Annotated in this window: 57 protein-coding genes and 1 other RNA gene (1 of these 58 only partly in view); 17 read left to right on the forward strand and 41 right to left on the reverse strand. The window is 62.0% G+C overall.

What is annotated here, in order from left to right:
* The 3 genes from KCG88_RS12295 to KCG88_RS12305 form a co-directional block, all read right to left on the reverse strand.
* Positions 1–361: the 5' portion of an AraC family transcriptional regulator gene (locus tag KCG88_RS12295; protein ID WP_047283835.1), read on the reverse strand. It extends 668 nt beyond the left edge of the window; 361 of the gene's 1,029 nt are visible here — the first part of the coding sequence; the start codon lies at positions 359–361; the stop codon falls past the left edge of the window.
* A gap of 172 nt (positions 362–533) precedes the next feature.
* On the reverse strand, positions 534–2,453 hold the full coding sequence (locus tag KCG88_RS12300; RefSeq protein WP_210712462.1) for a methyl-accepting chemotaxis protein: 1,920 nt from the start codon (positions 2,451–2,453) through the stop codon (positions 534–536).
* Entirely contained in the window at positions 2,450–2,779 is a 330-nt protein-coding gene (locus tag KCG88_RS12305; RefSeq protein WP_144420500.1) for a hypothetical protein, read from the reverse strand. The genes KCG88_RS12300 and KCG88_RS12305 overlap by 4 nt, the downstream gene beginning before the upstream one ends.
* Before the next feature lie 34 nt (positions 2,780–2,813).
* On the opposite strand from KCG88_RS12305, the gene KCG88_RS12310 reads away from it, so the two are divergent.
* Positions 2,814–3,491 (forward strand): histidine phosphatase family protein, encoded by a 678-nt coding sequence (locus tag KCG88_RS12310; protein ID WP_047283837.1) that lies wholly within the window; start codon positions 2,814–2,816, stop codon positions 3,489–3,491.
* Positions 3,492–3,540: 49 nt separating this feature from the next.
* Here KCG88_RS12310 and KCG88_RS12315 read toward each other — a convergent pair whose 3' ends face one another.
* From KCG88_RS12315 to KCG88_RS12325, 3 genes are all read right to left on the reverse strand, one after another.
* On the reverse strand, positions 3,541–4,122 hold the full coding sequence (locus KCG88_RS12315) for a DUF2589 domain-containing protein (RefSeq protein WP_047283838.1): 582 nt from the start codon (positions 4,120–4,122) through the stop codon (positions 3,541–3,543).
* An 80-nt stretch (positions 4,123–4,202) separates the two neighbouring features.
* Complete coding sequence (locus tag KCG88_RS12320; RefSeq protein ID WP_047283839.1) at positions 4,203–4,862, reverse strand: DUF2589 domain-containing protein; 660 nt, start codon at positions 4,860–4,862, stop codon at positions 4,203–4,205.
* Between the two features lie 82 nt (positions 4,863–4,944).
* Positions 4,945–5,328, reverse strand: a complete 384-nt coding sequence (locus KCG88_RS12325; protein ID WP_016965010.1) for a hypothetical protein — start codon at positions 5,326–5,328, stop codon at positions 4,945–4,947.
* 168 nt (positions 5,329–5,496) lie between these two features.
* On the opposite strand from KCG88_RS12325, the gene KCG88_RS12330 reads away from it, so the two are divergent.
* Complete coding sequence (locus KCG88_RS12330) at positions 5,497–6,054, forward strand: pesticin C-terminus-like muramidase (protein WP_047283840.1); 558 nt, start codon at positions 5,497–5,499, stop codon at positions 6,052–6,054.
* 42 nt (positions 6,055–6,096) lie between these two features.
* On the opposite strand, the gene KCG88_RS12335 is transcribed toward KCG88_RS12330, so the two are convergent.
* Both KCG88_RS12335 and KCG88_RS12340 read right to left on the reverse strand, forming a co-directional pair.
* Positions 6,097–6,555: a hypothetical protein gene (locus KCG88_RS12335; protein ID WP_210712463.1), complete on the reverse strand. Its 459-nt coding sequence runs from the start codon at positions 6,553–6,555 to the stop codon at positions 6,097–6,099.
* Between the two features lie 85 nt (positions 6,556–6,640).
* Entirely contained in the window at positions 6,641–6,838 is a 198-nt protein-coding gene (locus KCG88_RS12340) for a hypothetical protein (protein WP_210712464.1), read from the reverse strand.
* 184 nt (positions 6,839–7,022) lie between these two features.
* Here KCG88_RS12340 and KCG88_RS12345 point away from each other — a divergent pair, with 184 nt between their 5' ends.
* Positions 7,023–7,358, forward strand: coding sequence for a lipoprotein (locus tag KCG88_RS12345; RefSeq protein ID WP_041115848.1), 336 nt, complete (start codon positions 7,023–7,025; stop codon positions 7,356–7,358).
* A 76-nt stretch (positions 7,359–7,434) separates the two neighbouring features.
* Here the strand turns inward: KCG88_RS12345 and KCG88_RS12350 are convergent, their stop codons facing one another.
* From KCG88_RS12350 to KCG88_RS12360, 3 genes are all read right to left on the reverse strand, one after another.
* Complete coding sequence (locus KCG88_RS12350) at positions 7,435–8,901, reverse strand: phospholipid carrier-dependent glycosyltransferase (RefSeq protein ID WP_210712465.1); 1,467 nt, start codon at positions 8,899–8,901, stop codon at positions 7,435–7,437.
* 133 nt (positions 8,902–9,034) lie between these two features.
* Positions 9,035–9,400: a hypothetical protein gene (locus tag KCG88_RS12355; RefSeq protein ID WP_199522581.1), complete on the reverse strand. Its 366-nt coding sequence runs from the start codon at positions 9,398–9,400 to the stop codon at positions 9,035–9,037.
* A 21-nt stretch (positions 9,401–9,421) separates the two neighbouring features.
* Complete coding sequence (locus KCG88_RS12360; protein WP_047283843.1) at positions 9,422–9,775, reverse strand: helix-turn-helix domain-containing protein; 354 nt, start codon at positions 9,773–9,775, stop codon at positions 9,422–9,424.
* Between the two features lie 106 nt (positions 9,776–9,881).
* Between KCG88_RS12360 and KCG88_RS12365 the strand changes: the two genes are divergently transcribed.
* Positions 9,882–10,916, forward strand: coding sequence for a zinc-binding alcohol dehydrogenase family protein (locus tag KCG88_RS12365; protein ID WP_047283844.1), 1,035 nt, complete (start codon positions 9,882–9,884; stop codon positions 10,914–10,916).
* A 100-nt stretch (positions 10,917–11,016) separates the two neighbouring features.
* On the opposite strand, the gene KCG88_RS12370 is transcribed toward KCG88_RS12365, so the two are convergent.
* The gene (locus KCG88_RS12370) at positions 11,017–11,547 is read right to left on the reverse strand and encodes a hypothetical protein (RefSeq protein ID WP_210712466.1); all 531 of its coding nucleotides are present in this window, start codon (positions 11,545–11,547) and stop codon (positions 11,017–11,019) included.
* An 88-nt stretch (positions 11,548–11,635) separates the two neighbouring features.
* Positions 11,636–12,115 carry a hypothetical protein gene (locus KCG88_RS12375; RefSeq protein ID WP_210712467.1) on the reverse strand — a complete coding sequence of 160 codons (480 nt, stop codon included), beginning with the start codon at positions 12,113–12,115 and terminating at the stop codon, positions 11,636–11,638.
* A 355-nt stretch (positions 12,116–12,470) separates the two neighbouring features.
* Between KCG88_RS12375 and KCG88_RS12380 the strand changes: the two genes are divergently transcribed.
* On the forward strand, positions 12,471–12,788 hold the full coding sequence (locus tag KCG88_RS12380; protein WP_011059155.1) for a hypothetical protein: 318 nt from the start codon (positions 12,471–12,473) through the stop codon (positions 12,786–12,788).
* 26 nt (positions 12,789–12,814) lie between these two features.
* On the opposite strand, the gene KCG88_RS12385 is transcribed toward KCG88_RS12380, so the two are convergent.
* Positions 12,815–13,597 carry a helix-turn-helix transcriptional regulator gene (locus KCG88_RS12385; RefSeq protein ID WP_210712468.1) on the reverse strand — a complete coding sequence of 261 codons (783 nt, stop codon included), beginning with the start codon at positions 13,595–13,597 and terminating at the stop codon, positions 12,815–12,817.
* A 115-nt stretch (positions 13,598–13,712) separates the two neighbouring features.
* Here KCG88_RS12385 and KCG88_RS12390 point away from each other — a divergent pair, with 115 nt between their 5' ends.
* The 3 genes from KCG88_RS12390 (at position 13,713) to KCG88_RS12400 (ending at position 17,054) form a co-directional block, all read left to right on the forward strand.
* Entirely contained in the window at positions 13,713–14,597 is an 885-nt protein-coding gene (locus KCG88_RS12390; protein WP_210712469.1) for an EamA family transporter, read from the forward strand.
* A 267-nt stretch (positions 14,598–14,864) separates the two neighbouring features.
* Complete coding sequence (locus KCG88_RS12395; protein ID WP_210712470.1) at positions 14,865–16,505, forward strand: glycosyltransferase family 39 protein; 1,641 nt, start codon at positions 14,865–14,867, stop codon at positions 16,503–16,505.
* Between the two features lie 69 nt (positions 16,506–16,574).
* Positions 16,575–17,054, forward strand: a complete 480-nt coding sequence (locus KCG88_RS12400; RefSeq protein WP_210712471.1) for a GNAT family N-acetyltransferase — start codon at positions 16,575–16,577, stop codon at positions 17,052–17,054.
* A gap of 1 nt (position 17,055) precedes the next feature.
* Here the strand turns inward: KCG88_RS12400 and KCG88_RS12405 are convergent, their stop codons facing one another.
* The 6 genes from KCG88_RS12405 to KCG88_RS12430 form a co-directional block, all read right to left on the reverse strand.
* Positions 17,056–17,415, reverse strand: coding sequence for a RidA family protein (locus tag KCG88_RS12405; RefSeq protein WP_210712472.1), 360 nt, complete (start codon positions 17,413–17,415; stop codon positions 17,056–17,058).
* A gap of 43 nt (positions 17,416–17,458) precedes the next feature.
* The gene (locus KCG88_RS12410) at positions 17,459–18,112 is read right to left on the reverse strand and encodes a DUF3726 domain-containing protein (RefSeq protein ID WP_210712473.1); all 654 of its coding nucleotides are present in this window, start codon (positions 18,110–18,112) and stop codon (positions 17,459–17,461) included.
* Positions 18,093–19,787: a hypothetical protein gene (locus KCG88_RS12415; protein ID WP_210712474.1), complete on the reverse strand. Its 1,695-nt coding sequence runs from the start codon at positions 19,785–19,787 to the stop codon at positions 18,093–18,095. Before KCG88_RS12415 ends, KCG88_RS12410 begins: the two co-directional genes overlap by 20 nt.
* Complete coding sequence (locus KCG88_RS12420) at positions 19,788–21,347, reverse strand: BCCT family transporter (protein ID WP_210712475.1); 1,560 nt, start codon at positions 21,345–21,347, stop codon at positions 19,788–19,790.
* A 122-nt stretch (positions 21,348–21,469) separates the two neighbouring features.
* Complete coding sequence (locus KCG88_RS12425) at positions 21,470–22,519, reverse strand: membrane dipeptidase (protein ID WP_047283854.1); 1,050 nt, start codon at positions 22,517–22,519, stop codon at positions 21,470–21,472.
* Positions 22,516–23,967: an aldehyde dehydrogenase family protein gene (locus KCG88_RS12430; RefSeq protein WP_210712476.1), complete on the reverse strand. Its 1,452-nt coding sequence runs from the start codon at positions 23,965–23,967 to the stop codon at positions 22,516–22,518. Before KCG88_RS12430 ends, KCG88_RS12425 begins: the two co-directional genes overlap by 4 nt.
* Before the next feature lie 151 nt (positions 23,968–24,118).
* Between KCG88_RS12430 and KCG88_RS12435 the strand changes: the two genes are divergently transcribed.
* Positions 24,119–24,994, forward strand: a complete 876-nt coding sequence (locus KCG88_RS12435) for a LysR family transcriptional regulator (RefSeq protein WP_041115880.1) — start codon at positions 24,119–24,121, stop codon at positions 24,992–24,994.
* 311 nt (positions 24,995–25,305) lie between these two features.
* The gene (locus KCG88_RS12440) at positions 25,306–26,016 is read left to right on the forward strand and encodes a hypothetical protein (protein ID WP_210712477.1); all 711 of its coding nucleotides are present in this window, start codon (positions 25,306–25,308) and stop codon (positions 26,014–26,016) included.
* 58 nt (positions 26,017–26,074) lie between these two features.
* Here the strand turns inward: KCG88_RS12440 and KCG88_RS12445 are convergent, their stop codons facing one another.
* The 6 genes from KCG88_RS12445 to KCG88_RS12465 all read right to left on the reverse strand — a co-directional run bounded on the left by KCG88_RS12445 (position 26,075) and on the right by KCG88_RS12465 (position 29,882).
* Entirely contained in the window at positions 26,075–26,242 is a 168-nt protein-coding gene (locus KCG88_RS12445; RefSeq protein WP_210712478.1) for a hypothetical protein, read from the reverse strand.
* Positions 26,239–26,517 (reverse strand): zeta toxin family protein, encoded by a 279-nt coding sequence (locus KCG88_RS31200; protein ID WP_348984530.1) that lies wholly within the window; start codon positions 26,515–26,517, stop codon positions 26,239–26,241. Before KCG88_RS31200 ends, KCG88_RS12445 begins: the two co-directional genes overlap by 4 nt.
* Entirely contained in the window at positions 26,418–26,996 is a 579-nt protein-coding gene (locus KCG88_RS12450; protein WP_348984529.1) for a zeta toxin family protein, read from the reverse strand. The genes KCG88_RS31200 and KCG88_RS12450 overlap by 100 nt, the downstream gene beginning before the upstream one ends.
* 190 nt (positions 26,997–27,186) lie before the next feature.
* Positions 27,187–28,242: a hypothetical protein gene (locus KCG88_RS12455; RefSeq protein ID WP_210712479.1), complete on the reverse strand. Its 1,056-nt coding sequence runs from the start codon at positions 28,240–28,242 to the stop codon at positions 27,187–27,189.
* 99 nt (positions 28,243–28,341) lie between these two features.
* A complete protein-coding gene (locus tag KCG88_RS12460) occupies positions 28,342–28,719 on the reverse strand; it encodes a RidA family protein (RefSeq protein ID WP_015634090.1) in 378 nt (125 codons plus the stop codon).
* 26 nt (positions 28,720–28,745) lie between these two features.
* A complete protein-coding gene (locus tag KCG88_RS12465; protein ID WP_210712480.1) occupies positions 28,746–29,882 on the reverse strand; it encodes an FAD-dependent oxidoreductase in 1,137 nt (378 codons plus the stop codon).
* Positions 29,883–30,048: 166 nt separating this feature from the next.
* Here KCG88_RS12465 and KCG88_RS12470 point away from each other — a divergent pair, with 166 nt between their 5' ends.
* Positions 30,049–30,678, forward strand: coding sequence for an XRE family transcriptional regulator (locus KCG88_RS12470; protein WP_072451322.1), 630 nt, complete (start codon positions 30,049–30,051; stop codon positions 30,676–30,678).
* 204 nt (positions 30,679–30,882) lie between these two features.
* On the opposite strand, the gene KCG88_RS12475 is transcribed toward KCG88_RS12470, so the two are convergent.
* From KCG88_RS12475 to KCG88_RS12485, 3 genes are all read right to left on the reverse strand, one after another.
* A complete protein-coding gene (locus KCG88_RS12475; protein ID WP_210712481.1) occupies positions 30,883–32,052 on the reverse strand; it encodes an acyltransferase in 1,170 nt (389 codons plus the stop codon).
* 977 nt (positions 32,053–33,029) lie between these two features.
* Entirely contained in the window at positions 33,030–33,467 is a 438-nt protein-coding gene (locus KCG88_RS12480) for a GNAT family N-acetyltransferase (protein ID WP_210712482.1), read from the reverse strand.
* 294 nt (positions 33,468–33,761) lie between these two features.
* A complete protein-coding gene (locus KCG88_RS12485; protein ID WP_210712483.1) occupies positions 33,762–34,310 on the reverse strand; it encodes a GNAT family N-acetyltransferase in 549 nt (182 codons plus the stop codon).
* A gap of 155 nt (positions 34,311–34,465) precedes the next feature.
* Between KCG88_RS12485 and KCG88_RS12490 the strand changes: the two genes are divergently transcribed.
* Complete coding sequence (locus KCG88_RS12490) at positions 34,466–35,326, forward strand: AraC family transcriptional regulator (protein WP_210712484.1); 861 nt, start codon at positions 34,466–34,468, stop codon at positions 35,324–35,326.
* A 546-nt stretch (positions 35,327–35,872) separates the two neighbouring features.
* On the opposite strand, the gene KCG88_RS12495 is transcribed toward KCG88_RS12490, so the two are convergent.
* The 10 genes from KCG88_RS12495 to KCG88_RS12540 form a co-directional block, all read right to left on the reverse strand.
* The gene (locus KCG88_RS12495; RefSeq protein ID WP_210712485.1) at positions 35,873–37,495 is read right to left on the reverse strand and encodes a DNA repair protein; all 1,623 of its coding nucleotides are present in this window, start codon (positions 37,493–37,495) and stop codon (positions 35,873–35,875) included.
* 66 nt (positions 37,496–37,561) lie between these two features.
* Positions 37,562–38,662, reverse strand: coding sequence for a chemotaxis protein (locus tag KCG88_RS12500; protein WP_210712486.1), 1,101 nt, complete (start codon positions 38,660–38,662; stop codon positions 37,562–37,564).
* Positions 38,663–38,688: 26 nt separating this feature from the next.
* Positions 38,689–39,726, reverse strand: coding sequence for a WYL domain-containing protein (locus KCG88_RS12505; RefSeq protein ID WP_210712487.1), 1,038 nt, complete (start codon positions 39,724–39,726; stop codon positions 38,689–38,691).
* Between the two features lie 1,469 nt (positions 39,727–41,195).
* Positions 41,196–41,589, reverse strand: a transfer-messenger RNA (tmRNA) gene (ssrA, locus tag KCG88_RS12510).
* An 88-nt stretch (positions 41,590–41,677) separates the two neighbouring features.
* Positions 41,678–41,965 (reverse strand): hypothetical protein, encoded by a 288-nt coding sequence (locus tag KCG88_RS12515; protein ID WP_047335671.1) that lies wholly within the window; start codon positions 41,963–41,965, stop codon positions 41,678–41,680.
* 211 nt (positions 41,966–42,176) lie between these two features.
* The gene (locus KCG88_RS12520) at positions 42,177–44,987 is read right to left on the reverse strand and encodes an FAD-binding and (Fe-S)-binding domain-containing protein (protein ID WP_210712488.1); all 2,811 of its coding nucleotides are present in this window, start codon (positions 44,985–44,987) and stop codon (positions 42,177–42,179) included.
* Positions 44,984–45,655, reverse strand: coding sequence for a lactate utilization protein (locus tag KCG88_RS12525; protein ID WP_210712489.1), 672 nt, complete (start codon positions 45,653–45,655; stop codon positions 44,984–44,986). Before KCG88_RS12525 ends, KCG88_RS12520 begins: the two co-directional genes overlap by 4 nt.
* Entirely contained in the window at positions 45,655–47,109 is a 1,455-nt protein-coding gene (locus KCG88_RS12530; RefSeq protein WP_011059176.1) for a LutB/LldF family L-lactate oxidation iron-sulfur protein, read from the reverse strand. Before KCG88_RS12530 ends, KCG88_RS12525 begins: the two co-directional genes overlap by 1 nt.
* A complete protein-coding gene (locus KCG88_RS12535; protein WP_210712490.1) occupies positions 47,106–47,930 on the reverse strand; it encodes a (Fe-S)-binding protein in 825 nt (274 codons plus the stop codon). Before KCG88_RS12535 ends, KCG88_RS12530 begins: the two co-directional genes overlap by 4 nt.
* 141 nt (positions 47,931–48,071) lie before the next feature.
* Positions 48,072–49,766, reverse strand: a complete 1,695-nt coding sequence (locus KCG88_RS12540; RefSeq protein ID WP_047283876.1) for a lactate permease LctP family transporter — start codon at positions 49,764–49,766, stop codon at positions 48,072–48,074.
* Positions 49,767–50,027: 261 nt separating this feature from the next.
* Here KCG88_RS12540 and KCG88_RS12545 point away from each other — a divergent pair, with 261 nt between their 5' ends.
* Complete coding sequence (locus KCG88_RS12545; RefSeq protein ID WP_210712491.1) at positions 50,028–50,795, forward strand: FCD domain-containing protein; 768 nt, start codon at positions 50,028–50,030, stop codon at positions 50,793–50,795.
* Between the two features lie 81 nt (positions 50,796–50,876).
* Here KCG88_RS12545 and smpB read toward each other — a convergent pair whose 3' ends face one another.
* Complete coding sequence (gene smpB, locus KCG88_RS12550; RefSeq protein ID WP_047283878.1) at positions 50,877–51,359, reverse strand: SsrA-binding protein SmpB; 483 nt, start codon at positions 51,357–51,359, stop codon at positions 50,877–50,879.
* A 117-nt stretch (positions 51,360–51,476) separates the two neighbouring features.
* Here smpB and KCG88_RS12555 point away from each other — a divergent pair, with 117 nt between their 5' ends.
* From KCG88_RS12555 to KCG88_RS12565, 3 genes are read left to right on the forward strand one after another with little or no spacing between them, the layout of a single operon-like run.
* The gene (locus KCG88_RS12555; RefSeq protein WP_011059181.1) at positions 51,477–52,880 is read left to right on the forward strand and encodes a sodium-dependent transporter; all 1,404 of its coding nucleotides are present in this window, start codon (positions 51,477–51,479) and stop codon (positions 52,878–52,880) included.
* 7 nt (positions 52,881–52,887) lie between these two features.
* The gene (locus KCG88_RS12560) at positions 52,888–53,322 is read left to right on the forward strand and encodes a type II toxin-antitoxin system RatA family toxin (protein ID WP_047283879.1); all 435 of its coding nucleotides are present in this window, start codon (positions 52,888–52,890) and stop codon (positions 53,320–53,322) included.
* Positions 53,315–53,629: an RnfH family protein gene (locus tag KCG88_RS12565; RefSeq protein ID WP_047283880.1), complete on the forward strand. Its 315-nt coding sequence runs from the start codon at positions 53,315–53,317 to the stop codon at positions 53,627–53,629. Before KCG88_RS12560 ends, KCG88_RS12565 begins: the two co-directional genes overlap by 8 nt.
* A 60-nt stretch (positions 53,630–53,689) precedes the next feature.
* On the opposite strand, the gene KCG88_RS12570 is transcribed toward KCG88_RS12565, so the two are convergent.
* Complete coding sequence (locus KCG88_RS12570) at positions 53,690–54,217, reverse strand: outer membrane protein assembly factor BamE (RefSeq protein WP_011059184.1); 528 nt, start codon at positions 54,215–54,217, stop codon at positions 53,690–53,692.
* Between the two features lie 98 nt (positions 54,218–54,315).
* On the opposite strand from KCG88_RS12570, the gene fur reads away from it, so the two are divergent.
* Positions 54,316–54,720 carry a ferric iron uptake transcriptional regulator gene (fur, locus tag KCG88_RS12575; RefSeq protein WP_011059185.1) on the forward strand — a complete coding sequence of 135 codons (405 nt, stop codon included), beginning with the start codon at positions 54,316–54,318 and terminating at the stop codon, positions 54,718–54,720.
* The last annotated feature ends 35 nt before the right edge of the window (positions 54,721–54,755 follow it).

Raw genomic sequence — 54,755 nt, forward strand, 5'->3', positions numbered from 1 at the left:
CGCCGGCCACCTCGGCGCGGCTGGTGCCCATGTCCCCCACCAGCTTTTCGAACGGCATGATGCGGCCCATGGCCTCGCCCAGGGTCGCGCAGTTCATGGTGATGTAGCCCAGCACATTCCAGGAGCTGGGTTTGACGAAGCGCGCCGAATTCAGGCCAAACAGCGGATCGCCCGAGTGCTGGCAGAAGTAGTCCAGCAATCGCTCATGCACCTCCATGGGCAGGCGCAGGCTGGTGTCGTTCAACTGGGCGGCCGTAAGCCCGGCCGCTGCCAGTGCCGGCTCAGTGGCAATACCCAATTGCTCCGCATAGAGCAGGTATTTCAGCAGGGGCGGGACCGAAGTAAAACCGAGGCTGGGCATGAACGGGTTCCTGGTGACTAATCCCTAGGACAGCAGGACGAAGACCGGGAAAGGTAAGGGCAAACCCTGATGGGTGTAAATGCTCGGGTCCGGGGATTGGCGCCTTTCGCTGGCAAGCCAGCTCCTACGGAGGGTGTAGGAGCCGGCTTGCCGGCGAAGGGCGCGCCGCGAATCAGACGCGGAAGTGGCTGACCATCATCTGCAACTGGCCGCCCAGGCGCGCCAGTTCAACGCTTGCGGCAGCGGTTTCGTCGCTGGCGGCGGCGGTCTGTTCGGAGACGTCGCGCACGTTGATGATGCTGCGGCTGATCTCTTCGGCCACCGCGCTCTGCTGTTCGGCCGCGGCGGCGATCTGCTGGTTCATCGATTGGATGTTGGACACGGTGCGGGTGATGCTTTCCAGCGAGGCACCGGCCTTGCGGGTCAGTTCGACACTGCTGTCGGTCAGGCTGCGGCTGTTGTTCATCACCGTGGCCACTTGCTGGGTGCCGTTCTGCAGGCCGGCCACCAGTTCCTCGATCTCTTCGGTGGACTTCTGGGTGCGCTGGGCCAGGGCCCGCACTTCGTCGGCGACCACGGCGAAACCACGCCCGGCTTCACCGGCGCGGGCGGCTTCGATGGCGGCGTTGAGCGCCAGCAGGTTGGTCTGTTCGGCCACGGCCTTGATCACGTCCATGACGCTGCCGATCTTGTCGCTTTCCTGTTGCAGCACGGTCATGGCGTCGGTGGAACGCACCACTTCGCTGGCCAGGCGCTCGATCTGCTCGATGGCCTGGGCCACCACTTTGTCGCCCTGGCGGGCTTCGCCGTCGGCGGCGGCCGCGGCCTGGGAGGCTTCTTCGGCGTTGCGCGCGACTTCCTGCACGGTGGCGGTCATCTCGTGCATGGCGGTGGCCACCTGGTCGGTCTCGACTTTCTGGCTGTTGACCCCGGCGCTGGTTTCCTCGGTCACGGCCGACAGTTCTTCGGCGGCGCTGGCGATCTGGGTCACGCCGTCGCGGATGCCGCTGATCAACTCGCGCAGGGTCACGCCCATGCGCGCGATGCCCTGTTGCAGCACGCCCAGTTCGTCGCGGCGGGTGACCCGCAGGTTTTCGGTGAGATCGCCCGAAGCGATGCGCTCGACCACGGCCAGGGTTTCCTGCAGCGGGCGGGTGATCTGCCGGGTGATGATCACGGCGGCCAGTACACCGACCAGCAGCGCCAGCAGGGTGCTGATCAACTGCAGGCTGCGGGCCTGGGTGCTCTCGATGTCGCGGCGGTCCAGCTGGATCTGGTACAGGGCGTCACTGCGGCTGACGATGTCGGCGCCCTGGTCGGTCATTTCCTTGCGCGCCTCTACGGCGTCGGTGAAGGCGGCCTTGAAGGCCTGCAGCGAGCTGCGGTAGCCGCTCAGGGCGGTTTCGAGCTGTTGCAGGGCATCGCGCTGGGTGCTGCTGAAATGGGACTTGAGCTGATCCATTTCGGCAATCGCGGCGTTGAGCTGGGTGACGGCTTTCTGTTCGGTGTCCGGGTTGTTGGTGGTGACGTAGCCGCGCACTTCATAGCGCGCCAGCTGGAAGGCTTCCTTGGCCTGGGTGATGGCCTGGAACTGCTCGAAACGCTCGTCGCTCAGGGGCAATTGCTTGACCCAGGAGTTGATCCCGTTGATCAGGTCATTGGCGCGTTCGGCGTTCTGGTTCATCGCCTGGCGCGCGGCGTCGCCGCTGCGGTAGGCATTGCGCATCTTGTTCAGCGAATCCTGATAGGCGCTGATGGTCGCGCCCAGGCCTTGCAGGAGCTTGATGTTTTCCGGGCTCTGGAACGAGGCCAGGAGTTTTTTCTGCTGGGCGCTGAAATCGTCCAGGGTGTTCTGCACGCCTTGGGCGGCGGTTTCGTCGCCGTTGGCCAGCATGTACTGCAGGCGGGTGACCCGCAGCTTGGTCAGGCCGCTGTTGAGCTGGGTGATGTCGCTCATCCAGTTACTGCGGTCGATCAGGCTGCCCAGGCTGGTCCAGCCGGTCAGTGCAAGGACGGTGGTCAGGGCCAGGACCAGGCCGAAACCCAGGCCCAGCTTAAGGTTGACGCTGATGTTGGCAAACCAACTACTCATTGAATTCCTCCAGGAACGTAGCTCTTCTTGATCTTGAGTTGGCTGGAAGATTGTTGTTGTTGGTGACCAGCAAGGTGTTTTGTAGGGGGTGTATCGGCGGGATGTGCCATAGCTGAAACGATTTCGTCGGCATTGTCCCAAGACAATGTTTTAGGCGATGGGCGGCTATTTTGCGGGATGCGCCGCCGGTCCGTTGAGCTTTTTTTCACATTGATTTCACTCGCCCCCCACGCCCGGAGCCCTAGAGTCTGGTCGGTCGATGCCATAGGCATCGGCCAGCGCTCAATTGTCATCAGGGTTTTGTAGCCTTGCGGCAAGCGGCTCAACACATCGGATCATTCTCGTAAGGGCGGCTAGCAATTGGCTACAAGACTGGTGTTTCCGGCGAGCAAGCGGCCCTTCCTGGGGCGCGTTCTGGTCCGTTACAAGAACCTGCTGGCGCTGCTGCTGGGCGCCTGCCTGGTGATTCCCCTGGGGCTGTTCCTGCTCCGACCGGCCTCGGTACCCGACCTGAGCCACGGCAATGCCGCGGGGCTCCAGGCCCTGACGGCCGCGTGGGACAAGGGCGAAATGATTGTGCTGGTGCGCCACATGGAGCGCTGCGACCGCTCCAATGCCGCGTGCCTGGGCCCGGCCGATGGCATTACCGACCGAGCCCGCGAGGTGGCGGTGGGGCTCGGCGCGCAGTTCGAGCACCTGGGCCTGGAGCATACCGACATCTACAACAGCCCGCTGACGCGCACCGCGCAGACCGCGAGCTACATGTTCAGCAAGGTCAGCAGCGGCGATGGCTGGCTGTTCAACTGCAAGAACACCATGTTGCGCGATGTCATGGCGCACAAGGTCGCCGGGCGCAACCTGGTGCTGGTGACCCACAGCGAATGCATGGCGCAGATGGAGCAGGACCTGAAACGGGCGACCCCGACCCTGGGGTACGGCGCCTCCCTGTTCGTTTCCACCGATACCCTCAATGGCGCGCCGAAGATGCTCGGCCTGATCGAGGCCAGTGACTGGCGCTCGGTGAACCTCAAGCCCTGACCGCAGGCGGCCGCTCCCATGGCTGGCCTTCAGGGCTATGGGAAGCGGCTCAGGGCGCCAGCAGGTCCGGCTCGGCCGGTGGCGTGCCAGCCGCTGGCCAGGTGGCTGCCGGGCCGTCGTTGGTGCGTTGCGGGCTGATCAGGTTGGTGAACTCCTCGATCAGGCGCTGGATCGCTTCCGGCGGCTGGCAGTCGCGAAACTCCATGCTGATCTGTACCTCGTCCGGGTCCCGTTCCTGGCCGTCACGCTTGCCGCTGCCGAAGGTGACGAAAAACTTCTCGCTTTGCAGTTCGCCATTCTCCAGGTCGTGGCTGGCCTTCTGCAGTTCGGTGGCCTGCATGCGCACCGACAGGTCGACGGTCATCTTGTGCAGGGCCAGGCCCTTGGGCGAGACCAGGGCAATCAGCGGCACATTGATGATGTGGTCTTCGTTGAGCGCCACCTCGACCATCTTGGCCTTCATCGGCGTGCCCAGGTCGTTGACGTTGTAGTCGAAGAACTGGTCGAACAACTTGATGTACTGCTGGGCGATCAGGTTGTGGGTGGCGGCTGCAGCCTGATGCATGCCTCGGGTGATGTGGCTCAGGTCGCTGGCCGACATGGGCTCCTTGCTGCGGGAAAAAAACGCCATGGATCACGCTCCTTGTTCGGTGGCTGAGGTGCCCCGCCGTGAAGGCGGGGCGGGTTGCTGGGGCGAAGGTGCCGCGTGGATCAACCGCCGGTGCCGGTTTTCTTCTCGGCCGCGGCGCCCGGCATTGCCAGCGTATTAGCGGTTGGCAGTTTGTCCGGGTCGGTCGGTTGAGTGCTCGGCAGCCGCACCGGTTTGGTGGCCGCGTCGGTGAGGAAGTCGATGACGCGCATCAGGGCTTCCGGCGGGTCCTGGCGGACGATCTTGGTGCTGATGGCGTAGCGCGCGCGGGTGTCGGTCTTGCGGGTCTGGGTGGATTTGTGGCTCGCCGCGCCCTTGACCGACACACTGAACGGGCCCCAGCCCAGCTTCGCCTCGAAACTGCCGGAGGCTTCGGTGGAGCTGGTGTCTTCGGCCATCTGGCTGATGGTCAGCTCGAACTCGATGGAGCCTTCCTCGATGGTGATGTTGGGGTGACTGATGGCCGCCAGCAGCGGAATGCGCATCGACTTCTTCACCGTGCCCTTGTAGACGCCCTGTTCATCCACCAGGGTTTCGTCGTAGTCGAACTGCACCGATACCGCCTGGCCGTCCTTGATGCACACGCCCATGAGGAAGTCCGCATAGGCTTTGCTCGCGGCGACCTGCGCCTGAATCATCGCCATCAGCGGACCGGTGATCATCTTGTCCAGGGGCAGCGCGGCAATCACGCCGCCGATCAAGCCCTTATCAATATCTGCCATGGTCTAGCTCCTTGTTCTTCGTTGCGCGAAATGCGCCCCTGCACCTTAAGAAAACCGCGGTGGCTGATTCAGCGGGAATCGATTACCGGTGAGTGTTGGCCTCCAGGCGACGGATGTTGCCGATCTGCCGCAGGCTCAGGCCGTATTTGTCCGCCAGCACGCTGCGGGAGATGCCGCCCAGGCTCTCCAGCTGAATGTGCTGGTTGCGGATCTGTCGGCAGAAGTGGTCGGCCTTGGGAATTTCCAGGGCCAGGCCGGCGAAGCGTTCGATCAGGGCGTTGAGGGCGTCGGGAGGCAAGATCAGGGCCAGCGAAGTGCGTTCGGCGTGTTTGGGAATGTACTTGGGACGGCCGCCGTATTCTCGGGTCAGGCGGTAGGCGTTCTCCAGGCCGATGCAGTCGATGAGGGCCTGGAGCGAGTGGGGTAGCTGGCGAACATCAATGAGACTGAGGTCTTTCACGTCCATTTGGTACCTCCTTGGAATTATGGATAACGCTGGTTCGATCCTAAGGAGGTGTCTCGTCCGTTGTTCAGTGGGAAATTTCCCCCCTATTAAGGGGAACTATTACATTCTGATGTTGTATCGGTCGCCGGTGGTGGACTGGATTTTCTTCAACTGGATGAGGAAATATCCATGTCTCGTTATGCGATTGATTTCAGTTTCATCGCCGCCCTCGAAGGCGGTGCCATGACTCGCGGTTATGTGCCCGATGCGGCCAACAGCAAAAGCGGGGTTACGGTGGGCACCGGGTTCGATCTGGGGCAGCGCGGGGTCCAGGATCTGCAGGCGCTGAACCTGCCAGCGGATCTGCTGCGGCGGCTGACGCCCTACCTGGGGCTGACGGGGCTCAAGGCCAAGCAGTTTCTCGTGGACCAGCCCCTGAGCATCAGCAGCGCCGAGGCCGAGCTGATCGACGAGGCGTACAAGGCGCCCTTCGTCGAGCGTCTGGCAGCGGCCTACACCCGGGCCAGTGGGGTGGATTTCGCCCAACTGCCGGCGCCGATGCAGACCGTGATCGCCTCGGTGGCCTTTCAGTACGGCAACCTGGCCAGCCGCACACCGAACTTCTGGGCCCAGGTGGTGGCCCGCGACTGGAAGAGTGCCCTGGCCAACCTGCGCAACTTTGGCGACAGCTACGGCACTCGCCGGCGCAAGGAGGCTGATCTGCTGGGCTCGCAGCTAACCTCGTAAGTGCTTGCCGCCCAGGCTCAAGGCCTGGGCGGCTTGCCGGTTTCAAGGGCAGGGGTAGGTTTGCAACAGGCTGGCGTTGCCCATGTGTCTGGTGTCGTCGGGTTGTGTGCCGCTGGGCAGCGAGCGCCAGTCCACCAACAGGCACATGGCCTTGAGGGAAATGCCCTTGGCCTGGCCGATGGGTTTGGAAAACTCATAGCGGTACAGCGCCTGGGTGGTGTTCTGCGGGGTTACGCTGCTGGCATTGATCAAGGTGCTGCGAGCCATGTCTGGCAGTTTGTCCTGGGTGATGGTGAAGCGCGGTTGTTCACCCTGGTGGGTGAACGCGCCCAGGTCCCGAGAGCGTTTCCACAGCTGCTGCCACTGGCTGTTGCCGGCGGCGGTGCTCAGGGTGGCGGCGTAGGCCTTGAGGGTGGCGGGCGGCAGATGGGTGGTTTCCAGGGCGTGGGCAGCGCTGGCCAACAGGCTCAGGCCGAGGATCAGTGAACGCAGAATCAACATGGGAATATCTCCTTTTCCAGGCCGTAACGGCCCGACACGAACATAGGGAAGATCCCGGCAACCAGGGGATCGCCGGGGGCAAGGCTCAGCGGGCGTCGAGGTAGTCCCGACGCAGGCCTTCCTTGCTGCTCTTGGCGATCAGTTCCTTGGCCACGGTGTTCTCGATGGCGTTGTCGTTGATGTTTTCCACTTCAAGGATGTTTTGCGTCGCCAGTTGCTGGCGCAACTCGGCCTTCCGGGCAACGGCCCGGCTCAGGGTGCTACTGATAACGCTGATGCTCATCTCTGACTCCTTTTCGGGGGATGCCCGTCGTTGGGCAGGAGTCATGGTTTCAAGGGCGGCGGGCGGGTATCAGCGGGAAAGGGTTCAAGGGGCATGGGCGGCGGGGATGGGCTTTCCCATGCCCTGCGAGTAAAGTGCCGGGCCGGGAAATGAGTCCTGGGCGTTTTCTCCATGGAGTTGCATCGTGAAGCACATCAGTAAAGTCGTTGCCTCTGCCTGCCTCGGTCTGGTTCTTGCGGGCTGCACCGGCACCCCGATGAAAACCCAGCAGTTGGACAGCAGCCAGTACACCGTCATTGGTCACAGCGAAGCGACCGCCACCGGTATCATGTTGTTCGGGGTGATCCCGATCCAGCAGAACAGCCGTTTCGTCCGTGCGCAGACTGCGGCGATCAAGGCCAAGGGCGGTGACGCCCTGATCAACACCCAGGTCCAGGAAAACTGGTTCTGGGCCTGGGTTCTGAGTGGCTACACCACCAAGGTCTCCGGTGACGTGGTCAAGCTGAAGAACCCTCAGTAAGCCCGCCCGCTCCGGGCTCCGTCGCGGGTCTGGAAACGAATACGGCACCTGTAGCAGGTGCCGTTTTTTTTTGCGTTCAGCCGGCCGGCGCCAGGTTGACGAAGTAGTAGGCCTGGCGGCCGACCATGAGGGTCTGCTGGATCTGCAGCGGCGGCTTGGGCGCCTCGGCCCCCCCCAGTACCGCCATGTGCCGCGGTGACTCGCGCAAAAAGGCCAGCAGTTGAGCCTCGTTCTGCAGGTCCTTGAGCAGGCTCTGGGTGTAGAACACGCTGGCGCCGGCGATGCGTTCGTTGGCCTGGTACAGCGCCAGCTGGTGCCCGCTACCCTGCAACGCCATGATCCGGTCGGTCACTGGAACGAACGACAGTTCGCGGTCGGCCCTGGGCGCGGCCCATTGGGCGTTGACCAGATAGCCGCCGATCACCAGGGCCATGAGCGTTATCAGCCACCCCTTGCGCTGGCGCCCCACGGCACTCCAGAAGCCCTTGCCCGGGGCGCGCTTGGCCAGGCGCTGGTAGAGCACTGCGCCATATTCCGCTGCCAGCACCGCCGCGGCCGGAGTCAGGGACATCAGGTACACCGTGCGCTTGCTCGAAGCCAGGCACAGCAAGGCGAACTGTGCCAGCAGCCAGAGGCTGAAAAACAGCAGGTAGCGGTTCTGCATCAGGGTTTTACGGAAATGCCACAGGCCCAGGTAGACCAGGATGTTCCATGGCAGGAAGGCCTGGGGCAGCTTGGCCAGGTAGTAGTAGAAGGGCTCGTAGTGTCCGGCTTCCTCGAAGGAACCGTCGAAGCGCCCGACGCTGTTGGTCCACAGCACTTCCCCCAGGGCCTGCAGGCCGCCGCGCTGGTAGAGCATGTACAGCCAGATCATCAGGGGCACCAGCCCCAGCAGGGTCAGCAGGCCCGGGCGCAGCCAGTGGCTGAAGGTGAAGCGCTTGTCGATCAGGCTGTCGGCCAGCAGGTAGGCGAAGATCACCACCCCGGGCATGGCCAGGCCGAGCACGCCCTTGCTCAGGGTGGCGATGGCGATCCCGCCGGCGAACGCCAGCCAGGAGAGCAGCGCCGGCTGCTGCGCGGCCTGGCGTCGATGGGCCTGGAAAAACGCCAGCAGGGCCAGGGTTACTCCGAGGCTGAGCAGGGCATCCTCGCCCACGCCGCGCACGTTGCTCCAGTAACTGGCCATGGTCGCCAGCATCAACCCGGCCATGGCCGCCAGGGCTGCCGGCCGGCCAAAGCGGCGCAGCATGGCGTACAGCAGCATCACGCTGAACAGCCCGGCGAAGGCCGAGGCCAGGCGCACCGCCAGGGGCGTGCCGCCGAAGGCACGGATGGCCCCGGCATCGAGCCACAGGCTCAGCGGCGGTTTTTCCAGAAATGGCGTGCCGAACAGGCGCGGTGTGACCCAGTCATCGTCCAGGTGCATTTCCATGGCGATCCCGGCCACCCGGGCTTCGGTGGAACCTTGCAACTGGTGGTTGCCCAGGGCGAAGAAGAACAGCAGGCAGGCCAGCAGAAACATTAGCGGAGCGGGTCGTGACATGAGTTGTGCGCCGGCAGATCGAGGGGCGCAGCCGGAAGGCCGCGGGCAAGCCCGAAAGTATACGTAGGCAAGTCTTAACGAATTGTGAACAAGTAGGGGTAAAACGTGCGGATGTTCGCCGGCTGCGCGCGGATTAGCCCATGGCCTGCTGGTAGGCGGCCACGGCTTGCGGGAACAGCTGTTCGTAGAGGGGGTAGGCGATGCCCAGCACGGTGATCTCGATGGCATCGGCGCCACATTCGGCGGAGTAGTCCTGAATGCTCACGCCCAGGGCCGGCACGGGTTGGTCGAGGTGGTGTACCACCAGGCGCAGCCCGTTCTGGCTCGCTCCTGCCAGTGCGCGAACCTGCTGCTGGAGGTCGGCGTAGGCCGGGGCGGCGATGAATTGGCCGAAGGCCACACCCATGGGCGGGTCGGCCGACTCCAGGGCCGACCAACCGAGCAGGGTCGAGCCCTGGTAGACCTTGAACCTTGCTGGAGCATCCGGGGGGGTGGGCATGGGGGAACCTGTGGTGAGGGATCAGGTGAGGGCGCTTTCCTGCTGTTGCCGGCTGATGCGCCCGCGGCCCCAGGCCGACAGCGCCTCGATCACCGGCTGCAGCGATTGCCCCTCGTCGGTCAGGCGGTATTCCACCCGCGGCGGCACTTCGGCGTACACCGTGCGCGACACCAGGCCGGCGGCTTCCAGGTCCCGCAACTGCTTGGTCAAAAGACGTTGGGAGATCCCCGGCAGGCGCCGTTGCAGTTCATTGAAACGCAGGAACTCGTTGGCCAGCAACTGATGCAGGACCACACCTTTCCAGCGGCCGTCGATCAGGTCCAGGGTGACCTCCACCGGGCAGCCTGGAATGTCCTGATAGTGTTTGTTTTTCATTGCCTGACGACCCTTTTGCGTAGCTGGTACGCAAAAGTACCCTACTTGTGCGGGCAGGGCATGAGGGATTTAAGTGTGCGCTTTCAACCGCCAAGGAAGCTCTGCAATGAAGGCCATCGCCTACCTCAAAGGCTCGCACCTGTCTGACCCCCTCGCGTTCTGCGAGGTGCAACTGGACCCGCCGCCACTGGAACCCCACGACCTGCTGGTGGCGGTCGAGGCAGTGTCGGTCAACCCCCTGGATACCAAGGTCCGCGCCGGCCAGGTGGCGGTGCCCGACGAGGTGCGGACCCTGGGCTGGGACGCCAGTGGCGTGGTCCGCGCGGTGGGTAGCGCGGTGACCCTGTTCGCCCCTGGGGACGCGGTGTTCTATGCCGGCACCTTCACCCGCGATGGCGCCAATGCCGAGCTGCACCGGGTGGACGAGCGCCTGGTAGGGCACAAGCCGGCCAGCCTGTCCTTCGCCCAGGCGGCCGCCATGCCGCTGACCTCGCTGACCGCCTGGCAATTGCTCTTCGAGCGCCTGGGCCGGGTGCCTGGCGACCTCGCTGAACAGGGCACGCTGCTGATTGTCGGCGGTGCCGGTGGCGTGGGGTCGGTGCTGATCCAGCTGGCGCGCCGGCTGACCGCGATGACCGTCATCGCCACGGCTTCGCGGCCGGACAGCCGCCAGTGGTGCCTGGACCTGGGGGCCCATCAGGTACTGGACCATTCACGTTCGCTGGTGGAGCAACTGGCGGCCCTGGACCTGCCACCCGTGACCCATATTGCCGCCCTGACCCATACCCAGCGGCACTATGCCGAGCTGATCGAGATCATCGCGCCCCATGGCCATATCGCGTTGATCGACGATCACGACTTCTTCGATGCGGTGCCGCTCAAGGCCAAGAGCGTGTCCCTGCACTGGGAGATGGTGTTCACCCGTGCCCTGTTTAAGACCCCGGACATGATCGAGCAGCACCACATCCTCAACCGGCTGGCGCAACTGCTGGACCAGGGGCTGATCCGCTGCACCCTGAATGAAGTCTTCAGCCCGTTCAACGCCGACAGCCTGCGCCGGGCCCATGAGCGCGTGGAGCAGGGCGGCCTGCCGGGCAAGGTGGTAGTGGCCCGCGACGCCCAGCCCATCGCCTCCTTGTAGGCGCTGGCTGGGTGGGCGCTGATTGGGGGCTGGCTTGCCAGCGAAGGCGTCATCATCTCTGACGCAGGGCCGCAGGGCCTCTTCGCCGGCAAGCCGGCTCCTAAGGGAGTGGAGTGTCGGGGAGGACTGATCGGCGCAGGTGACGCCCGCTGCGCCACCAGAAGATGCCGCCGAGGAAAGCCCCCGAACAGCCGAACAGCGGCGCCAGCGGCAGGTAGCGTGGCAAACCGTCGGGTAGCGGTTCATCCTCGTCGCGGTCGGTATAGAAGCTCGAAGGCGCCAGGCTCGCCACCACGGGGATGGTCGGCATGGCGGTCACAGCGCCACTGAACAGGTAGATCAGCACGTTACGCCAGGCAAAGCGCTGGGCCAGCCAGAAGAACAGCGCGCAAGGCAACGCCGTGAGAATGCCGGTCAGCACACCGCTTAACACCAGGGTCAGCAGGCCCACGAACAGGGTCTGGAGAATGATGTCTGTGTTCAACGAGCCGGCGCTGGCCAGCATCGTCAGCATCAGCAGCAAGGCCAGCACCGTGGCCAGGGCCGTGGCCAGGGCCGTGACGCCGATGAAGTAAGCGGCGAACCAGTCTTCCGGCTGCACGCTGCGTTGGGGTGGAGTTGTTACGGGCATGGAAAAGATCGCTCTGTGGGTGGCTGCTTTGGCCCTGCTCAAGGGGCGGGTTGCCTGGCGTCGGGCCGGGCGTGAGTAAAGGCTCGGTTCAGCGCAAGTGACGCCCGCTGCGCCACCAGAACAGCCCCCCCATGAACACCCCACAACCGCCGAACATCGATGCCAGCTGTAAATAGTGCAGCGCAGCGCTGACGCCGTGCGGGAGGTTGAAGAGTTCGGGGAGCAGCTTGGTCATCACGGGAATGGCGAGCTGCGCCGCCAGGGCCCCGCTCACCAGGTAGATCCACAGGCGGCGCCAGGTAAAGCGCTGGGCCAGCCAGAAGAACAGGATGCACGGCAAGGCGGCGATCAGGGTAATCAGCACCAGGCTCACCATCAGCACCGCCACGCTGAACGACAGGGAGTCAAGTAGCGCCTTCCCTGGGTTCTGGCTGGTGGTCAGCAGTATCAGGTTGAGCACCAGCATCAGGGCCAGGGACAGCCCGGCGACGCCGATGAAGTAGGTGACGATCCAGTGACCGCGGTTCAGGGGGCGAACGGAGTGGGGCGCTTGGGACATGGTGGGCATGGGCTTCGGCTGAGGATGACCGGACCCAGGCTATCGGCAGGCAGGCCTTTTGATTGTGGAGTTTGCGTGGTTTTTTTGCGGTCAATGCGCATGGCAGATGACGCTGGGGGAGCAAATCCCTTATACAGGCAGCGGCCCGTCGGTCGTGCACGGGCCCGGTTTTCACCCCCACCCAGAAGGAGATGGACATGTTCAAGTTCCTGGATATTACCGAGTTGCCTCGTACCCCTGCGCATCGAGATACAGGCTCCGTCAGCGGAGCGATCAATGCCTGGGAGCTGAAAAATCGGGCTCTCAATACGAAGGGGTTTGTTACATGTCCAAAGAATTACTCGGAGTTTCTGCTGTAGGGCTGATGGTGCTGGGCGAGTTCTGCGCCATCTACAGTGAAGTGGTGGTGGCGCGGCTGGCCCATTCCGGCAACACCTCCGGTGCCGAACTGGCGTTGCCGGTGCTGATCATGTGCCTGGGCGGTATCTGCCTGCTGGCGGCCTACTGGCTGGGTTACGTGGCGGTGGGCGACATCTGGATCATCACCGTGGTCTCGGTGACGTCGCTGCTGCTCCTGGAGCCGCTGGTGATCTGGGCCCTGTTTCAGCAGGCGCCCGGGCGCGGTGCCTTGATCGGCTTCTGCCTCGGCGCGCTGGGGATGTTGTCCGCCGTGTTCCTCTAGCACGGCCTCGCTCCGGCTCGGGTCCTTCAGGCCCGGGCCCGGGCAAAGTAGCGGCTGGGCGTCTCGCCCAATACCTTGCGAAACACACCGCTGAACGCACTCGGGCTGCTGTAGCCCAGGTCGCTGGCGACCCGGGTCACGGCTTCGCCCTGGCCCAGGCGCACCACGGCAGCCAGCAGGCAGGCCTGCTGGCGCCACTCGACGAAGCTGATGCCGGTGTGCTGGCGGAACAGCCGGGTGAAGGTGCGGCGGCTCATGCCGGCGCGCTCGGCCATTTCATCGATCCCCAACTCCAGCGAAGGTTGCTCCAGCGCCTCGCGGCAGGCCCTGGCCAGCCGTGGCTCGCGGGGGAGCGGAGCATTGAGGGCAAGGGCCGGCATGGCCGCGACTTCATGCAGCAGCAGGTTCATCACCTGGCCCTGCACGCTGTCCACGGCGTAGCGCGGGGGAATGGCCGTGGCCCGCAGCAGCAACTGGCGCAGCAGCTCGGACACCTCCCGCACCTGGCATTGCTCCGGCAGGCCCAGGCGCTTGGCTGCCCGGGGCCGTACATAGGTGTTGAGCATGGTCACCGGCCCGCTCATGTGCATGGCGTGGGGCACGCCGGCCGGCACCCAGATGGCCCGCTGCGGCGGCACCACCCAGTTGCCCTGGTCGCTGAAAACGCTGATCACCCCCGTGGCCGCATAGGCGAACTGCCCGCGCCGGTGCTGGTGCTCGGCGAAGTACAGGCCGTCGGGGTAGTCGGTGGCGGTGACCACCACATCCCGCGGGGTATTTTCGTAAGGATCGATATCGATGGGTTGCATGGCCCGAATCTACTGATACTTGACCTGATACTGCAAGCGGGCCAGGGCGTGCCGGGGCGATAGTTCGGCCCCGGCCGGGGAATGACCCGCGGCCACCTGTCCTGGACCGCGCGACATGCAGAAAAAACACCTGTTCCTGGCCCTGTTGGTGACGGCCTTGTGGGGCCTGAATTTTCCCATCACCAAACTGGGCCTGGCCAGTACCGATCCGTTGCTGCTTACCGCCCTGCGTTTCACCCTGGCGGCGCTGCCCTGGGTGTTCCTGGTGCCGCGTCCGCCGGTGGCATTGGCCTGGCTGGCGGCCTACGGGCTGATTTTCGGCGTCGCCATGTGGGCGCTGATCAACCTGGGGATCGATCACGGCGTGGCGCCGGGCACGGCTGCACTGTTGATCCAGTTCAGTGCCTTTTTCTCCCTGGGCTGGGGCGTGCTGCTGTTCGGCGAGCGCCTGCGCCTGCAACAGGTGCTGGCCACGGCCATTGCCCTGTGGGGGCTGCTGCGGATCATTGGCGACAGCCCCGGGCATGCCACCAGCCTGGGTTATGCCCTGCTGCTGGTGAGTGCATTCAGCTGGAGCGTGGGCAACGTCATCATCAAGCGCTGCGGGGTGCGCGAGGTGTTCGCTTTCGTGGTCTGGGCCAGCCTGTTTGCGCCATTGCCGCTGTTGGCATTGACCTGGATAAGCCATGGCGCGGCGCCGTTTCTGCAACTGGCCGGGCAAGTGTCCGCCGGCGCGGTCTTGTCCCTGATGTTTCAGGTCTATGCTGCAACGCACTTTTGTTACTGGGGATGGAACCTGTTGCTGCGCGAGTATCCGGTCTCCCGGGTGGCGCCCTTGTCGCTGCTGATCCCGGTGTTCGGCATGGCCGGTTCGGTGTTGATCCTGGGGCAGCGGCTCGGGGCCGAGGAGGGCATTTCCATGGGGCTGATCCTGCTGGCGCTGGCGGTGGGGCAGTTCGACTGGCGCCGGTTTTTCACCCTGGGTCGCCGTTCCCTGTAGCCGCTGCCGCAGGCTGCGAACGCTCTGGGCGGCACTGTCGCAGGCGACGCTGGGGTCTTGAGGCCACAGAGGTTTGCCTGGAGATCGCCAGGCAAGGCCCTGCGGGTCTTTTCGCAGCCTCGCGGGCTCGGCAGCGGCTACAGTCGGTGACAGTCGGCGGCGCAGGCAGGTTTCTTATCCTTGTTCAGGCACCGTTCAGGGGCTGCTCGCGCAACATGTTCAGCCTTATGCCTCGCCTTGGGTGCGGCGCTTTCCGGTGGGGCGAAGATGGTTCGAGAAATGCGTTTGAGTATTGAGGCCTGGGGTATTTACCTGGTGGCCCTGCTGCTGTTCACCTTCGGTATCTGGGACGAGCAGCCCCAGGGTTTCGACGGCCGTTGGGCGCTGTTCCTGCAGGAAATGTTCCGCCACGGCGCCAGCCTGTTCCCCACCACCTACGGCCAGCCATACCCGGACTACCCGGGCACCGCGACCTTTTTCAGCTACCTGTTCGCCCAGGCCTTCGGCGCCCCCAACCACCTGGCCAATATCCTGCCCACCGCGCTGGCCTCGGCCGGGGTGCTGGCGCTGCTGTATCGCTTGCTGGCGCCTTCGGGGCGCACCTGGGCACTGCTCGCGGTGCTGCTCACGGCGCTGACCAGCCAGCTGTTGGACAAGTCCCGCTCGGTGTGCCTGGACCAGATGGTGTCCCTGCTGTGCCTGGGCACCTTCTACCTGCTGCACAGCGGCGAGCAACTGGGCTCCCGGCTGCGGTTGTGGGCGGTGCTGCCGCTGCTGGTGCTGGCCTTTGCCATTCGTGGGCCCCTGGGGCTGGTGGAAGTGTGCGGGGTGGCCTGCACCTACTGGCTGCTGGGGGAGAGCCGCACCCGCGAGGCGCGCCTGACGCTGATCAAACGAGTGCTCGCCTATGGCGTCAGTGGCCTCCTGTTGCTGGCCGGCTGCTGGTGGCTGCTGATGCAACTGGCCTATCTCGCTGGTGGCGAAGATTTCGTCCGTCAGGTCTACAACATGCAGGTGGTCGGGCGCCTGGATGAAAGCGGCGAGCCGTTCTATTTCTATTTCCAGCTGGCGCTGTACCGCTACTTCCCGGTGGTGCCCCTGGCCCTGGCGACGCTCTGGGTATTGCGCCGGCAATGGTCGCAGCGCCATGTGAACCCGCAGCTGCGCCTGGTGCTACGGCTGGGGGCCTGTGGCCTGATGATCCTGCTGGGCCTGTCGGTGCCGCACTTCAAGCGCGCCTATTACATCCTGCCCATGGTGCCGATGTTCGCTGCGGTGGCGGCCTACGGCCTGCTCACGGCCCGGGGCAGGCTGGGCAAGGTGCGCAGCGGCTACCTGTGGCTGGTGGGGCTGCTGCCGGGGCTGTGCATCCTGGTGCTGTTCGTCTTGCGCCACAGCTGGCACAAGCACGGTTACTGGCCGCCGGTGTCCATGCCGCTGCTGATCGCGATCTTCGTCGTGTTGCAGCTGCTGGCGCTGTATGGCTGGCGCAGGACCCTGGGCAGTTTCGGGCGGCGCCTGGTGCTGCTCAGCGCCCTGGCGCTGGCGGCGCAATGGACGTTGCTGGTGGCGGTGGTGGACCCGGCCAAGGACCTGCAGTTCGACACCAGGACCTTCGTTTCCCAGGTGGAGCAGTTGCGCCAGGCCAGCCCCGGGCCGCTGGTGTTCTTCAACCTGGGCCAGGACACCTGGGCGGTGCGCTACATGATGAACCTGGACCACGATGAACAGCCGCTGTTCGTCAGCGGCGACGACCCGGGGCACCTGGACTCGCTGCCCCATGACTCCTGGGTGATCATCGCGCGCAAGGACCGGGGGCTGCTGGATAACACCTCCCTGGAGAATCAGTTGCCGGTGTTCGAGGGGCGGCTCAACGACAACCCCTGCCTGGTGTTCCAGTTGCAGTAAGAGCTTGGCAGGGCCCGGGGCGGGCCGTATTTTGGCCACTGTCATCCGCGGGATAACCAGGGAGTGGTCATGCAATGTCAGGTTCGTCCGGCCGTACCGGCCGATGCTCCACAGGTCAGCCAGGTGATCCTGGCGGCCTTGCTCGTCAGCAATGCCCAGGACTACCCCGCCAGTGTGATCGAGCGGGTCCAGGCCAGCTTCACCACCGATGCAGTGCGCCAACTGATGCAGCGCCGGCAGATGTTTGTCGCCCTGGTGCACGGGCAATTGCGGGGCACCGCCAGCCTCGACGGGCGTGCGGTGCGTTCGGTGTTTGTCGACCCGGCCTACCACGGCCAGGGCCTGGGGCGGCAACTGATGGCCGCGGTCGAGCAGGCGGCGCTGGATTCGGGCCAGACCTCGCTGGTGGTGCCCTCGTCGGTCACCGCTGAGGGCTTTTATGCCCGCCTGGGCTTTGTCCGGGTACGCGAGCATTACGAGGGCGAGGAGCTGACGCTGATCATGGAACGGGCCCTGGTGGCCACCGAGACCGGGCCAGGGCTGGGCTGATTCAGGCCGGTTGCGCAGCAATCACCAACACTTCGATGTGGTAGTGCGGCTTGGCCATGGGCGCCTGCACGCAAGCTCGCACCGGTGCCTGGACACCTTCGAGCCAGGCATCCCAGAGCAGGTTCATGGCCGGGTAGTCGGCCATGTCCTTGAGCCAGATCTGCGCGCTGATCAGGTGGCCCTTGTCGGTGCCGGCCCTGGCCAGCAGGGCGTCGATCTGTTGCAGCACATCCTGCGTCTGGGCGCCGATGTCCCCTTCGGTCAATTGCGAAACCTGGCCTGCCAGGTAGACGGTCCGGTTGTGGATCACGGCCTGGCTGAAGCGCGCGGTGGTGCCGATTCGCTGGAGGGATGAGGTCATGTCGAGGTCCATTGGTTCGTCCATTGGTTCAAGGGTGGAAAGGTCAGTTGTTGTCGCTCAGGCCGGCCCCGGCGCCCAGCAGGCGCGAGGCTTCGGAGGCCGGCACGTAGGTGCGGGCGGCCAGGTGATCGAGCTCGTGCTGGGGGCTGTCGCCCAGGTCCGGAATGCTGCCCGCCAGAGGCTTGCCGAGGGTGCCGCCAGGGGCCGCGCAAGCGCAGCGCGCCTGGGCAGCTGTGGCGGCGCCGAGGTTCTGCGCATGTACTAGCCAGGCTTCGCCCGAGGGGGAAAACTTCAGGCAGCAGCCGTTCCAGGACAGCTCCAGCCACAGGCCGAGCTGGCGTGCGGTGGCGCTGGCAAAGGGCAGCAGCAGTTGCGGGTGCGCCACCTGCCGGAGCTCGATACGGCCGTTGCTGCGCAGCAGGTAGGCGTGGTCGCTCAAGGTCGCCCCGGCGATCAGCGGGCACAGGGCATGCCCCGGCACCTGCCAGGGCTCGGTGCTGACATCCGGTGCCAGTTGCTGGTAGGCACAGCCGTCATTCTGTCGCAGCTGCGTGGCCAGCACGCCGGGCCCGTCGAGGCCGTGGGCCGAGAGCCAGCGCGCGGCCTTGCCGGCTTCCTCCGCCAGGCCCCAGGACAGCCCGGCACCGCGGGCGGCTTTCTTGCACAGGCTTTCGATTTCATTCAACGAGGCATGCACGGCGCTGCTCCTGGCTGTCGAGGTTGGGGTAGGACCAGTCGTCCGCGGCCATCTGCCCCAGCTCATGGGGGAAGGGCGCGTTCTGGTAGAGGGTGATGCGTACCCAGCGATCCGAACGCGGGTCGAAGTGGGTGGCGCCGAAGAACGACAGCTTGCAGCGCAGCAGATCGATGGGCAGCAGCGCTTGATCGATCAGGTTGTCCTGGATGTCGGCGTAGGGGAACGCTGGCGCCAGTTGCACCCGACGCAGGCTGTGGCGGTGTTCCGGGTGCCGCAGCAGGAAGCCGGCGACGCTTTGCGAGTCGCTCCAGCCGGGCAGGGCGGCTTGCAACTGGGCGATGTCCCGGGCCACTGCCAGGGGCTGCTCCAGGTCTTGCCCGGGCTCGGCAAAGCGCTGGCCGATCCGCGGTTCGAGTTTTTCCTCGGAGACGTACCAGAACAGCGCGCGGCTGGCTTCGCTGGAAAAGTCGATGGCCGCGACCCAGGAATAATGCTCGTCGAGTATCTGCCGCAGGCGGCCAATGCTCATGCTGCCGTCGACGCTGAAGCTGGCCTGCTCATCGGCCTGCATGCCGGCGCCCAGCTCATCCACCAGGTGGCCGTAGGGCTCCAGCAGCAGCGACACCAGGCATTCCTGGGCTTCCAGCGACAGCGCGCCTTCGGCCCAGCGATAGAGTTCGTCCCAGGGGGATTCCTGCTCCAGGATGCCGCTGGCGAGGTGGTGTTCCAGGCGCTGCAGGTCGCTTTGCAGTTGCAGGATGCGGCCGTGTTGCAGTTCGTGCTCGGAGTGCCAGTGGCCGATGCCGGCCTGGGCCCGGGTGAGGAACTCGACGAACCGCTGGCGCTCCGCAGCCGATGGCTGGCGCACGGCGCGTACCCGTTGCAGGGCGGTTTCCCGGGCCTGCACCCAGTTGTTCAGGAGCACCGGATGGTTCAGCAGGAACGGCGCCATGCCCAGCCCCGTGGAGTTGCCGATGCCCAGGCGCCGGCGCAGTTGCGGTTCCAGGGTCACCGCCTGCTGGGGCGCGCGGGCTTGGGCCAGATGCTCCACCAGGTCCAGAGTGAAGGCGCGGATCAGGAACACGGTGAGCATTTCCGCCTGGAAGGGTGCCGCCAGCTCCGGCCGCTGGGCGATGCTTTCACGGTCGGCAGCGCCGAACTTGCCGCTGCCGTAGACCGCGGTGGTGCGCATCAGGTAGCCGACTTCATCGATGAATTCGCGTTGCGGCTGGCGGCCGGCCGCCAGGGCCTCGATCACATGCTCGAACAGCCGCACCGAGCGGTTGGCCCGGGCCATGCACAGCTCGCGGGAGGAAATGCGCCCGGCTTCCTGCTTCGGCACATTGGCCTCCAGGCGGTCCAGGTCGGCGGCATCGGGGATGCCGTCGAACAGGGCGAAGGTGGCATCCCAGGCGGTGGCGATGACCCGGTCCGAGCGCAGTGCCGGGTCCAGGTCATGGGCGAAGGCCACCAGGCTGTAGCTGCGCTGCGGGCCGGTGGCGGTGTACACCGCACGGCCCACGCCCTGGCTGTCGAGGGTCCACAGCGGGCGCTGGAACTGCCAGTTTTCAGCCTTTAGGCGGCGCAGCAACTGGCGCATGAACGACAGCCGGGACTGGTGGAAGGCCCCCAGGCGCGCCGCCTTCATGACGCTGGCGGGTGGTCGCAGGTTCATTCAGAGCACCCCCTGTTCACGGGCCATTTGCCGGGCGATGCGGATCGCGTCCCACACCGCCGGCAGAATCAGCAATGACACCGGCACCGCGGTAATCACGATAAAGGATTGCAGGGCACTGATGCCGCCCTCGCCGAGGGTGATCAGGGTCGCCCCCACCAAGCCCATGCCGACGCCCCAGAACACCCGCAGCCAGGCTGGGGATTCGTCGTGGTCGCTGCTGATGGCCATGGCCACGGTGTAGGACATGGAGCCGGCGCTGGTGACCACCGAAAAGAAACTCAGGAACAGGAACAGCGCGGAAATCAGGTTCGGCAAGGGCATCGACTGGGCCACGCCGAGCAGCAGCGCTTCGGGTTGCACGCCGTGGCTGATGACCTTGCCCGCTGTCTGCAATTCAACACCCATTCCGGTGCCGCCCACCAGGGTGAACCAGAGCATGGTGATCAGCGGTGCGGCCACCGACATCAGGGTGATCACCTCACGGATGCTGCGCCCGCGAGAGACCTTGGCCACATAGATGCCCATCATCGGCGCGTAACCGATGAACCAGCCCCAGTAGAACAGCGTCCAGCTGTTGAGCCAGGCGCTGTCGTCGCGGTACAGGGCGGTCTGGAAGAAGTGGGTGACGTGCACCGCCAGGCTCTGGGCGAAGGTCTCGCTGAGGAACAGGGTCGGGCCGAAGATGAACAGGAACGCCGCCAGGCCCAGCATCAGCCACACATGGACCTTGCTCACCAGACGCAGGCCGCCCAGGCCCACCACGCAGGACAGGGTGTAGATCACCGTCACCGAGAGAATCACCATGGCCTGGACCATGATGGTGTTGGGCACGCCCCACACCGAGTGCAGGACGAAGGCGATCTGCAGGCCGAGAAAACCCACCGGGCCGATGGTGCCGGCCACCACCGCGATGATCGCCGAGGCATCGGCGAACACCGCGATCGGGCCCTTCAGGGCACGCTCGCCCAGCAGCGGGTAGAGCAGGGTGCGCGGCATCAGCGGCAGGTTCTTTTCGTGGTGCAGGTACATGTAGACCACGGTCAGCAGGCTGCCCAGCACCGCCCAGGCCATGAAGCCCCAGTGCAGGAACGATTGCGACAGCGCGGCGACGGCGGCGCCGTCGGTCTTGGCCACGGCGGCAAAATACGGTGGCGGGTTGATGAAGTGCATCATCGGTTCGGCGGCGGCCCAGAAGGCGCCGCCGCCGGCCAGCAGGGCGCACATGATCATCGACACCCAGTTGAAGGTGCTGATGCTGGGCGTGTGCCCGATGCCACCCAGGCGCACCCGGCCCAGGCGCGTGTAGCCGATGTACAGGCTGGCGCCGAAGGTGGCCAGCATCAGTACCTGCCAGTACAGGCCAAAGAACCGGGTGCTCCAGGTGAAGGCGCTGCCAATCAGGCTGGACAGGGTGTTCAGGTCTATCAGGGCAATGATCAGGAACAGCAGGAAGAAGCCTCCGCTGATCCAGAAAATCGACCAGTCGAGGGTTCCAGCGGCGCGGCTGCCCAGCGCGCGGGTGTTGATCCCCGCGTTGATTTCGCTCGGAATTTCCATGGTGCCTCCGTGTTGCGTTGTCGATCGCTAATAATTGTTATGGGCGCATTTGTTGTTGTTAGTGCTTGGCGATGACCCTGTTCAGGCCGGACGTCAGGACAATCGGGAAACAGTCGGGGGCCTCAGACCGCGATCTCGTGAGGGTGGACGGCGGCACCTGCCTGGGCCTTGGCCGGAACAAAATTGTTCTCGAAGAAGCGCAGCCAGTTGCCGCCCATGATCGCGGCGACTTCCTGGGCGCTGAAACCCACGCCGTGCAGGCCCGACTCGATGTTGTGGAAGTCGCGGTTGTCGCGGAACCAGGCCGGCTGGTCGGGGAAGCCCGGCTGCGCCTTGGAGCCTTCGCCGTAGTCGACGTCCAGGGTCCAGCGGCCGACGCGCATCCAGTCCACCACGCTGTTGGGCTGGTCCTGGCACAGGTCGGAACCCAGGCCCAGGTGCTCGACGCCCATCAGCTCGGCGGTGCGCGCGATCATTTCGCAGAAGCTCTGCACGCTGCAGGCGCTCTTGTCCTTGAGGTGGTGCGGGTACAGCGAGAAACCGAACATGCCACCGCTCTGGCCCAGGGCCTTGAGCACGGTGTCGGACTTGTTGCGCAGCGCCGCGTGCCAGAACGCCGGGTTGGCGTGGGTGATGGCGATCGGGCGCTCGGAGTGCTCGATGGCTTGCAGGGTCGAGCGTTCGGCGGAGTGGGACATGTCCACCACCAGGCCGACCCGGTTCATCTCCCGTACCACCTGCTTGCCCATGCGGGTCAGGCCCGGGTCTTCCTGTTCATAGCAACCGGTGGCCAGCAGCGACTGGTTGTTGTAGGTCAGTTGCATGAAGCGCGCGCCGAGACTGTGCACCACTTCCACCAGGCCAATGTCGTCCTCGATGGGCGAGGGGTTCTGGAAGCCGAAGAAGATCGCCGTGCGCCCGGTCTGCCGTGCCAGGGCGATGTCGCTGGCCCACTTGCCGTGCAGGATCAGGTGCGAGTAGCGCTGGAACCTGCGGTTCCAGGCTTCGATATTGGCCACCATTTCGCGGAAGGTCTCGTGGTAGGCGATGGTCACGTGTACCGCGTCGACGCCGCCTTCGCGCATCTGCTGGAAGATCTTTTCCGACCAGTTGTCGTACTGCATGGCGTCGATGCGCGGGCCGCGGCTGGCGAAGGTCTGGGGCAGGCTCATAGTGGCGCCCCCGCGGCGATGTAGCCGGTCTTGACGTGGGTGTAGAACTCCACCGCCGAGCGCCCCTGCTCGCGCGGGCCGTAGCTGGAGTCGCCACGGCCGCCGAAAGGCACGTGGTAGTCGGTGCCGGCAGTGGGCAGGTTGACCATCACGCAGCCGACCCGGGCATGGCGGCGGAAGTGGCTGGCGCGGGCCAGGGAGCGGGTCATGATGCCGGCGGTGAGGCCGAAGCGGGTGTCGTTGACCAGGCTCAGGGCCTCTTCGTAGCTGCCGGCCTTGATCACGCAGGCGATGGGCGCGAACAGCTCTTCGCGGTTGATGCGCATGGCGTTGCTGCCGCCAATGAACAGCGCCGGAGCCTGGTAGTAACCGGGGCTTTCGAGCTCCAGGCGCTGGCCGCCGGTGAGCAGTTCGGCGCCTTCCTGCTGGCCCAGTTGCAGGTTCGCCAGGTTGGCCTCCAACTGCGCGGCGCTGGCCACCGGGCCGATCTGAGTGCCGGCTTCCAGGGCATGGCCGACCTTGAGCGCCTGGGTTGCCGCCAGCAGTTTTTCCACGAAGGCATCGTGGATACCTTCATGCACGATCAGCCGCGAGGAAGCGGTGCATTTCTGCCCGGTGCCGCCAAAGGCGCCATTCACCGCGCAGCTCACCGCCAGGTCGAGGTCGGCGTCGTCCATCACTGCCAGGGCGTTTTTCGAGCCCATTTCCAGCTGCACCTTGGTCAGGTTGGCGGCGGCCGAGGCGGCGATGCCCTTGCCCACGTCCACCGAGCCGGTGAAGGAAATGGCGCTGATGCCCGGGTGCTCGATCAGCGCCTGGCCGATCTCGGAACCGGCGCCCATCACCAGGTTGAACAGGCCCTTGGGCAAGTCCTGGCGGGCGATGATCTCGCTGAGAATCACCGCGCTGGCCGGGGTCAGGTTGGCCGGCTTCCACACCACGGCATTGCCGAAGGCCAGGGCCGGGGCGATCTTCCAGCAGGCGGTGGCCATGGGGAAATTCCACGGTGAAATGATCGCCACCACGCCGATGGGTTCACGGCGGATATCGATCTCGATGCCGTCGCGCACCGAGTCGGCGGTCTGCCCCAACTGGCGCAGGGTTTCCGCAGCGTAGTAGGTGAAGAACTGCCCGGCGCGATACACCTCGCCAGCACCTTCGGCCATGGGTTTGCCTTCTTCCCGGGACAGGGTCCTGCCGATTTCCGCAGAACGCTGCATCAGCTCCTGACCGATGGCCATCAGCACCTTGTAGCGTTGCTCGATGCCGCTGCGGGCCCAGATTCGCTGGGCCTCGCTGGCGGCGGCAATGGCACTGTCCAACTGCGCGCGGGAGGCCTGGGCGTAGAGGCCGATCAGGTCGCGGGTGTCGGACGGGTTGCGGTTCTCGATCTCGCTGGCGCCCTTGAGCCATTGGCCGGCGATGTAGTTGTGATGGTTGTCGCTCATGAAATCCTCCAGGGCGGCACGCCAGGCGGGGCGTTGCCTTTGTGCGGTTCTGGGAGGATTATGAGTCGGCCTTGTATTAAGTAAATCTAATAAATTTTAAGGTTGTTTAAGTAAAATTTAAGCTATGCCTTTGCCAGCAGGACGCGCCGCCATGAGCATCAAGATCTCCAATTTGCAGTTTTTCGTCGCGGTGGCCACCAGCCAGAGCCTGACCCAGGCTGCCCAGCGCTTGCACCGCACACCGGCAGCGGTGTCGCTCTCGCTCAAGCAACTGGAAGAGGAACTGGGCGGCGCCTTGTTCGAAGGCGAGCGCAAGAACCAGCTCAGCCCCCTGGGGCGTTTTGTGCTGCTGGAAGCCCAGCGCGAACTGGCGCATTTCGACCGCACCATCAGCACCATCAAGACCTACGCCAAGGCCGAGACCGGCCTGGTGCGGGTAGCGGCGGTGCCGTCCTTCGCCATCACCCTGCTGCCGCCGCTGCTCAAGCAATTCCATGAACAGCACCCGCAGTTCCACCTGGATATCCGCGACATGGATTCCGAGCGAGTGGTGCAGGCGGTGCTCAGCGGCGACGTGGACATCGGCATCGGCACCGTACCGGCGAGCATCCCCAACATCGACCAGGACTTCCTGTTCTCCGATGCCTTCTGCGTGGTCTGCGCCAGCGACAACCCCCTCAACCGCCTGGCGCGCCCGCTGCGCTGGAGCGACCTGGACGGGCAGAACTTCATCAACAGTGGCCTGGGCGCCGAGATCAACGCCGCCGAGTTCCGGCACATCCGCGACCACTCGACCCTCAGCGTGAGAAACACCACCTCACTGCTGGCCCTGGTGGCCCAAGGCATGGGCGTGACCCTGCTACCGGAACTGCTGAGCCGTTCGGCGGCGGGGGACCAGCTGAATTTCCTGCGCCTGGAAGACCAGCGCATCGTGCGCTCGGTGAGCGTGATCACCGCCCCGCGGGAGACGTTGAACCATGCGTCCTATACCTTTTTGAAGGCGCTCAGGGCGGGGCGGTTTGTTTGAAGAGACAGCGCGGCAGGTCATGCTGCTGCGCTGTGTTCTTGCGATTGATACTTCCGCGAGGTTGCGAGGGTGGTGGTTGCTATCGAATGCGCTACTAACTAGACCGGGCCATGCAACGATGCTGCTTTTGCACGAGATAATTTCATTGGAAGCTTTTTCCGTACTTTTCAGCAGCTAACGGCGGCAAGTCAGAAATCTTTCGGCGCTAAGATTTTTCTACATCAAAACAAAAAAACTATTGGCTATGTGAACGCAGCCGGCATACTCGTCGGTCCGAAATGCTTACTTAGACCGAGAGGCCAGGAGGGCCTATGTTTCCTGATGACACCAACTTTACTGGTTATCTCAAATTCAGGGTTCTGACCGGAGATATCAATTTTTCTGCTCTAGTGGATGCGCTAAGCGAGAAAGGCTACATCACCGAAGTTGAATTCCCCGAAGGTGCTGGGCTGTGCTCCAGTCATATGGAGGCGCTCAAACAAGAGGAGTTTGATGCACTTTTTGCGTTCTTTTATTCAGGTGAGGTTAACACCATCAGGCTCAGTTGCATCGCCTCGAACGAGGGGGGAGTTTGCCCTACGGGAGCTCATGCCTATGCGTTGATCAATACCGGTGTGATCTCGGAGCGGGGTGGGTTGGATATTCTGGAACGCGAGAACTATATGAGCGAGTTTTCTGATTTTGACCTGATGAAGGCCAAAGAAAGGCTCCTCGAATACCTCGAGAAGTCGATAGGAAAGTTGTCTGATAAAAGTGTTCAGGATGAGTTGAAACAACTCCAAAACAGTGTGCAGGTAATAGAGGAGCGATTGAAGTCGCTCGGTTTGCTGCCTCTAACGGAAGATGAACAAGTTTGGCAGACGCTGGATGAAAAATTTCCCAGCGCCCGCAGCCGGGATGAGGTTGAACTGGACGGCGTCCGTTATATCAGAATCTTCCGCCCAGCTGAAAAGAACAGTGAAGGGAAGGTGATTAAGTGGGACAAGAGCTGGCGAAAGCTTGGTAAGCAAAGCAACATCTGATACGCCTACGACTCTGTCGAAAAGCCTGGCATTGAGCCAGGTTTTTTGCCAGTTTGAGTCAGGATCGTTTCGCTTCTGCTTGCGCCATGATGAGGTTCTGCTGCTTTGTCGCCTCGCTCAGGACTTCGGTATAGACGCGCTTCTTCTGCTCGGACCTTGCGTTGCGAATGAAGTCGGCAAAAGGGCTTTTCGCACCTTTGGACCTACCTGGCTTGATCAAAGTCATGGATGCGCTCCTGATGGCATTCCGAGCTTGGCCTCCAGATCGGCCCGTGTGTATCGCTCGGGAATATGGTAGTCAATTCTATCGACCCCCGCTTTGTATAGCCGCCCCGAGTTGTCGATGTGCTTGAGCAGCAGATCCACGTGGACGTCGCTGGCGAACTCTAGCTTAAGCCGGTTTACAACGTCACGCGCCGCGAAGTAGTGATCGATGAAATGCTCTTTGCGAATCCGTCGGCCTTCGGCCTCTTCCCGTGCTTTGACAAACTCCCAGGCCAGGAAAGGTTTTGGTAGACATACAGGATTTGCACAAAGCGCTTCTTGTTCAAGGAGCGTTGCACATTTCTTCTGGCGACCTCGATATTTGAAAAGGTGCCATCCAAGATAAAGGACTGCCTTTGCGAGATTGCCAGATCGAGTATTTTTTCTACCAGAATCGAGACAGCTCCTTGAAACAGCCATGAGTTGGCTCCGGTGTAGGCTGAGAATTCATGACGAAGATCATCAGGGTCGATTCTAAGGATCGCGGTATCGGCAAAGAGGTTCACAAGAGCGATGGATGCCTCGGTTTTTCCCGCGCCAGGCGAGCCGGCCATAAAAACTGAAACCGGTGACTCTTCAGTAGGATACTGGTCCCTACTGGCAAGGCGCTTTGCGATTCTTTTCTTATGCGCGCGAGCAAAGTGCAACGACTCATCAGCGGTTGCCTGCTCCGTTGGCGTCATCGCATGCTTTTCAAGAGCTAAGTCGTCGGTCACGAAAAATACCTTTCTGAGGGCAGCCTTCCAACGCTAGCCCAGCCTTTGCGCAGTACGAGGCCAAAGCTGTAGCAAAAGCTTTCGTAGGTGCGATCGAATTTACCGCTCTCGCTGAATACAAAAAGGCACCCGCGCTGAATGCAGGGTGCCTGATTGATGGGGGGGCGAGGGTTCTGAGCGCCTTGCTGAGTTACGCCACCACCACCGGCCGTGGTCGCAGCCAGCCGATCACCACCGCGGCAATCAGCAGGAACCCCAGGTAGCCGAAGAACGGATAGACCTGCCCCACCAAACTGATAAAACCCACCAGGCTGCCGACAAACGCCAGGGCACCGGCGGCGATGGAGCCGAGGCGGAATTGCCGGGTGCCCGCCGGCAACAGCCGCGCGGAGAAGGAGTACAGGGTGCCCACGGCGGTGTTGAGGATCATGCAGAAGATGATCAGCGCCATCAGCAGCCCCAGGACCGGGGAGACTTCGCTGGCGATCGACAGCATGGGCATCGGCAGGTCCGCCACGCTGTCCAGGCGCGACAGCAGGCCCAGGCTCATCACCAGCATCAGCAGGCCCAGCAGCGCACCACCGAAAATGCCGCCCCACATCGCCTGTTTTTCGCCCTTGGCCGCGCCGCCCATGATCGCCAGGATCGGCACCCCGGCCACGATGTTGTAGGAGACGTAGAGCAAGGCGCCCAGCAGCCAGTGGCTGGCACCGGCCTGTTGCTTGGCGGCCAGTTGGTTGAGTTCGCCGAAGCTCAGGTCGCGGGTCGCGGCGCCATACAGGGCCACGCCCACCGCGGTGATGATCAGGAAGGGCGTCACCGCGCCGATCATGCCGATGACCTTGTGCACGTCCAGGCACACGATGGCGACCACGATCAGGGTCACCAGCACGCTGCCGGCAATGGCGGGAATGCCGAATTGCTGTTCCAGCAGGGCACCGCCGCCGGCCAGCATCACCACGGTCACGGCGAACATGAAGAAGGTGATCATCAGGTCCACCAGGGCCCCCAGGTGCTTGCCGCACAGGGCATGCACCACGTCCTTGTGCGACGCCGCTCGCAGGCGGCTGCCCATGCTGGCCAGGGCCATGCCGAGGAAGGTGAACAGCGCCGCGCTGACCACCGCACCCGACAGGCCCCAGGCGCCGAAGTCGACGAACATCAACAGCAGTTCACGACCGGAGGCGAACCCCGCGCCGACAATCACACCGACGAAGGCGCCGGCGATCTTCAGACTTTCTTTCATGACGATTAGCCTTGATTTTTTGTTGTTATGTGGGGTGGACCACCACATCCATGGCCGTGGTGGTCCTGGGCATCGCACTTGAGGGCTGGGGCGGGTGACTCAGTTTTCGCCGACCCAGGCCTGGACTTCGATCTCGACATCGACCCCCAGCGCCAGTTGGGCGCTGACGGTGGAACGCACCGGGAAACCGTTCTTGAAGTGGCGCTGGTAGACCTCGTTGAAGCCGGCAAAGTGCTGCATGTCGGTGAGCCAGACAGTGCTCTTCACCACCTGGTCGAAGCTGGCACCGCATTCGGCCAGGGTCTCGCCGATGCGCGCCAGGGCGGCCTCGGTCTGCACGCGGATGTCGCCGTGCACCACTTCGCCTTCGGCGCTCATGGGCACCTGGCCGGAGAGGAACAGGAAGCCGCCGACCCGGATCGCCCGGGAGAAGGGGTAGGGCAGGTGGCTGGGGTAACGCTGGATGTCATTGGACATGGCAAGGGCCTCGTGGGCTGGGTGGGTTAACGCAAGCGAGCGGGGGCCAGGGCCTGGGCATCGACGCCCTGGCTCAGCAGTTCTTCGGGGACCGGTTGCCCCAGCAGCAGGGCGCAGGCCAGTTGCGAGACGCCGGCCGCCGACTGGATGCCGTAGCCGCCCTGGGCGGCGAGCCAGAAAAAGCCTTCGCAGCGGTCGTCCCAGCCCACCACCAGATCGCCGTCGGCGACGAAGGAGCGCAGGCCGGCCCAGCTGTGGCGCGGGCGGCGGATGCTCAGGGAAGTGACGTTCTCGATGTGGTAGATGCCGGTGGCGATGTCCAGCTCTTCGGGCATCACGTCCTGGGGCGGCACCGGGTCGGCATTGGCCGGGGAGCCGAGCAACTGGCCGGCGTCGGGCTTGAAGTAGAAGCTTTCGTCGATGCCGATCACCGCCGGCCAGCGGCTGAAGTCTTCATCCGGTGGGCCATCGAAGGTGAAGGCGCTGCGCCGACAGGGTTGCAGGCCGATGGGGGCCACGCCGCACAGCTGGGCCACCTCATCGACCCAGGCGCCGGCAGCGTTCACCAGATTGCGTGCCTGCAGTGCGCGGCCATCGTTGAGTGTGAGGTTCCAGTGGCGGTCTTCGCGGCTGGCCTCGACGATCTGTATGTCGCACTCCAGCAGCCCACCGGCGCGGCGCATGGCCCGCAGGAAGCCCTGGTGCAGGGCGTGCACGTCCAGGTCCTGGGCGGCGGTTTCCAGCATCGCCCCGGCGACGGCGTCGGGGCGCAGGCAGGGCACCAGGGCCCGGGCCTGCTCGGCCGTGATCAGGCGCACATTGGCGGAGCGGGCGCGGGTTTCATCGTAGGTCTGCTGCAACTGTTCCAGCTGTTCCTCGCTGGCCACGTACAGGCAGCCACGGGGTTCCATCAGCGGGTGCTCGCAGAAACCTTGCGGCGGCCGCTGGTAGAAAGCCCGGCTGGCGCGGGTCAGGGCCTGGATCTGCGGGGTGCCGTAGGCTTCCATGAACATAGCCGCCGAGCGCCCGGTGGAGTGGTAGCCCGGCTGCGATTCACGTTCCAGCACCAGCACGCTGGCCTGCCCGGCCAGGCGATAGGCCAGGGAAGCACCGGCAATACCGGCGCCGATGATGACGAAGTCGAAGCATGGGTTCGCGTGCATGCCGGGGTTCCTGAATCGCTGGGAAATGACAGGGGTAAAAAATTCTCACATACGAGAAATGTAAGATATGAGAATTTTCCAGTCAACCCAGGGTCATGGGTTAATATTTCGCCACGTGCCCCGGCCAGCGTCGCGGTTGCCCTTATTTGCCAGATAGAGAGCCTCAATGAGTTCCGACCGAGCCCAGCCCGCCTCGAGCTCCCACGCCCATCCACTGATCGACCGGACCCAGGTCGGCGCACGCCTGCGGACCATTCGCAAAAACCAGAAGCTGACCCTCAAACAGCTCTCGGAACGCTCCGGCGTCGCGCTGTCGACCCTGTCGAAAATGGAGCTGGCCCAGGTCTCGGTCAGCTACGAAAAACTCGCCGCCGCGGCCCGTGCCCTGGGCGTCGACATCGCCCAGCTGTTCACCCCCGCGCCGAACCTGATCCAGACCGGCGGCGCCCAGGTGCAACCGACCGTGGTCAGCACCACCATCGCCGACGCCCCCGGCTACAGCACCGGCAACTACGACTACCACCCCATGGCCGGGGACTTTCCCGGGCGCAGCATGACCCCCATGTACGCGCGGATCTTCGCTCGCGAACTGCAGCAGTTCGAGGACTACATCCGCCACCCCGGGCAGGAATTCGCCCTGGTGCTGTCGGGGCGTGTGCGAATCCAGTTCGAGACCGGGGAAGCGGTGAGCATTGGCCCGCAGGAGACTGCCTACTTCAACAGCAGCATTGGCCATATCTACCTGGCGGAAGGGGATGAGGATGCGGAAGTGATGGTGGTGATGTCGGAGCGTTGAATAAGCCCAACTGCATTCAGGAACAGCTCGGCAGGCCGCACTGACCGCCGAGTTTCTGATTTACTGCAGCCTGACCTCAGTCCGAAGTGATCTCCCAACAGCACGCAGCGCCCCGTGGTGTCGGTTTGGATTTCAGAACAACGGATTTCAGAACAACGGAATGAAGTCCTATTACTAAGGTGCCGTCTTGTGGTTTGTTCTAGCCTAGACCGCGCCGCTCCAGCCAGTGCTGCGTTCTTGCTCAGGTGTCCGCAGAGTAGTTTGCGGAGGGACAAGTCTCTGATTGGCGGACGACCACTTGTTTCTGACTATCCGCCTGACAGGTTCCTCAATCAGGTAGTACCCGCAAGCAGAGAGTGCGGTGAGGCATGCAAACGCACAGACAATCAGAATCTTTCCGTTAGCAAACACCGGGAACATCGCCGTTAACTCAGAGTGATAGCTGATCAGTGAAAGACCTATTAGTGCTTGGAAGGAGTAGAAGCAGTAACTGATCTTTCCGAACCAGACGAACAGCGGACGTGACAGGATCCAGGCGATAGGCCCGCGTCCGGCGGCCAACGTACACAGAGTGATTGCGACTACGGGTATAACTATCCAGTTGTGACCGGTATAGATCGGCATGACCGCACCGAAGTGTCCCAGGTAGGCAAAAAGGGCGGCTATGCAGGCTAGGTGAAAGATCCATATCGACGGCGGGAGCGGATGCCGTTTTACCAATACATACACACAGGCGCCGATGACGAATTCGGGGAAGCGAAAGACAGGCATAGCGTAAAACACGGGGATTCCGTACTGACCGTATACTTTCACCGATATCGCTGGCATCAGAGATAAGCAATAGCACGCAACGGTGATCATCAGCACCGCTCGACTGGATGATCGGTTGATGAATTTGACTAGTAAGGGAAGCATGGCGTAGCAGAATGCTTCTACCGAAATCGACCAGCTGCCGCCATTGTTCCAGTGACTGAAAAGCTGCGGGAACCAGGCCTGTATCATGAAAATGTTGGCGATGAAGATGAACACAATTTGGAAGCTTGAGAGCAGAATTGCTGCTGCGTCTCCGGTTAGGCTGATGCCTATCCATGGTAGCGTAATAAGGCCAGCCACGAAGTAGACCGGGTAGATCCTAGCGAAGCGATTGACGAAGTACTCTCTGATACCGCCTTCGAAGGTAGTGTATGTCATCATCAACAGGTACCCTGAGAGCATGAAGAACACACTCATCCCAATAGCCCCTTCGTTGAAGATATTCTTCAGGAACGTCACTTCAGTCACGGGCCAGCGAATTTGGATGTGAAATACAAAAACGTATAACGCTGCAACGAATCTCAACCCTGTGAGGGGGAGAATTTCCTTTGGGTGATTCACTCTTCGTCCTCGGTTTCAGCAATTTTGGCCACGCTTGGCCAGAATGGCGGCGCAGCTATATACCACAAGTTGCTGGTCTGGATCGCTCTTGATTTTGTAGATACCTCTATGCCTTAAATCGAGTCTAACTAGCAGGTGTCATGAGCAACCGCGTTATCCCGAAGAGCTCAAAAATCAAGTGACCAAAAAATTTATCTGTCGCATATGTAGCGTCCCGCCCAGCCCTACGTGTCGATGTATCGCCTCTATGACTAGATAAAGCGCAACAGCAAACCTGAAAAAGAACCAGACTACGTCAATCGCGGTTGCACATCTGTTGTGCTGTTTGCCTACATTGCTACATTCGACGAGGTGGTCAATGCGCTTCGTTGTTGGGGGTGAAAGCGCACACAGCCCCGACGAATGTTCTCTAACATCTACGATCAGAAGGATCCGACGATGACTGAGGCATCACCTTTGATGATTGCATTGGCGATCTTGCAACTGGCAATGAGGCACTACATCAAGCTCTTGGAGCCTCGCCAGCAATATTGGGGTTGGCGGGTCAGGTACGACCCTTATTATCGCCCATGGTTACTCACGGTGCGGCGGGATCTCCCAGCGTAGAGATTATCGGATCCATGCAGGCTAATGCCGATCCGCTTCAGACTTTTTTGCTTTTCGGCTTGAGTCTGTTCTCATGCACTACTTAGGAACTCCCATATTGTCTAGCGCTTGGGCACGGTGGGCAGTAATACTAAGGTGAGATGTGTGTCCCCGGTGGTGTAGGAGGGTCACGCGCTCATCATCCAGCGCGGGGTTGATGGTGATACTGAGGTAATCGCTCTGATGAATTTTTGTCCAGCAAAGGGGGCTCGTCAGCATTGAGTACAGCATTGAGAAAAGCTTGCATGGCGTAGGGCCTTCGGAATCAAAAGCGATTGGAGTTGAAGGTAATTAGAACTGTTACGCACAGCTCGAATTGTATTTGGCGCAGTTCAAATCCTGATCCTCGCCAGCATATCTTCGTCGTCTGCATCCATACCAACCTCGACAAACCCGAAACTGGAGTAGAACCCTTTGGCTACGATGTTGTTGGGGTTGTAGCAGATTTCAATTTCTTCCAAATCTGCGATCTGTTTTATTTCATGTAGGGCCAGGCCCAGCGCTACTCTACCGATGGATTTCTGCTGATGTTCTTTGTCCACCATAAAGCGCCAGATAGAAACTTTGCCTTTTGACTCTTGCACCCACATAAAGAAGCCTACGGGCTCTCCATCCGCGATGATGGCGCGTGTGAAGTAACCTGGGTTGTACGCAGCCTCAACGAGCGACCAGGTATTACTTGCCACGTAGTCTTCCTGCTCTTCAGTAACTTCCAGTTCACAAATCGCTTCATAGTTTTTTTGCGTTACTTGGGTAAGTGAGATTTTCATAAAGTCTCCTGAACTGGGGTGTTGATAAGGCTCAATTAACTTTCACGGGCATTCAGTTCCTCCTGCGCCTTCGCCAGCAGCGCGACGAACAGTTCGGCGCTGTCCTGCGGCAGGCTTCGCACTCTAGCTGTTGCAGTTCACGGCAGTGCTGGGGTGGCGGGGGATTCCGGTTAGCTCTCCGTGCAGCTCCAAGTAAGGTTTGAACTCCTCTGCGGCGTTCGTGCGGTATACGTCGTCACCAGGTTGCGTCCGTCGGTTGTGGCCGTCGTACACCGGTATCTTGGGTTTGTGTCCTTACTCTTTCGTATGGTCCAGCCATTCTTGGTAGGTGATACGGCTAATGTGTTCTGTCCGATAGTCTTGGAGGAACTGGTTGTATTTGTTTTCTTCCGTGTGATGAAAGCGAAAGCCACACTTGGATTGAGCAGCATAGGACTGGATGTTGTTGGCGAAGTAACCACACCAAAGTGCTTTGAGATTCAGGTTTTCAAAGGCGTGTCGCATCACTTCACGTACTGCTTCCGGAATCAGGCCTTTGCCCCAGTACGGCACGCCGATCCAGTAGGCGATTTCCCCTTCCTGCTCACTGATTTCAAAATTGCTGTTGCTGCCTATGAGAATGCCCACACAACCAACAGCACGGCGATTTTCCTTCAGTTCGACCGCGTACACCTCGGGGTGATTGAAGACCGTACGGATGATGTCGGCACTGTTCTCCTCACTGGTGTGTGGGGGCCAGCCAGCGATAGGGCCGACTCGGGCGTCTTTGGCATATTCGTATAGATCGGCGGCGTCTGTGGCCTGCCAGGGGCGAAGCAAGAGTCGTTCTGTTTCAAGTGTCATGTCCTGTACCCGAATGATTGGTTCGTTCGGGACAGAGTATTGGGAGACAGATCACCGGTACACGCCAGTACCTCGGCTTTTTCGGTACTTTTCGAAACAGCTGCGCCAAGCGGTGATAGGATTTTGGCTCTTGTTTGTTGTAGCGCTGGGTCACTATGCATCACATTCCGAAACTTTCCACCCCTGACGACTCGATGCGGATGGGAGAAACCACGCTAGCGGAAGGGCAAGGTTTGCCGCTCTCCTTCGGGCACGCTTACTTGACGCTGCTGGTATGCCTCTGCGGTAGTGCCCACTTCACACTTAACTTCAAAGAGCATGCGGTTAGGCGCGGTGCTGTGATGCTGCTGGCTGAGGACACTATTGCCTTGCTCAAACGTCGCTCGCGCCGCTTCAAGGTGTTTTTCTGCCTTATGCCGAAAAGTTTTGCCGCGGAGGTTGCCTACCCGCTACCCAATACCTTGTTCGTATTTCTGCATGACCATCCTCATTGCATTCCATCCAAGGACGACATGCCGCTGATAGAGGGCTGGGTGACGCAGATGCGGAACATTGCGCAGACCTGTCCCACCTACCAACGCATCATGTTGCGCAATCAGCTGCAGAACCTCTTTTTGAAAATAGCCGAGCAACTTCCAGCCAACCAGATAGAAAACAGGGGATTCAGCCGGAAGGAAATGCTCAGTTGGCGCTTCTGGGAATTGATAGGCAAACATTGTGTGCGCCACAGAGATGTGAAGTTCTACGCCGACGCACTGAATATCACGCCGTTCTACCTGTCGCAGTTGACCAAAGCGTTTTTCAATGACACACCCAAGGGCTTGATCGATCGGCAGGTAACCTTGGAGATCAAGGCGCTTCTTTCATACAGTGACTTGGCTATTGGCCGTGTGGCCGACGAACTGAACTTCGTCGACGCGTCTTACTTGTGCCGCTACTTCAAGCGCCAAACGGGAACTTCGCTCTCCCGTTATCGTAAGCACAAGAGAGAGGAGGGGATAGGCGCAAGCGGCTAGGAGTTTCTAGGAAAGTTCGCACAATAGAAAGAGACTTAACGCTGCTTCGGGGGAGCGAGCGCTCGGTTTGTGAGTGCGGGGAGGGGCGATTGGTGATGGTGGTGGAACGTTAAGGCCAGCACCAACGAAGTCCACGCAAGGCGGGCTTTGTTGGTACTTCGTTTGGTTGAGCCGGGGGGGATTTGAACCCAGCCTAATTCCATTATTTCGCGGACTCTAAGCCGGAGGCTGTCCTGACGCCGTCCTTACTGCCGAAGACCAGCTCAGGCAGCTTAGGTGAGTCCTGCGCCTGACCCTGCAGCAGCTTGCAAACCTCCACATTCACCTCTACAAACGCCTCCCAGCTGAACCGCTGTGCATAGTGCATCTGGTACTGGCGGTCGACCCGGCAGATATCCGGCCGGGTCTCGTAGATCAGGCAGTGCTTGTCGGTATCACTGTAATGCCGGCAAGTTCCATCCCCCCGATCCAAGTACTGCGTCTGTTGCGCCAGGTGCACATTGCGGCAACACAGCCCGCATTGCGTACAGGGAAACGCCGGTAGCGTCATACCAGTGAAGCCAGCCAGGTGCGCGTGCTGGCTGCGTTACCCACCTCGAACGGCAATTCGATCCCACGGGCCTCCACAGCCCGCTGCAGCACCGCACTGCGCTGGATCTCCTCATTGCACGCCTCAAGCTCTTGGGTAAAGGCCTGTAACTCCTCCACGTCGAGATTGAACTCCAGCCGGCTCAGCTCCAGCAGGTAACGGTCCAGCTCCGCGTTGATTGCCTGGAACTCGCGTACGGTGCCGGCATGCGGCGTCAGCGATTCGATGAAGGCCCAGAGCTGGCGCGCCATCGCGCTGTGCAGCAGGAAGTAGTTCAGGCCCAGGGTCATCAAGCCTGTCACCAGCGCACCGGCAAACGCGGCCAGCTCTGTGCCGAACGGGAAGCTGAGGAACGGTACCAGCTGGGTGTAAGCCATAGTGCCAACCACCGTGGCTACGCCCACCGACAGTAACGACGTCACTGCCTGGCACTGCTCCACGAAGCTTAGTTGGTCAGGGTTGAATATCATCAGCTTGATGGCCTTGACCAACTGGCCCCACAGCTCGCGGATGATCTTGATCGCCATCGCTTGAGTGGTGGCGAAGATGTTGAACACGGTGGTGGTCAGGCTCCCGAGCACGCCGGCAAACACGCCATCCTTGAACGCCACCAGAAAGTCATTGAAACGTGCCTGTACCCGCTTCCAGATACCCTTGAGCGAGTTGCCGATGCTGTCGACGAAGGTCTCCAGGCTGAACGTGTGCTTGAGCTTGTCCAGCAGGGCCGGCAGTTGTTCGCGCAGCTCAAACCACACCTCCGCCATCACCAGCCCGAGCATCTGCCGGGTACCCATGGCCAAAGCGGCACCTCCCGTCGCACGTGCGGTCTGGTGCAGGAACTTGCTGCTGGTGTAGTAGGATGCGTTGATCTGCTGATCGTATGGCGCGCGGGCCTCGGCATCACGCTTGCGCATGCTTTCAGGGTCCACGGCTTTAAGCTCGTTGATCTTGCTTTCGGTTTTGCGAATCTTGTCTTCCAGCACACGGGCTTCATGTTGCTGCTGTGGCGTTTCGCGCGGCACTCGCGTCAGGCGCGCACGGTCCCCCGCCAGCGACTTCTCATGGTTGGCGATCAGGCCCGGCAGCTTGTCCAGATACTCGTTGATTGGCGTCTGCTTCTTCGACTTGTTGACTGTCTCTTGGGTGGTCTGCAGGTTGCTGCTCTGGTTGGCCAGCTCCACGCCACTGAGCCCGGCCAGCACCCGCCCGGCATCATCGTGGATTTCCTTGGCGCTGATCACGTGGTCCAGGTTTCGCTGTTCATGGGCAGCCATCACCTTGTTGCGGTACGGGTCCTTCAGCGTGCCTGCCGCCTGGCTGGCCTTGTCTTTCTGGCCAGTGGCGATGTAATTCGCATGTTGATGGTAGGGCGTGGAATCGTACTCGCCACGCTGCTCGAAACGCTGATTTTCTGCGTCGGTCGCCCACACGCCGTTGCGCACGTTGTGGATAGTATCCACCTCGCCGCCCTGCTTGTCCTTGAACAGCAGAAAGTCCAGGCCAAAGCTGGTCGTGAGGCTGGTGATTACGGTTTTTTCGAGCTCTTCGGCCCAAGGGAAGTCTTTCGCTGCGGCGTACATTGGGGCGTCCATGATGAGTGAGAGAAGGGCGAAGCGAAGGCGGGGCCTTTCGGCCCCGCGCAGGCATCAGGCAGGCTCTACTTCTGCCGCCTTGCTCTGGGTCAGGCTGATCTGTTCCTGCAGCTTGGCGTCGTTGAGGATCATCGAGCCATCGGAGTCGGTGGCCATGACCGGCACGTCGTTCTTGTCTTTCACGACGTTGCCGTTCACTTCCTTGACCTTGAACAGCGGCGTGGTGATCAGGTCGACCAGAATGGCCGCCAGCATGAAGCCGTTTTCGACCGCGCGCATGATGGCGCCGCCCAGTTTGTCCAGCTCTGCCTGCGCATCCAGTTTGCGGGAGCGGATGTCTTCGAGGCGGTTGTCCATGAACTTGAGGTGTTCGAAGTACTTGTCGAATTGCGCGTACACCGACTTCAGCACATCGTTGACATCGAATGCGTAATCTTCAGTCTTGCTGAGCTGTTTTTGGGCCTTTTGCAGCTTGGACACGGCACTGTCTACTTCACGGTCAGCCTTGTGTGCGTTCTTCAGCGCTTCATCGCCATGGCTGTCGTAAGCCCAGCCGGCGATCGCCAGTACCGGGCCTGCCACGGCAGCACCCAGGATTGCAGTACCGCCCGCCATGCCCAGGCCACCAGTGGCGAGCGAACCTCCGCCGATGGCTGCTAGTGTTGCATTGGTTGCAGCCACACCGGCCAGCGACGAGATCGCCGTGCCAGTGGACGCAGCGCCAAGCGCCATGACACCGCCATACACGGCAAACCCGGCAGCAGCACCGGCAGCACCTGCCCCTGCGGTGGCGCCCAGTACGCCAACGGCGGTGTAGCTGTAGCTCTCGATGCTCTGCAGCTTGTGCTTGGGGATGTTGATCTTCAGTTTGTCCTGACGGCCAGCGTTGAGCTTCAGCAGCAGCTTGTCGGCGAGGGTCTTGAACTCGTCGAATTGCTTGCCGATTTGCAGCTCTTCCTTACCCAGTGCCTCAAGGGCCGCGTTGGTAGCTTTTTCCTGTACGTCGAACGCGTCCTTTTTATTGGCATAGCGTGCCTTGGCAGCGTTGACGATATCGTCCGCTTCGGAGTGCTTCTGGTAGCCGTCGTAGCCTTTTTTGGCACCGTAGGCAGCACTGACCAGCGCGGCAGCGCCGAGGATGAGGGGAAGTGGCATGGCAATGTCCTTTTGATTGTTGAAGGTCAGGCGGGTTGCAGTTGCAGGGTTGCGTGAGTGTTCTGGTACAGCGCCTGCATCGAATTCAGTCTCTCGCGCACTTCGTCTACCCACACCTGGGGTGCATGCAGGCGAATGTTTTCATTCAGCGCAAAGATCCACCACAGCGTTTCGCGGTCTAGCGGCACGGTGGCGTGCAGGCGATGCCAGCCCTGCTCGGAAACGCTGCTCAAAGTCTGCTGCTGGCTCAGCGGCGTTTCGTTGAGAAGGGCCGCGATCTGCGGGCGTACATCCGCGATCAGCTCGACCTGGGCCTCGGCCTCTCGATAGCTGAAAACGCCGCTGGCGATGTAGGCGTCCAGGTCGAAGCTTTCATGTTCGTCACCGGCTTCTTCGAGCACGCTTACTTCGGTGATCCTGTGCAAGGCGAATTGACGCAGGTCGCTGTAGCCATCCACAGAAGCCAGCAGGTAACTCACCGCATGGCGCGACACCAGGCCAGCTGGATGCAGGCGAAAACGCTTGAGTTCGCCCTTGCTACGGCTGTGGTAGAGCACTTCCAGCTGCTTGCGCTCCAGCAATCCGGCCGACACCTGGGCCCAGGTGTGCGCGCTGACTTGCGCTGGGAGTAGGGTCTTGCCATTGGGCAATGAGCGAACCCGCTTTGCCCAGTCGGCCAGGCCGTTGCCACCCAGGCCATTGAGGAAGTTGCGGGCCCGGCGAAACTGTGGGCCCAGCTGGTCCAAAACGCTTTGCGGCAGGATCGGGCTTAGGTGGCTTTCCGAGAGGAACAGCGCCAGCGCTGTGGGCGCGTCCATGTCCTCCAGCTTGAGTGGTGCCTCGCGGGTGAAGCTCCAGCGGAAGGGCGTTTCGCTGTCGTCACACTGCAGGGAGAATGGGATCGACAACCGGCTCAAGTCACGCTGGATCGAGCGCAGAGATACCGAGAAGCCTCTGTCACGGAGCTTTTCGAGCAGGGTCGAGGTTGCAATGCGCTGAGGTTCGGTGGGGATCAGGCGTAGCAATGCAAACAGCCTGAGCAGCGTATCCTTCGCTTGGGACATGGTAACTACCTGGTTCTATGTCTCTACTGAGCGCCAGTAGGCTGGCGTCAAGTTAGCGTGAATCCTACTCAATCGAATGGCTTTGTGCCATTAGTTGTTCAGGGGGGGGGGGGTAGCTGTCATTTCGCTTTGTTTCAGTCTGCGGCATGCGCATCGCGTTCGCGCTTCATTTCGTTGTATTCGCGGTAGAACGCGTAGCCTTTGGTCAGCACCACTAAGAGTCCGATGGTGGCGAGCAGGTTTTTCATCGTTTAGTCCTCTTGTCGATGTGGGTCATTGTCCGGGCGGGCGCGACAACCTGTGTCGCGCTGGCGAAGATTCAGCCCTGGAACGTTAGGAATTGTTCCAGCCTTGTTTTGAGCACTTCCTTGGGGGTAGCCGCGCGACGGTGAGGCGAAGGGGTATTGCAGGTGGGGCAGTGGCTGAACCAGTCGCGATTCAGCACCATTACGTCACTGCGTGGGAGGAAGGTCTTCCTCCAGGAGCAGTACTGGCAGGCGAGGGTAAAGGGTTGGGGAGTGATTGGCATGGCTGCACCTAATGATTACCAAGTGCAGCCAGGATGACAGTGGGGGCGACAGTCTATGTCGTGCTTACTGAGGTACTTTGGCTTCGCCGTTCGCAATGTGCCATGCGGCAACGGCAATTCGACAACAGATGACGACTGAGCATCAGGAGGGCATGCGTTAGGCGCGATTCAGGCAGTAGATACAGGGCCTCATGTAGGACATGCTGTGCCCCGATCAGCAACTCAATCAGCGCTTAGCTTAGGGAGATGCGGCGTCCTTGGTAGGTTCGCGAAGGGCCAGAGAGAAACACGATGGGCTTACCTCCATCAACTTTCGGTGTTATGCCGTGAAAAGAGCCACTCGGATGCCTCCAGACTATCCGGTTCAGTGAAGACTGCGGGCCAATCCCATATCTGCCATCTGTATGCTCCCGATCTTCTTGCTCGCCGAATCTGCTCTTGCACATTGGAGTAGCATCCTCCCGGCACCGCAATGTTAAGGGGCTCAACCGCCATCACTGTCGGTTGCTCTGAGGAATGGACTGCCCCCTGCATCTTAGTCATCTCGAGCCTGTTTGCTCGGTTCGGATTTGATGGGGCGCGGGACGCTGGGATCGGTTTCGCGCAGTTTTTCAAGGCCCGAGCGGTTCTTGTCCAAGCAGTGTTGCAGAGAGATATGGCTGATTAGGTACTTCTCCGGGGCATGTATCGGCATTTGTGGGGCTCTGTGTGTAAGACGACACAGATTTAATATCCCTGACAGACCGCCGTGGCACGGTTTCAAACCGGAAAAGCGTCGGAAAACGTTTTGCCTGATGTGAGGTAAAGACGACAGCCGCGGAGGAGCTTCGTGAGCAGGGACGTTGTCATAAAGCAGGCATTACCCAGCCAAAACAATCCACTCAGGCACAAAAAAGGCACTTGCGTTCAACGCTAAGTGCCTGATTTGTACTGCTTCATTTGGTGGAGCCGGGGGGATTTGAACCCCCGTCCGCCAGTACTCCGCTGTCGGTACTACATGCTTAGCCGTGTCTATTGAGTTAACCCTCAGCGACCCGACGGGCAGGGTGCTTTGGGCGAGTTGTGTAAGTTTTAGCCGCTTCGTCCACAACGTACTGCACGGCGATTCTGTTCTATATGACAATCATTTTGGGTTTACAGACATCCCCTGATGATTGCTGGACCCGAAGGTACCAGGGGGGAAGGGCTAAGGCTGCTTACGCAGCGAGAGCGTAATCCCCGTAGGTTTCGTCATTGGCAACTATAGGAAGTTGCAACAGTGGATTTACGAGTTCTGTTACCAACTCGGCATGCACCTAAAGTTTCGCAACCGGCGTCGAATCCTAAACGGCCCCGAACCTGTTGTGCATTACCAACAGGTGGACGGATTCTACGCTAACCGAGGCCAGAAGGCCAACCCGAAGGTTGGCCCAGTGCATCGGCCTACTGATCGCCCTTGGTGTTGTTCTGCAATTGCTGGATCGCCTGGGTGGTCAGGGAGATGCAATTCTTGGTGCCTTGCTCGGTGCCCTTGGCCTGTTCGGCGGTGGCTTGCTGGACCTTGGCGTCGATGTCGCTGCTCAGGTCCGAGCTCATGGCTTCGGTGCTGACCTTGGCATCCTTGATCTTTTGCAGGTTGATCTGGCACAGGTCCTCTTGCCCGGCGGCAAACACCGGGGAGGCCAGCATCGCGGCGGTAATGAACAGTCCAGCCAGTGCGGAACGCTTCATGGTTATCTCCTTGATCGCAGGGGCTCGATGCTGCCGGTCAACAGGGCCGGCGGCCGAGTGGGGCTAAGCCCTTTTTTGCGGGCCTAGAAAATGGACTGTAGCCGCGCGCTGGGGTTCTGTTTTTTTTTCGAAGGAATGAAAAAGCCAGGGGCGTTTTCCGCCAGGCACAAAAAAGGGGCGAAAACGCCCCTTTTTTTCCCGGCTCGATGGCTCAGAGCGCCTTGGCCCGGGTCACCCGATCCACCAGGTAGACCAGCCCGTGATAGTCGATCCCGCCATGCTGGCTGAGGCCGATTTCACAGGTGCGGCTGGTGGAAATGCCTTCGCTGCAATACTGCACCGCGTCCTTGAGGTTGCGCAGGGAGTGGGCGTTGAGCTCCGGGGTGGTGAAGCCCTTGTCGCCGGCGAAACCACAGCAGTGGATGCCTTCAGGGATCACCACGTTGTTGCTGCAACGCCGGGCCAGTTCGATCAAGGCCTGGCTCTCGCCCAGGTGCTGGGTGCTGCAGGTGACGTGCACCGCGATCGGTGCTTCCTGCGGGGTGAACTCCAGGCGCTCCAGCAGGTGGGTGCGGATGAAACGCACCGGGTCGTAGAGGTCCAGGCGCACGTCCCCCAGGTCCTGCACCAGGCGCAGGGTGCAGGGGCTGGTGTCGCAGTAGATCGGGTCGAGGCCGCCGCGGCTGGCGTGGAGCAGAGCGCCGATCAGTTCCTGGCGCTTGTCCTCGGCCTGGGTGGCGTAGCCCTTGGAAGCGAAGGGCTGGCCGCAGCAGAGGTTGTCCAGGTTGTCCGGCAGCACCACTTGATAGCCGGCCTTTTCCAGCAGGCCGCGGGTTTTTTCGTAGAGCGAGCTTTGCTCCTTGTCCCCCGCCGCGGGCCCCATGACCCGAGACACGCAGGCCGCGAGATACACCACTCGCGGGCGCGCGTCGCTGACGCTCGGGCTGAAGCGGATGGCCTTTTCCGGCTGTGGCATGGCGCTGCTCCACTGCGGCACCTGGCCCTTGGACAGGCGCGTCAGGCTCGCCGACAGCTTGCTCAGGCGCGGCGCGCCCAGGAGCATGCGCGCGCCGTTGGCCACATGCAGGGTGAAGCGCGCACCCTGCAAGGTGGTAGCGAAGTGCGAGCCGAGCCAGTCGGCGGTGCCGCTGTGAGTGGCGTGTTCGCTGCGCAGTTTCTTCACCAGCTCGCCGGTGTTGATGCCCACCGGGCAGCGCTGGGCGCACAGGCCGGTGGCGGCGCAGGTGTCGATGCCCTGGTACTGATAGGCCGCTTCCAGTTCCGTGGTGTCGATGCCGGCCCGTTTGCGTGCCTGGATATCACGCCAGATGACGATGCGCTGGCGCGGGCTCAGGGTCAGCCCCTTGGACGGGCACACCGGCTCGCAGAAGCCGCACTCGATGCACTTATCCACAATCTCGTCGGCTGCCGGCAGTGGCTTGAGGTGCTTGAGGTGGATCTGCGGATCTTCGCTGAGCACCACGTCCGGGTTGAGGATGCCGTTGGGGTCCAGCAGGCGCTTGAGCTGCCACATCAGCTGGTAGGCATCGCTGCCCCATTCCAGCTCGACGAAGGGTGCCATGTTGCGCCCGGTGCCGTGCTCGGCCTTCAGCGAACCGCCGAATTCCACCGCCACCAGTTGCGCCACGTCGTCCATGAACGCCTGGTAGCGGTTCACTTCCTCGCTACTATTGAAGCCCTGGGTGAAGACGAAGTGCAGGTTGCCCTCCAGGGCGTGGCCGAACAGGATCGCTTCGTCGTAGTGGTGCTTGTCGAACAGCTCGATCAGGCGGTTGACGCCGATGGCCAGCTGTTCCACGGGGAAGGTCACGTCTTCGATGATCACCGTGGTGCCGGTCTTGCGCACCGCGCCCACCGCCGGGAAGGTGTCCTTGCGGATCGCCCAGAGCTTGGCGTTTTCCTGCGGGTCTTCAGTGAAGTCCACCTGTTTTTCCACCGGGAAGGCGGCCAGGGAATTCATGATCTGCGCCAGTTGCTCGTGCAGCAGTGATGAGGACGCGGCGCGGGACTCGATCAGCAGCGCGCAGGCGTTGGCCGAGAGTTGCTGGACGAACGCCGGCATGCCGGGCTTGTCCTGCACCGAGCGCAGGCTGCGGCGGTCCAGCAGTTCCACAGCAGACACCGGCTGGCTCTTGAGCACGGTCACCGCGTTGCAGCAGGTTTCCACATCGGGAAAGACGATCAGCGCCGAGGCCTTGTTCGGGTGGTCGATCACCGTGTCGTAGGTCACTGCGCTGATAAAGCCCAGGGTGCCCTCGGAACCCACCAGCAGGTGGCTGAGGATGTCCAGTGGCTCGTCGAAATCCACCAGGGCATTGAGGGACAGGCCGGTGGTGTTTTTCAGCCGGTATTTGTGGCGGATCTTCGCCGCCAGTTCGCTGTTGGCGCGGGTGCTTCGGCCCAGCTCGGCCAGGCGCTCCAGCAGCGGGCCATGGCTGGTGCGGAAGGCGGCGACGCTGGCCTCGTTCTCGGTGTCCAGGCGCGTGCCATCGGCCAGCACCAGGCGGATGCCGGCCAGGGTGTGATAGGTGTTCTGCGCGGTGCCGCAGCACATGCCGCTGGCATTGTTGGCGACGATGCCGCCGATCTTGCAGGCGTTGATCGAGGCCGGGTCGGGGCCGATCTTGCGCCCGAAAGGGGCCAGCCAGGCGTTGGCCTGGGCGCCGATCACTCCGGGTTGCAGGCGGATCTGCGCACCCTGGTGGCGAATCTCCTTGCCGTTCCAGTTATCCCCCAGAACGATCAGCACCGAGTCACTGATGGCCTGCCCGGAAAGGCTGGTGCCCGCCGCACGGAAGGTCACCGGCACCCGGTCGCGCTGGGCCAGCTGGAGCAGGGCGACCACTTCGTCCTCGGACTCGACGCGGATCACCAGCTTGGGGATCAGCCGGTAGAAGCTGGCATCGGTGCCGAAGGCCAGGGTCGAGAGCGGGTCGTCGAAGCGTCGCTCCTGGGGAATCAGTTGCTGGGCATCACGCAGAAAAGCGGCCGGTAGGCTCATTGGTCCTCCAGGATCAGCACCACCAGGTCCTTCGGGCCGTGGGCGCCGTAGGCCAGGACTTGCTCGATATCAGCGGTCTTCGATGGGCCAGACACCAGCAGCGCGTTGGTCGGCATGCCGGCGGCCCAGTTCATCTGTTGCTGCACCTGATAGAAGTTGTCGCGGATCTCGCTGGCCTTGAGCAGGGCGAAATGCACCGGCGGCACCAGGCTCATCAGCCGCGGTTCTTCCCGGGTTGGCCAGAGGATCAGGCTGCCGGTGGCGGCGATGGCGCCCAGGGTGGTCGTGAGGCTGGCCGGGGTGTCGTTGAACAGCTCGGCTTTCCATTCTTCCACCGGGCGGTCGTAGGCCTTGAGCGCCGGCAGTCGCGGGTGCTCGGCCCAGTACTGGGTGACCCGCTGGCCGTGGGGCGTGCCGGGGGCAATCAGCAGGCTGGGCAACTGGCGTTCCTGCAGCAGGCGGGCCAGCAGTTCGGGCCAACCGGCGCCGGTGCTCAGGTGGATTTCGGTGTGTACCGCTTCCATCTGTTTGCGCAGCTGCGGGATGCGTTGTTCCGCGCTGTAGCTGTAAGGCTCGGTGACCAGCGCCTCATCGAAGTTATCCACAATCGGCGTGGTGCCGGTCAGGCTGTTGCGCAGCTTGGCGAGGATGTTGTGTTTCGCGCTCATCAGCGGTCTCCCTGCTTGTCCAGGTGCTCACGGGCCAGGTCATGCAGCGACCGGGCGGCGGGTTTTGGCGCACTGTGGTTCTGCGTCCAGGGGCCGACCTTGCTCGGGGTGAGCGCCCGCAGGCGGGTGGCGGCCAGGGTGAACAGGCGATACAGGGTCGGCGAGCTGTTGAGGCGGGCCCAGGCGTTCCAGATGAAACGTTCCTTGCGCGAGTACTTGCTGCCCTGGCCGCGCATCACTTGATGGGGGCTGTCCGGGGCCTTGACGTTTTCTTCCCGCAGTCGGCGCAGCAGCGCCGGGATCGGGATCTTCACCGGGCAGACTTCGCCACAGGCGCCGCACAGCGACGAGGCGCTGGGGTGGTCCGGTACCTTGGCCAGACCCACCATGTGCGGGGTGATGATCTTGCCGATCGGCCCCGGGTAGACCTCGCCATAAGTGTGGCCGCCGACCCGGGTGTAGACCGGGCAGTGGTTCATGCAGGCGCCGCAGCGGATGCAGTTTAGGGTCTGGCGCAGTTCGCTGTCGGCAAACGCCTGGCTGCGGCCGTTGTCGAGCAGCACCAGGTGCACTTCCTGGGGGCCGTCCAGCTCATGCTCTTTGCGCGGGCCGGAGATCATGTTGACGTAGGTGGTGATGGGCTGGCCCAGGGCCGAGCGGGTCAGCAGCGAGAGCAGGGGGACCACGTCCCGCAGGTTCTCGACGACTTTCTCGATCCCGGTGACGGCGATGTGCACCGGCGGCACGGTGGTGGACATGCGCCCGTTGCCTTCGTTTTCCACCAGCAGCAGGGTGCCGGTCTCGGCCACGGCGAAGTTGACGCCGGAGACGCCGATATCGGCTTCGAAGAATTTCTGCCGCAAGACCTTGCGACCGATCTGAATGAGTTGGTCAACGTCCTTGGTGTACTCCACGCCGAGTTTGTCGTGGAACAAGGACGCGACCTGACCGGCATTCTTGTGGATCGCCGGCATAATGATGTGTGAAGGCTTCTCGTGGTCGAGCTGGACGATGAACTCGCCCATGTCCGACTCAAGGCATTCAATGCCTTGTTCAGCGAGGACATGGTTCATTTCCATCTCTTCGCTGACCATCGATTTGCCCTTGATCACTTGCCGCGCCTCGTGAGCGCGGATGATCGAGAGGACGATGCCATTGGCTTCGTCCACCGTTTCCGCCCAGTGCACTGTCACACCGTTGCGGGTCAGGTTCTGTTCCAGGCGCTCGAGCAGGTCGGGCAGCTTGGATAACGCCCGGGCGCGAATCGCATTGCCCAGGGCGCGCAGGTGTTCTCTTTCGTGGGCATCGCTGAACGAAGCCGCACGCTTGGCCATGAGTGAATCCATGGCACTGCGAAAGTTGTTTCGCAGTTGTTGGTCACCCAGGGCCTGGTGGGCCCGGGTGCGAAAATCGTCCGCCACGTTGGTGGTCGGAATCAGCTCTGGGGTGCTCATTGCGCACCTCCAGTACGTTGCCAGAGGAAGCTCGCCAGGTGCTGGCCGCGCAATGCCTCTTGTTGTTTCTCCAGCGCGCCGTTGATGTTCATCAGGCAGCCGCAGTCGGCACTCAGTACCTGGTGGGCGCCGGATTCCTTCAGCGCGCGGGTCTTGTCCGCGACCATGGCGCCGGAGATGTCCGGCATTCGGACGCTGAAAGTCCCGCCAAAGCCACAGCATTCGCTTTCATGGCTGTGTTCTACCCGTTCCACGTTGCTCAGCTGTGACAGCAACTCACGGCCGTGCAGGTGGGTGTTCATTTCTCGCCGAGCCGAGCAGGAGGTGTGCAGCGCCACCTTGACCGGTGCGCCGCTGTCCTTGAGCTGCACCTTGCACACGTGCAGGAGGAACTCGGCCAGTTCAAAGGTGCGGGCAGCCAGGGCCTGCACCTGTTTAAGCGTTTCGGGCTCGTCCTTGAACAAGTCCGCGTAATGCTCGCGCAGCATCCCTGCGCAGGAGCCCGACGGCACCACCACCGGATAGTCGCCGGCAAACAGCGCCAGTTGCGAGCGGGCCACAGTGCGCGCCTGCTCGGTGTAGCCCGAGGTGTAGGCCGGTTGTCCGCAGCAGCTTTGCCCTTGCGGGTACTCCACGCGAATACCTTCGCGCTCCAGCAGGTGAATCGCGTCCATCCCGGCTTCGGGATAGAACAGGTCGACCACGCAGGTGCCGAACAGGTAGACCCGCGACGGTTTCGCGCTGGGGTACTGCCGGGGTTCGGCCAGCGGCGGTGCGACGCGGGTCGCATTGGGCACGGCGTTGTAGAAAAGCTCGCTCATCAGGCGTGTCTCCGGGTGATCCCGGTTATTCGTCCGTTGCGGCGGCTGAAAGATAAACCAGCAAGCTTTCAGCAGCCTTGCAGACCGGGTGGTGAATGCGGACGCCGCGGGTGAGGGCGGCGTCGGTTCTTTCGGTGTTGCTTAGTGCACCAGCATGCCGGTGAACCAGTAGGCTTGGGCCAGGGTGATCAGACCGACAATAGTGGCAAAGAACAGACTGTGCTTGAGGGTGAAGCGGAACAGGTCCGATTCCTTGCCCACCAGGCCGGTGGCGGCGCAGGCCACGGCGATCGATTGCGGCGAGATCATTTTGCCGGTCACGCCGCCGCTGGTGTTGGCCGCGACCAGCAGGGTGTCATTGACCCCGATCTGGTGTGCGGTGGTTGCCTGCAGCGAGCTGAACAGGGCGTTGGACGAGGTATCGGAGCCGGTGAGGAACACCCCGAGCCAGCCCAGGAACGGCGAGAAGAACGGGAACGCCGCGCCAGTCGCCGCCAGCACCAGGGCCATGGTCGAAGACATGCCCGAGTAGTTGGTGACGAAGGCGAACGCCAGCACCATGCCGATGGACAGGATCGGCCAGCGCAGCTCGTAGAAGGTCTCTTTCAAAGTGGTAAGACCAGTTTTGAAATTAATCTTCAGTACCAGCATGGAGATCAGCGCGGAGAAGAAGATCGCCGTGCCGGTGGCCGAGATCGGGTCGAGCTTGAACACCGCCGGGATGGCCGTTGGGGTGGTCACGATCGGCGCCATCTTGATCACCATCTGATCCAGATGCGGGATGGCGAAGTTGAACACCCAGCCGTACATCGAGCCGCCGGCCGCGAACATCGCCTTGAAGGGCTTGAGGGTCCAGATGGTCACCAGCACGGTGAGGATCAGGAACGGCGACCAGGCCTTGAAGATCTGCCCCAGGCTGTAGGGCGAAGCGACGGTGCTGCGTGGCTGGCCGAAGCCGCCGGCACTGGCGGTGATGGCCGCGCTGGAGGTGGCACCGGCAATCTGCGCGCCCGCGGTGCGCTTGGGTTGCCAGATTTTCAGGAACAGGGTCAGGGAGATCAGGCTGGCCAGGGCCGAGGTGATGTCCGGCAGTTCCGGGCCGATGAAGTTCGAGGTGAAGTACTGGGTGACGGCGAAGCTCAGGCCTGCCACCAGAGCGGCGGGCCAGGTCTCTTTGACGCCGCGCAGGCCGTCCATCATGAACACCAGCCAGAACGGCACGAACAGCGACAGCAGCGGCAGTTGGCGGCCGGTCATGGCGCCGATCTTGAAGGCGTCGATGCCGGTCACCTGGCCGGCAACGATGATCGGAATCCCCAGGGCGCCGAAGGCCACGGGCGCGGTGTTGGCGATCAGGCACAGGCCGGCGGCGTACAGCGGGTTGAAGCCCAGGCCCACCAGCAGGGCGGCGGTGATCGCCACTGGCGCACCAAAGCCGGCAGCCCCTTCAAGGAAGGCGCCGAAGCAGAAACCGATCAGCAGCACCTGCAGGCGCTGGTCGTCGGTGATCGACAGCACCGAGCTGCGGATGATTTCGAACTGGCCGCTCTTCACGGTCAGCTTGTAGAGGAAAACGGCGGCGACAATGATCCAGGCGATGGGCCACAGACCGTAGGCAAATCCATAGCCAGCGGCAGCGAGGGCCATGTCGGCGGGCATCTGGAAGGCGAAGATCGCCACCAGGATCGACAAGGCCAGGGTGATACTCCCGGCGACGTGTCCTTTGAGACGGAACACGGCCAGAGCCAGGAAGAAGAACACGATCGGGATAACGGCGGCGAGGGCGGACAGGCCGAGGCTGCCAAGCGGGCTATAGAGCTGTTGCCAGGTTTGCATAATGGGGTGGCCCCTAATTGTTGTTGGTCAGGCACTGCTAGCGTCTTGGTTAATTGGTAAGACCAATTTACAATCGCTGTTGGCTAGGGTAAAAGCCTTGTGCTCGGTGTGTCAATTTGCCGCCCTAAAACTTTTGTCGAATGCGCTATGGCGCGGGCATCTGATCGGTGCAAATGGCCGTGTTCTGCCAGGTGTTGGCGCGCCGTGAATAGGCCAGAATAGAGCCCCCCGGCGAAGGGTCGGGAGGGGGGAGAGTGAGTGATGGGGTTTGATCAGATACGCCAGCGCCGTTTGTCCGACGATATCGTCGAGCGTCTGGAAGGGATGATTCTCGAAGGCACCTTGAAGGCCGGCGAGCGGCTGCCCGCCGAGCGTGCCTTGGCCGAGCAGTTCGGGGTGTCCCGGCCTTCATTGCGCGAGGCAATCCAGAAACTGACGGCCAAGGGGCTGCTGATCAGCCGTCAGGGTGGCGGTAACTATGTGGTGGAATCCCTGGGTTCGACCTTCAGCGATCCGCTGCTGCACCTGTTGGAGAACAACACGGATGCCCAGCGCGATCTGTTGGAGTTCCGGCATACCCTGGAAGCGTCCTGCGCCTATTACGCGGCGCTGCGGGCGACCGCGGTGGATCGTGAGCGGCTGACTCAAGCCTTCGAGGAGTTGCAGGATTGTTATTCCCGCTCCGACGATGTCAGTCGTACCGAGGAGGGTGCGGCGGATGCCAAGTTCCACTTGGCGATTGCCGAGGCCAGCCACAACGCCGTGCTGCTGCACACCATCCGCGGGCTGTTCGACCTGCTCAAGCGCAACGTGGTGACCAACATCGGCGGCATGTACAAGCAGCGTACGGAAACCCGCGACATGCTGATCAGCCAGCACCGCGACCTGTACCAGGCAATTATCGAAGGGCGGGCCGAAGAGGCGCGGGAAGTCTCCAGCCGGCACATTCTCTATGTGCAGGAAGTGCTCGAAGAAGTACGCCAGGAAGTGCAGCGAGTGGCCCGGGCCGAACGGCGCAAGGGCATGTAATGCAAATCGCCGGCAAGCCGGCTCCTACCTGGTTGTTGTAGGAGCCGGCTTGCCGGCGAAGGCGACCTCAAGGCAGGAAGATCAGTCTTCCTTGCCCTTGGTCCGCACCGCACGCTGCAGTTCGCGATCGGAATCGCGCTCGCGTTCGGTATGACGCTTGTCGTATTCCTTCTTGCCCTTGCCCAGTGCGATTTCACACTTGACCAGGTGCTTGCTCCAGTAGAGCGAAAGGCATACGCAGGCATAACCCTTCTGTTGCACGGCGGCAAACAGCTTTTCCAGCTCGCGCTGGTTGAGCAGCAGCTTGCGCGAGCGCGTAGGGTCGGCAATGACGTGGGTGCTGGCGGTGGTCAGCGGGGTGAAATGGCTGCCGAACAGCCAAGCCTCGCCATCCTTGAGCAGTACGTAACTGTCTACCAGTTGCGCCTTGCCCGCTCGCAGACTCTTTACTTCCCAGCCGGCCAGGACCAGTCCAGCCTCGAACCGATGTTCGATGAAGTAATCGTGACGCGCCTTTTTATTTTGCGCGATGGTCCCTGTTGGGTGTTTCTTCTGTTTAGCCATAGGGGCGGCATTATAGGGAGTTGCGCGCGCGTCGGCTACGGTGACGCAGCGTGCTTGAGCAGGTTGATTGAATCCCGGACAATGCGCGCTCTTTTTTTTCGGTTGGGCGTGTTAACGATGTCGACAGACAGGGTCTCTGTCCACGGCGGCTGGGCAAGCCGCTGGGTCTTTATACTCGCTGCAACTGGTTCGGCCGTGGGCCTGGGGAGCATCTGGAAATTCCCCTACATGGTCGGCGTCTATGGTGGTGGTGCCTTTGTCCTGGTGTTTCTGGCGTGTATTGCGCTGATCGGGTTGCCGGTGATGCTGGCAGAAACCCTGATCGGTCGTCGCGCGCGGCAAAGCCCGGCGAATGCCCTGAAGGTGCTGGCCCTGGAGGCCGGGCATTCGGCCAGGTGGTCCTGGGGCGCCTTTGCCGGAATGATCACGGCGCTGCTGATTCTCTCCTTCTATAGCGTGGTGGGTGGTTGGTCCCTGGACTACATCATCGACATGGGGCGCGGCGATTTTCAGGGTGTCACGGCGGATCAGGTCGGTGCCTATTTTTCCGCGGTGACGGCCGACCCCTGGCGCCTGACCCTGTGGCACACGCTGTTCATGCTGTTGTCGGCGCTGGTGATTGCCAAGGGTGTGGTGGCCGGGCTTGAGCGCAGCCTGCGGGTCATGATGCCGCTGCTGTTCGTGATGCTGCTGGTGCTGCTGGGCTACAGCATGACCACCGGGCACTTCATGCAGGGCCTGCACTTCATGTTCGACTTCAGTCTGGAGCGTTTGCTGGACGGGCTGTTGCCTGCCATGGGGCACGCGTTCTTTTCCCTCAGCGTGGGAGTGGGCTCGATCATGATCTACGGCGCCTACATGCCCAAGCATTCGTCCCTGGCCGGCACCGTGGTCGGGGTGGCGCTGCTGGATACCTTCGTTTCGCTGGTGGCTGGGATGGCCCTGTTCCCCATTGTATTTGCCGCCGGGCTGAACCCCAGCGAAGGGCCGGGGCTGATGTTCATCAGCCTGCCGTTTGCCTTCGGGAATGTGGCGTTCGGCCAGCTTATGGGCGTAGTGTTCTTTATCCTGGTGGCGATTGCTGCCTGGAGTTCGGCCATTTCCTTGTTGGAACCGATGGTGGCTTATCTCGTCGAGAGGACTAAAATCCGCCGCGGCTGGGTGACATTCTGGCTGGCGTTCAGTTGCTGGTTCGTGGGATTGGGAACGGTGTTCTCTTTCAACATCTGGCAACAGGCCAAATTTTTCGTGAACGAAGGCGGCGTTTTTCATCTCTACCAATGGGGCGCGGCCGGCGGTCTGGACTTCTTTGGTGTGATCGACTTTTTCACCTCGCGGATCATGTTGCCTCTTGGCGGTTTGTGCTTCGTGGTATTTGCAGGTTGGGTGATGGGCCGTGAGGCAGTTCGTGATGAGCTGTCGTTACGTAGCCCGCTGTTGTTCGCTCTGGCCTTGTTTTTGATGCGCTATGTGGCGCCCGTCGGCATTCTTGTGGTGTTTGCCGCCCAGTTGTGGAAATGAAGCTCACATGACGACCCATATTCAACGTTCGGCCCTTCTGCCCTATCCGGCGCAGTTCCTTTACGACCTGGTCAATGACGTGGCCCGGTACCCGGAGTTTCTGCCCTGGTGCTCGTCGGCCGAGGTGCTGGAAAGCAGCCAAGAGCGGATGCGCGCGAGCCTGGCGGTGGCCAAGGGCGGCATGAGCCAGCGCTTCGTGACCTGCAACAATCTGGTGCCGGGGCAGTCGATCGAGATGAATCTGGAGGAGGGGCCATTCAATCAGTTGCATGGCGTGTGGGTGTTCAAGCCGCTGGGCGAGAAGGCCTGCAAGATCAGCCTTGATCTGTCATTCGATTATGCGGGGCCTTTGGTTCGAGCGACCTTGGGGCCGCTGTTCAACCAGGCGGCGAATACCCTGGTGGACGCTTTCTGCCAGCGGGCCAAGCAGTTGCATGGCTGAGCCGATGATTTCGATTGAGGTGGCCTACGCGGCTGTCGATCGCCAGGCGTTGATCAGTGTGCAGGTGCCCCAGGGGTCGACGCTGCGTGCAGCCTTGCAGGCTTCAGCCATTGGGCAGCAATTTCCGGAACTGGATCTGGCGGCTTGTCCGGTGGGGATCTTCGGCAAGCAGGTCAGTGACCCTGAACGACATGTGATTCAGGCGGGGGATCGGATCGAGGTCTATCGCCCACTGCTGGCCGATCCGAAAGAGGTTCGGCGTCTGCGGGCGGCGAAAGCGGCCGAGGCACGCAAGCGCGAATCGTGATTGATGGTGACAGGCAATAAAAAGCCCGGGCATGCCCGGGCTTTTTTATTTCGCCACAAATTATTCCGGCGAAGTATCCAGTGGTTCAGGCGTAGGAACTGGCACGGTTTTCACGCCATCCACGTCCTTCTGGATCTGGTCGAGCAGCGAGCCAGGCTTGGCTGGTTTCTCGGCTTTTGGTTTTTCGACGTTCTCGGCAGGCGCTGTCACGGTGTTGGCGCTGTCCTTGCCCAGCAGGGCTTCGTCGCGGCTTACACCTGGCATGAAGTCACCGGCCAAGCTGACCAACTGGTCGTTGCCGTTGAAGATCAGGCTCACGCGTTCCTGTTGGCGTTCACCACCACCAGGCTGCAGGCTGTAGAGATAATCCCAGCGATCGGCATGGAACGTGTCGGTCAACAGAGGGTTGCCCATGATAAACCGCACTTGCCGTCGGGTCATTCCGGGGCGCAACTGGTCTATCATGTCCTGCGTGACGACATTGCCCTGCTGGATGTCGATTTTGTAAACCCCGGGGAATGAACAACCGGCGAGTGCGAGCAGTCCCACGAAGGTGAAACTGGTTAGCAAGAGCTTGGTGTTTTGCATCGGTGGGCGACTTCCACTATCTTGGCTGGGACAACGTAAACCCCGATCATACCCGCATTAAGAGAAGCTGCGAAGCAGCATCGGCGAGAAAGCTGACCATGGTTGAAAATAGCGAACTACGTAAAGCCGGCCTCAAAGTGACTCTGCCACGAGTCAAAATTCTACAAATGCTCGATTCCACCGAGCAGCGGCACATGAGCGCCGAGGATGTCTACAAGGCGCTGATGGAAGCTGGTGAGGATGTGGGTCTGGCCACGGTTTACCGTGTACTGACTCAATTCGAAGCAGCCGGACTGGTGGTACGCCATAATTTTGATGGCGGTCACGCTGTATTCGAGCTGGCGGATGGCGGTCACCACGACCATATGGTCAACGTGGAGTCTGGTGAAGTGATCGAATTCTTCGACGAAGAAATCGAAAAGCTTCAGAAGGCGATTGTCGAAAAGCACGGTTTCGAGTTGGTGGATCACAATCTTGTGCTGTACGTGCGCAAGAAGAAGTAAGCCCCTCACGCGGCGTTTATCGTCGTGAAACGATC

This window comes from Pseudomonas sp. MWU349 (assembly GCF_017947325.1).
Classification (GTDB): Bacteria; Pseudomonadota; Gammaproteobacteria; order Pseudomonadales; family Pseudomonadaceae; genus Aquipseudomonas; species Aquipseudomonas protegens.

Coding starts and splice junctions, on each gene's coding strand:
- KCG88_RS12380 (WP_011059155.1), top strand. CDS start 12,471: ATGGTGCTGGGCGAGTTCTGCGCCATCTACAGTGAAGTGGTGGTGGCG.
- KCG88_RS12375 (WP_210712467.1), bottom strand. CDS start 12,115: ATGCCCACCATGTCCCAAGCGCCCCACTCCGTTCGCCCCCTGAACCGC.
- KCG88_RS12400 (WP_210712471.1), top strand. CDS start 16,575: ATGCAATGTCAGGTTCGTCCGGCCGTACCGGCCGATGCTCCACAGGTC.
- KCG88_RS12535 (WP_210712490.1), bottom strand. CDS start 47,930: ATGAGCGAGCTTTTCTACAACGCCGTGCCCAATGCGACCCGCGTCGCA.
- KCG88_RS12405 (WP_210712472.1), bottom strand. CDS start 17,415: ATGACCTCATCCCTCCAGCGAATCGGCACCACCGCGCGCTTCAGCCAG.
- KCG88_RS12465 (WP_210712480.1), bottom strand. CDS start 29,882: ATGCACGCGAACCCATGCTTCGACTTCGTCATCATCGGCGCCGGTATT.
- fur (WP_011059185.1), top strand. CDS start 54,316: ATGGTTGAAAATAGCGAACTACGTAAAGCCGGCCTCAAAGTGACTCTG.
- KCG88_RS12440 (WP_210712477.1), top strand. CDS start 25,306: ATGTTTCCTGATGACACCAACTTTACTGGTTATCTCAAATTCAGGGTT.
- KCG88_RS12495 (WP_210712485.1), bottom strand. CDS start 37,495: ATGTACGCCGCAGCGAAAGACTTCCCTTGGGCCGAAGAGCTCGAAAAA.
- smpB (WP_047283878.1), bottom strand. CDS start 51,359: ATGGCTAAACAGAAGAAACACCCAACAGGGACCATCGCGCAAAATAAA.
- KCG88_RS12515 (WP_047335671.1), bottom strand. CDS start 41,965: ATGAAGCGTTCCGCACTGGCTGGACTGTTCATTACCGCCGCGATGCTG.
- KCG88_RS12560 (WP_047283879.1), top strand. CDS start 52,888: ATGACGACCCATATTCAACGTTCGGCCCTTCTGCCCTATCCGGCGCAG.
- KCG88_RS12505 (WP_210712487.1), bottom strand. CDS start 39,726: ATGTCCCAAGCGAAGGATACGCTGCTCAGGCTGTTTGCATTGCTACGC.
- KCG88_RS12300 (WP_210712462.1), bottom strand. CDS start 2,453: ATGAGTAGTTGGTTTGCCAACATCAGCGTCAACCTTAAGCTGGGCCTG.
- KCG88_RS12490 (WP_210712484.1), top strand. CDS start 34,466: ATGCATCACATTCCGAAACTTTCCACCCCTGACGACTCGATGCGGATG.
- KCG88_RS12525 (WP_210712489.1), bottom strand. CDS start 45,655: ATGAGCGCGAAACACAACATCCTCGCCAAGCTGCGCAACAGCCTGACC.
- KCG88_RS12385 (WP_210712468.1), bottom strand. CDS start 13,597: ATGCAACCCATCGATATCGATCCTTACGAAAATACCCCGCGGGATGTG.
- KCG88_RS12330 (WP_047283840.1), top strand. CDS start 5,497: ATGTCTCGTTATGCGATTGATTTCAGTTTCATCGCCGCCCTCGAAGGC.
- KCG88_RS12340 (WP_210712464.1), bottom strand. CDS start 6,838: ATGAGCATCAGCGTTATCAGTAGCACCCTGAGCCGGGCCGTTGCCCGG.
- KCG88_RS12420 (WP_210712475.1), bottom strand. CDS start 21,347: ATGGAAATTCCGAGCGAAATCAACGCGGGGATCAACACCCGCGCGCTG.
- KCG88_RS12540 (WP_047283876.1), bottom strand. CDS start 49,766: ATGCAAACCTGGCAACAGCTCTATAGCCCGCTTGGCAGCCTCGGCCTG.
- KCG88_RS12425 (WP_047283854.1), bottom strand. CDS start 22,519: ATGAGCCTGCCCCAGACCTTCGCCAGCCGCGGCCCGCGCATCGACGCC.
- KCG88_RS12435 (WP_041115880.1), top strand. CDS start 24,119: ATGAGCATCAAGATCTCCAATTTGCAGTTTTTCGTCGCGGTGGCCACC.
- KCG88_RS12565 (WP_047283880.1), top strand. CDS start 53,315: ATGGCTGAGCCGATGATTTCGATTGAGGTGGCCTACGCGGCTGTCGAT.
- KCG88_RS12480 (WP_210712482.1), bottom strand. CDS start 33,467: ATGAAAATCTCACTTACCCAAGTAACGCAAAAAAACTATGAAGCGATT.
- KCG88_RS12430 (WP_210712476.1), bottom strand. CDS start 23,967: ATGAGCGACAACCATCACAACTACATCGCCGGCCAATGGCTCAAGGGC.
- KCG88_RS12545 (WP_210712491.1), top strand. CDS start 50,028: ATGGGGTTTGATCAGATACGCCAGCGCCGTTTGTCCGACGATATCGTC.
- KCG88_RS12470 (WP_072451322.1), top strand. CDS start 30,049: ATGAGTTCCGACCGAGCCCAGCCCGCCTCGAGCTCCCACGCCCATCCA.
- KCG88_RS12530 (WP_011059176.1), bottom strand. CDS start 47,109: ATGAGCACCCCAGAGCTGATTCCGACCACCAACGTGGCGGACGATTTT.
- KCG88_RS12355 (WP_199522581.1), bottom strand. CDS start 9,400: ATGCCCACCCCCCCGGATGCTCCAGCAAGGTTCAAGGTCTACCAGGGC.
- KCG88_RS12350 (WP_210712465.1), bottom strand. CDS start 8,901: ATGTCACGACCCGCTCCGCTAATGTTTCTGCTGGCCTGCCTGCTGTTC.
- KCG88_RS12555 (WP_011059181.1), top strand. CDS start 51,477: ATGTCGACAGACAGGGTCTCTGTCCACGGCGGCTGGGCAAGCCGCTGG.
- KCG88_RS12455 (WP_210712479.1), bottom strand. CDS start 28,242: ATGAAAGAAAGTCTGAAGATCGCCGGCGCCTTCGTCGGTGTGATTGTC.
- KCG88_RS12360 (WP_047283843.1), bottom strand. CDS start 9,775: ATGAAAAACAAACACTATCAGGACATTCCAGGCTGCCCGGTGGAGGTC.
- KCG88_RS12365 (WP_047283844.1), top strand. CDS start 9,882: ATGAAGGCCATCGCCTACCTCAAAGGCTCGCACCTGTCTGACCCCCTC.
- KCG88_RS12395 (WP_210712470.1), top strand. CDS start 14,865: ATGGTTCGAGAAATGCGTTTGAGTATTGAGGCCTGGGGTATTTACCTG.
- KCG88_RS12445 (WP_210712478.1), bottom strand. CDS start 26,242: ATGACTTTGATCAAGCCAGGTAGGTCCAAAGGTGCGAAAAGCCCTTTT.
- KCG88_RS12325 (WP_016965010.1), bottom strand. CDS start 5,328: ATGGACGTGAAAGACCTCAGTCTCATTGATGTTCGCCAGCTACCCCAC.
- KCG88_RS12520 (WP_210712488.1), bottom strand. CDS start 44,987: ATGAGCCTACCGGCCGCTTTTCTGCGTGATGCCCAGCAACTGATTCCC.
- KCG88_RS12370 (WP_210712466.1), bottom strand. CDS start 11,547: ATGCCCGTAACAACTCCACCCCAACGCAGCGTGCAGCCGGAAGACTGG.
- KCG88_RS12320 (WP_047283839.1), bottom strand. CDS start 4,862: ATGGCAGATATTGATAAGGGCTTGATCGGCGGCGTGATTGCCGCGCTG.
- KCG88_RS12500 (WP_210712486.1), bottom strand. CDS start 38,662: ATGCCACTTCCCCTCATCCTCGGCGCTGCCGCGCTGGTCAGTGCTGCC.
- KCG88_RS12315 (WP_047283838.1), bottom strand. CDS start 4,122: ATGGCGTTTTTTTCCCGCAGCAAGGAGCCCATGTCGGCCAGCGACCTG.
- KCG88_RS12415 (WP_210712474.1), bottom strand. CDS start 19,787: ATGAACCTGCGACCACCCGCCAGCGTCATGAAGGCGGCGCGCCTGGGG.
- KCG88_RS12485 (WP_210712483.1), bottom strand. CDS start 34,310: ATGACACTTGAAACAGAACGACTCTTGCTTCGCCCCTGGCAGGCCACA.
- KCG88_RS12335 (WP_210712463.1), bottom strand. CDS start 6,555: ATGTTGATTCTGCGTTCACTGATCCTCGGCCTGAGCCTGTTGGCCAGC.
- KCG88_RS12390 (WP_210712469.1), top strand. CDS start 13,713: ATGCAGAAAAAACACCTGTTCCTGGCCCTGTTGGTGACGGCCTTGTGG.
- KCG88_RS12570 (WP_011059184.1), bottom strand. CDS start 54,217: ATGCAAAACACCAAGCTCTTGCTAACCAGTTTCACCTTCGTGGGACTG.
- KCG88_RS12460 (WP_015634090.1), bottom strand. CDS start 28,719: ATGTCCAATGACATCCAGCGTTACCCCAGCCACCTGCCCTACCCCTTC.